A 57,671-nucleotide genomic window follows, 5' to 3' on the forward strand; every position below is an offset into this window, starting at 1 on the left:
CGCGGTCTGGTCGGCCTGAACTATGCCGTGACCATGCTGCGAGACGATGCGCGCGACGACGCCAACACGCCGCTTTCGGACATGGTTCGTCACATCGACCATCTCGTGAACCGCATGGGCATCGACTGCGTGGCGCTCGGTTCCGACTTTGATGGCGCGACCGTTCCAGCCGATATTGCCAACGCGGCGGGCAATCAGAAACTGGTTGCGGCCCTGAAAACCGCCGGATACGCTGACGAAGACTTGAAAAAAATCTGCCGGGAAAACTGGCTGAGGGTTCTGGCATCCGCCTGGCACGAATAAGCCGGCGGCTGTCCGAAAGGCACCAACCTTAACAAACAGGGGATACTACGATGATGAATTCGCTGAACAGGCGTATGCGCCTGATGACGACCAGCGCGGCCATGGCGCTGTTGCTGGCCGCAGCTCCGCAGGCTTTTGCCGCCACTCCGGCCGACACGCTGGTCGAGGGTTTTGCCATCGACGACATCATCACGCTCGATCCGGGTGAAGCCTTCGAGCTTTCGACCGCCGAAGTCACCGCCAACACCTACTCGAAGCTCGTCAACCTCGACATGAACGACACGTCGAAGGTCGTCGGCGAGCTGGCCGACAGCTGGACCATTTCCGATGACGGCATGACCTATACCTTCAAGCTGAAGCCGGGCCTGAAGTTTGCTTCCGGCAATCCGATCACTGCCGAGGATGTCGCCTTCTCCTTCGAGCGCGCCGTCAAGCTCGACAAGTCCCCGGCCTTCCTGCTGACCCAGTTCGGCCTTACCGGTGACAATGTTGCCGAAAAGGCGAAGGCTGCCGATGAAAGCACCTTCGTGCTGACCGTCGACAAGGCCTATGCACCGAGCTTCGTGCTGAACGTGCTGACCTCCACCGTCGCTTCGATCGTGGACAAGAAGGTCGTTCTGGAACACGCCAAGGCCGTGACCCCGTCGGACGAATACAAGTACGATACCGATTTCGGCAACGAGTACCTGAAGACCGGCTTTGCCGGTTCCGGCCCGTTCAAGATCCGCGAATGGCGCGCCAACGAAGTCGTGGTGCTGGAGCGCAACGACAACTTCTTCGGTGAAAAGCCGAAGCTTGCCCGCGTCATCTATCGCCACATGAAGGAAAGCGCCGGCCAGCGTCTCGCCCTTGAAAACGGTGATATCGACATTGCGCGCAACCTCGAGCCGGGCGATGTCGATGCCGTGACCAAGAAGGAAGGCATCGCGACGACGTCTGCTCCGAAGGGCACGCTCTATTACTTCAGCCTCAACCAGAAGAACGAGAAGCTGGCGAAGCCGGAAGTCATCGAGGCCTTCAAGTACCTCGTCGACTATGACGCAATCGGCGAAACCCTGATCAAGGGCATCGGCACCATCCACCAGACCTTCCTGCCGACCGGCCAGCTCGGCGCGCTCGAAGACAAGCCCTACAAGCTCGACGTTGCCAAGGCCAAGGAACTGCTGGCCAAGGCCGGTCTCGCCGACGGCTTCACCGTCACCATGGACGTGCGCAACACGCAGCCGGTCACCGGCATTGCTGAAAACGTCCAGCAGACTCTCGCCCAGGCCGGCATCAAGCTGGAAATCATTCCAGGCGACGGCAAGCAGACGCTGACCAAGTATCGTGCACGCCAGCACGACATCTATATCGGCCAGTGGGGCTCGGACTATTTCGACCCGAACTCGAATGCCGAAACCTTCACCTTCAACCCGGACAATTCCGACGAAGGCAAGAACAAGACGCTGGCATGGCGCAATGCCTGGGATCCGAAGGACCTCACCGTCCAGACGCAGGCCGCTCTTCTGGAAAAGGACAGCGCCAAGCGCGCCGCCATCTATGAAGGCCTGCAGAAGGAAGTTCTGGCCAGCGGTCCGTTCGTGATGCTGTTCCAGCAGATCGAAGTTGCCGGCTATTCCAGCAAGCTCAAGGGCTTCAAGCTCGGCCCGAGCTTCGACACCAACCTCGTCTACACCATCTCCAAGGACTAAGCGCCCTTGGCCCTGATGGAAACAAAGACCGAGGCGCGGCGCTCCGGCGCCCGCGCCTCGGCGCTCGCCTTTTCGTTGCTGCGGTTCCTGCTGACCGTGGTGACGACCTATCTCGGCCTGCTCGCCGTGACTTTCTTCATCGGCCGCGTCGTGCCGATCGATCCGGCGCTGGCGATTGTCGGCGACCGCGCTCCGGCTCATGTCGTCGAGCGGGTGCGCGAAGAGCTGGGGCTCAATCTTCCGCTCTACCAGCAGTTCATCATTTACATTCGTCAGGCGCTGACGGGTGACTTCGGGACGTCGGTGCTGACCACCAATCCGGTGATGAGCGATATCCGCCGCGTGTTTCCGGCAACCATCGAGCTTGCCACGGTCGGCACCCTGATTGGTGCCTTTTTCGGCGTGCCGCTCGGTGTTCTCGCTGCCGTCAAGCGCGGCAGCTTCGCCGACCAGATCGTGCGTATCATCGGGTTGATCGGTTATTCCGTGCCGATCTTCTGGCTCGGCCTTCTGGCTCTGGTGCTGTTCTATGCGCAGCTCAAATGGGTGGCCTATCCGGGGCGCGTGGACATCGTCTACGAGTATTCGTTTACGCCCGTGACCGGCTTCTTCCTGCTGGATGCGGCGATGCAACGGCAATGGGACGTGTTCTGGGACGTGTTCCGCCACATCATCCTGCCCGGCGCGCTGCTCGGCTATTTCTCGCTCGCCTATATCAGCCGCATGACGCGCAGCTTCATGCTGAACGAGCTGTCGCAGGAATATATCGTCGCCGCCCGCGCCAAGGGGCTGTCCGAGACCCGGATCATCTGGTTCCACGCGCTCAGAAACGCAGCCGTGCCGCTGATCACGGTGATCGCGCTTTCCTATGCCGGCCTTCTCGAAGGTTCGGTCCTGACGGAAACGATCTTCTCGTGGCCGGGGCTTGGCCTCTACATCACCAATTCGCTGCAGAATGCCGACATGAATGCCGTGCTCGGCGGGACGATCATCATCGGTTCCGTCTTCATCGCCATCAATATCCTGTCGGACGTTCTCTATCGCATTCTCGATCCGAGGACCCGCAGCCGATGACCGCAAACGACATGACTGCAAAACCGACCCTGCGCGAATGGCTGCTGTCCGACCGGCCGCAATCGCGCCGTCAGGCCCGGCTCGGCCGGCTGTACGTGATCTGGAGACAGTTCTCCGCAAACCGGCTGGCCGTTCTCGGTCTCGGCATCATCATTGCGTTGCTGCTCGTTGCCGTCTTCGCCGATGTGCTGGCGCCGCATTCGCCGATCCAGGGAGACCTTCGCGGAGCGCGGCTTCTGCCTCCGGGTTCGGAAGGCTATCTGCTCGGAACAGACGACCAGGGGCGCGATATCCTTTCGCGCCTCATTCATGGCTCGCGGCTGACGCTGTTCGTCGTGGTGCTCGTCGCCATCATCGCCGCGCCGATCGGCCTTATCGTCGGTACGGTTTCCGGTTATGCCGGCGGCTGGGTGGACGGCGTGCTGATGCGGATCACCGACATCTTCCTTGCCTTCCCGAAACTCGTTCTGGCGCTGGCGCTGGTGGCGGCTCTCGGTCCCGGCATCGAGAATGCGGTGCTTGCCATCGCGATTACCTCGTGGCCGCCTTACGCCCGTATCGCGCGGGCCGAGACGATGACGTTCCGTAACTCCGATTACATCTCGGCGGTCCGGCTGATGGGCGCGTCGCCGATGCGCATTGTGTTCTTCCACATCATGCCGCTCTGCATCTCGTCGCTGATCGTGCGTGTGACGCTCGACATGGCCGGCATCATTCTGACTGCGGCCGGTCTCGGCTTCCTCGGTCTCGGTGCGCAGCCGCCGTTGCCGGAATGGGGGGCGATGATCGCGTCGGGCCGGCGCTTCATTCTCGATCAGTGGTGGGTCGCGGGCATGCCGGGCTTCGCCATTCTCATCGTCAGCCTCGGCTTCAACCTGCTCGGCGATGGCCTGCGCGATGCGCTCGATCCGAAGGAGGCGGGACAGTGACCCCACTCCTGACCGTCGAAAATCTGCGGGTGAGTTTCCCGACCCGGACCGGCATGGTCGAGGCCGTGCGCGGCGTGAACTTTACTCTTGGCCGCGAGCGGCTGGGCATCGTCGGCGAATCCGGTTCCGGCAAGTCGCAGACGGGCCGTGCGATCATGGGCCTGACGCCGAAGCATGCGCACATCACCGCCGACCGCCTTGCCTTCGGGGAGGCCGATCTTCTGGGCATGCAGGCGTCGGAGCGGCGCAGGCTGCGCGGCAAGAAGATCGCGATGATCCTGCAGGACCCGAAATACTCTCTGAACCCGGTCATGCCGATCGGTCGGCAGATCATGGAAACGCTGAAGACGCACGAGAAGGTCTCCCGCTCGGAGGCGAGGAATCGCGCTCTTGCGATGCTGGAGGCGGTGCAGATCCGCGATCCGGAGCGCGTTTTCCACCTTTATCCGCACGAGGTTTCCGGTGGCATGGGGCAGCGCATCATGATCGCCATGATGCTGGTCTGCGGTCCCGAACTCCTGATTGCCGACGAACCGACCTCCGCGCTCGATGTGACCGTGCAGCTCGAAGTGCTGGCCATTCTCGACAAGCTTGTGGTCGAACGCGGCATGGGGCTGGTCTTCATTTCGCATGATCTGCGGTTGGTTTCCTCCTTCTGCGACCGCGTGCTGGTCATGTATGCCGGCAAGGTGGTGGAGGAACTGGCGGCGTCGCGGCTTTCCGAGGCGCAGCATCCCTATACGAGAGGACTTCTCAACTGTCTTCCGAAGATCGAGGGCGACCGGCATCCGCTTCCGGTTCTGGAGCGTCAGGCGGAGTGGAAGCTATGACGATGTCAGCACTTTCCATTCGCAACATGGTCGTGAGCTTCGATGAATTCCGCGCTCTCGATACGGTCAGCCTCGAAATTCCGGTGGGCGAGTCCTTTGGCATCGTCGGTGAATCCGGTTCCGGCAAGTCGACGCTGTTACGCGCTGTGGCGGGGCTGAACCGCTTCGAAAGCGGCAGTCTCGAAGTCAATGGCCGTGCCTATTCCGGCTGGCGGCGGGATCACGAGTTCTATCGCACCGTGCAGATGGTGTTCCAGGACCCCTATGGTTCCCTGCATCCACGCCAGACCGTGGACCGGCTGCTGCTGGAGCCACTGGCGATCCATGGTTTCACCGACACGGAGGCCCGCATCGAGCGAGCGCTCGAGGAAGTCGGCCTGGGGGCCGGTTTCCGCTTCCGTTTCTCGCATCAGCTTTCCGGCGGTCAGCGCCAGCGTATCGCAATTGCGCGTGCGCTGATCCTCGAGCCGAAAATCCTGCTGCTCGACGAGCCGACGTCGGCGCTCGACGCGTCGATCCAGGCGGAAATCCTGAACCTCCTGGAACAGGCCCGCAAGGATCGCGGCCTGACCTTCATCATGGTCAGCCACGATCTCGCGGTTATCAGCCATATGTGCGAGCGGCTCGCGGTGATGAAGTCCGGCAAGGTGGTAGAGACGATGAATGTCGAGCAACTGCGCCGCCACGATGTTGCGACCGATTACACCCGCAAGCTCATGGTGGCGAGCGAGGGGTTTGTTCGTCACGAAGCGTGAATGGTTCGGGATCGCCGCGCAAAAGTGTGCGGCATCCCGCAGTAACGGCATACACCAATGCACAGAGCTAAAGCGGAAGGCGGATCTGAAGGATCGCGCCACGCTTTAGCGGGTCGCGTCTCAGGCGACCCGCATACCCTGTCGCCAGACGGCTTTCAGGAAGGGATGTCCATCATGCAGGCCGACATGCAGCAGGTCCGCCCGCTTGCCCGCGGCGATCTCGCCGCGGTCGCCAAGGCCGGCTGCTTCCGCCGGCGTTTTCGTCACCATTCGCAACGCCGCCGGCAGGTCGTAGTCCAGGGCGGGGTCGGCGGCGATCATGAAGGCGGCGTCCAGCAGCGAACGCGGCACATAATCCGATGCGAGGATATCGACCAGCTTTTCGTTAAGCAGGTCGCGAACGGCAATGTTGCCGGACTGCGAGCCGCCGCGCAGGATGTTGGGGGCGCCCGCCACGATCAGCATGGCGCGGGCGCGCGCTTCGCGGGCCGCTTCCATCGTGCAGGGAAATTCGGAGATGGCGACGCCTTCGTCTGCGGCCAGGTCGACATGCTCGATATCGGTGTCGTCGTGGCTGAGCAGCGGCAGGCCACGCGAGCGGGCGAGTTCAACCACCTTGGGGCGCACGGTTTCGCCGATATGGCTTTTTTCAGCGACCAGAACCTTGATCTTCTCACGTACGATTGCGTGGCTTTCGCCGGTCGACTTGGCGGCACGAGAAACATAGGCATCGACGTCCCGGCTCTGTCGGATGCCCGGTAGATGCTCCATCACGGAGATGACCTTGACGATCGGGCGGTCGATATTGGCGGCCATAAGGGTGGGCGTTTCCGGATCGGTGATTTCGCAACGAAGATGGATCAGGTGTTCCGAGCGCAGCATGCCGCCGGCCTGCGCGCGTTCCAGCGCATCGATCATCGGGGCGAGGATCTGGGCGCGCTCCGGATTGTCGGTCGTGGCGCCGACGCAGAGGCTGTCGAAGACGGTGGTAACGCCGCCGCCGATGATCTGTGCGTCATGGGCAAGGGCCGCGCGCATGAAATCCCAGCGAACATGGGCGCGCGGATAGACGTGCTTTTCGAAATGGTCGGTATGGATATCGACGAGGCCCGGCACGAGATAGTCGCCGACGAGGTCGATGGCATCAGGCGCGGTCAGTCCGGCGTCGATGGAGACGATGCTGCCGTCTTTTACGGTCACGGTGCCATGAACGATTTCGTCGGCAAGCACGATGCGGGCGTTGGTGAGAACGAGGGTGGAGGTTTCGCCGGCAGCGCCGTTGTCGGAAGTCATGTCCATCAGCACTGTCTCATCTCTCCCGTTCTTCATTGTCAGGGCAAACGTGTCTGCGGGGAGAGTTGCGACTCATCCGCCCGCTCGCGCGCTCGTCTTCAAAGCGTGTCGCGATCTCTCAGATTCGCTCCGTACGCTTTAAAGCTTTATCTTGTCACATGTCGTTGTCGCAAAACCGCTGAACACTTTTGCGCGACATGCTTTAGCCTCGCTGCGTGACGCTTCTGTGTCAAAGGACAGAAAGAGCCTCGTCGGCGATGACCTGTTCCTCATCGGTGGCGATGACCATGACGGCGACGGGGGAAACGGGTGAGGAGATCGTTTCCGCATTCGCCGCGTTGGCGTCGTCATCGATTTCGATACCGAGGAAAGCGAGGCGGTCGCACACGGCCTGACGGATCAGCGGCTGGTTTTCGCCGATGCCGGCCGTAAAGACGAGCGTGTCGAGCCCACCGATGGTGGCGGTCAACCTGGCGATTTCACCGGCGATGCGGAAGGTGAAGACCTCGATCGCCTCCCGTGCGGCATCTGCATCGGTTTCAAGCAGCACCCGGCTGTCGGCGCTGATGCCGGAAAGGCCGATGAGGCCGGACTTGTGGTAGACGATGTCCTCTACCTCCTCGCGGGAGAGACCAAGTTCCCCCATCCAGTGGAAGATCACGCCCGGATCGAGCGCGCCGGAGCGCGTGGCCATGGGGATGCCGTCGATGGTGGAAAAGCCCATGGAGCTGTCACGGCTCAAGCCGCTTTCGATCGCGCAGATGCTTGCGCCACTGCCGAGATGAGCGACCACGGTGCGCCCCCCGGCGCGCTCGGGATGCGCTTTCGCCAGCGCGCCGGCAATGAACTTGTAGGATAGACCGTGAAAGCCGTAGCGCTTGATCCCCCGGTCGTGGAATTCGCGGGGGATGGCAAAACGCCGGACGGTCGGTGACTGGCTGCGGTGAAAGGCGGTGTCGAAGGAGGCCGTCTGCGGCAAATGGGGCTTGAGATGCCGGATCGCCTCGATCAGCCGAAGGTTCTGCGGCTGGTGCAGGGGGGCGAGCGACGTCAGAGAGGCGATCTTCGCGATTACCTCGTCATCGATCAGGACAGGTCCGGAGAAGATATCGCCGCCATGCACGACGCGATGGCCGACGGCGGTGACGGCATTCAGGTCGAAGTGATTGGCAAGCCAGCCGAAGGTTTCGTCGAGCACTTCGTGCAGCAGGTCGCCGCCTTCTGCTTCCAGCGGGACGTCGAAGGTTTCCGGCCCCTCGACGAGATGGAAGGTCAGCGGCTTGTGGCGGAAATCGATCATGCCCTTGCCGATGCGGCGAGCGTGGCCATCCTTGCGCCGGAACAGCCCGATCTTCACCGTCGACGAACCGGCATTGAAGGTCAGCAGCAGTCTTTCCGTCATAGGGGCGTCAGTTCCGGATGGGCGCGCTTGGCGGCGACCAGCTTTGCAAGGGCGGCGGAGGTGATGCGGGCTTTCAGGCTGTCGGCGCGGCTCGTCAGGATGATGGGTACGCGCGCGCCGAGCACGATGCCTGCGGCATCGGCGCCGGCGAAATAGATCAGCTGCTTGGCCAGCATGTTGCCGGCTTCGAGATCGGGCACCAGCAGGATGTCCGCTTGCCCGGCGACCGGCGAAACGATGCCCTTGGTGCGAGCGGCATCAAGGCTGATGGCATTATCGAAGGCCAGCGGGCCATCGACCTTGGCGCCGGTGATCTGGCCGCGTGCGGACATGACGGTTAAGGCGGCGGCATCGAGCGTCGCCTGCATGTTCTGGTTTACCGTTTCGACAGCCGCCAGCACTGCGACCTTGGGCTCTACGAGGCCGAGCATGTGCATGAGGTCGACGGCATTCTGGCAGATGTCGCGCTTATGCTCGAGAGAAGGCGCGATGTTGATCGCGGCGTCGGTGACGGCCAGAAGCTTGGAGTAGGCGGGCACGTCCATCATGTAGACATGGCTGATGCGCCGGTCGGTCCTGAGGCCCGAGCCGGCCGCGACGACGGCGCCCAGCAGTTCATCGGAATGGAGGCTGCCCTTCATCAGGGTCGATACCTTGCAGGTGGCGGCCAGTTCCGCGCCCTTGGCAGCGGCGGCATGGCTGTGCTCGACGGATATGATCTCGAAGCCGTCGAGAGAAAGGCCAGCCTTTTCCGCCGCAGCGCGGATCTTTGCTTCGGGGCCGATAAGAATGGGGTCCAGCAGACCTTCTTCGCGCATTTCCACGGCGGCCTGAATGGATTCCGGCGAGCAGGGGTGAACGAAGGCCGTTTTCGCAAGAGGAAGGGCGCGGGCCTCTTCAACGATGGCGTCGAAACGGTTGTGCCGCTGCACGGCGATGGCGGTGGGCGCGCTTTGCGGCCAGGCGATGCGTTCCGACGGGGCGATGACGGTGGCTGTGCCGAGCAGGACTTCTTCGCCATGCTGGTTGGTGCAGCGGGTGTCGAGCAGGACGATGTTCTTGTCGGGCCGCTTTTCCTTGACCGTTACCTTTGCGGTGATGGTGTCTCCCGGGGAGACCGGTTTGCGGAAGTGCAGGTCCTGCCCGAGATAGATAGTGCCGGGGCCGGGTAGTCTTGTGCCGAGAACGGCAGAGACGAGGGCCGCCGTCCACATGCCGTGGGCGACGATGTGGCCGAAGAAATCCTTGGCGGCGAATTCAGGATCGACATGCGCCGGGTTGTAATCACCGGAGACGCTGGCGAAGAGGTCGATGTCGTCGCGTCCGATAGTGCGCGCAAGGCTGGCGCTGTCGCCGATCTCGATCTCCTCGAAGATCCGGTTCGTCAGGAGGGTCTGGTGCATTTCGGTCTCACTTCTGGTGGACATAGGTTCCGGGAGCCGCCTCCTTGGCGCCATAGCCGTTTTCGCTCGATCCCATCGGCGGCGGGGCCACCTTTTCCGGCGAGGAATGTCCGGCAAGCCATTGCGACCATTTCGTCCACCAGGAGCCTTCCTGCACGGGTGTATCGGCGGCCCATTCCTCGGCGCTGACGCAAGGATCGGCGGCGAGCTTGGTGGTGATGCGGTAGTGACGGTGGGGATGGCCGGGTTCGCTGACGATGCCGGCATTGTGGCCGCCACTGGTCAGCACGAAGGTGACGTCGGTGTCCGTCAGGTAGTGGATCTTGTAGACGGATTTCCACGGCGCGACATGGTCGCGCTCGGTGCCGACGGAGAAGACGGGAACGCGGATGTTCTGCAGCGCCGCCGGATGATCGTCGACCATGAAGCGGCCGGCCGCGAGTTCATTGTCGAGATAGAGGCGCTGCAGATATTCCGCATGCATGCGGAAGGGCATGCGGGTCGTGTCCGCGTTCCAGGCCATCAGGTCGATCATCGGCGTGCGTTCACCCATCATGTAGTCGCGCACCACGCGCGACCAGATGAGGTCGTTTGAGCGCAGGAGCTGGAAGGCGCCGGCCATCTGGTCGGCGGACAGGAAGCCCCGGTTCCACATGACGCTTTCGAGGAAATGCAACTGGCTGTGGTCGATGAAGAGCGCCAGTTCTCCCGGTTCGGAAAAGTCGGTCTGGGCGGCAAACAGCGTGACGGAAGCGAGCCGTTCGTCCTTTGCGCGCGCCATGGCGGCAGCGGCAATCGAAAGCAAGGTTCCGCCGAGGCAATAGCCGGTCGCATGCACCTTGCGGTCCGGCACGATGGCGTTGATCGCATTGAGCGCGGCCATCACGCCGAGACGGCGATAGTCGTCCATGCCGAGTTCTCGGTCGGCGGCGGTCGGATTGTGCCAGGAAATGCAGAAGACGGTGTGGCCCTGCTCGACAAGGTAGCGGATCAACGAGTTCTGCTGCGACAGATCGAGAATGTAATATTTCATGATCCAGGCCGGCACGATCAGGACGGGTTCGGCATGGACCGTATCCGTCACGGGCGAATACTGGATGAGTTCGATCAGGCGGTTCTGATAGACGACGCGACCGGGTGTCGTCGCGACCGTTTCGCCGGGCACGAAATCCTCCGTGCCAGCGACCGGCCGTTTCGTCAGTTCACGATTGGCGTCCTCGATGAAATTCCTGAAACCTTCGAAGAAGTTCATGCCGCCGGTTTCGAAGGCGCGTTTCATGACAACAGGGTTGGTCAGCGGAAAGTTCGAGGGCGAGAAGACGTCAAGCATCTGGCGCGTCGCAAACGAGATCACGTCCTCATGATGGGGCGTGACGCCGGGAACGTCGGTGGTGACATTGTGCCACCATTGCTGGTTAAGCAGGAAGCACTGAGCCATGGCGTTATAGGGAAAGTGCTGCCACTCCTCGGCGGTGAAGCGGTCGTCGCCCGGCAGCGGTTCGATGCAGGGCGGTGTTGTCGGATCGACCGCGGTTGCCGCGAGATGCGTCAGCAGACGGTTGCTCTTGCGCAGGGCCTTCTGCACGAGTTCGAGGCGCTTGCCCGGTGCCATGCCGAGATGGATGGCCCAGTCGTAGATCGCAAGCGAAAGGGCGGCCGGCGAAATGCCGCCGGTCATCGGCGCGATCAGCGCCTCGTTCATACGGGTGAGGGCCTCGAAGGCTTCGGTCTCAGAGCCTTCATCAGGCCCGAACGCCTCGATGGCCGTTTCGATATTGGAAAGAGATGGATTTCCGGCCCGGATCATGCTGGCTGTCGACATGCTTTTCCTCTCTTCCGACAGGAGGCAACACACTTTCACGTCATGAAGCGATAGAACGTCTTCATGACGAATTCGCGAAGCCGAAGCTCCCGCATTCAGTGCCGGCGGCCGAACACGCGCTACTGCCGGCACTATAGTCACCCACCCGAATGGCGGTCAATCACAAGTAGTATGCGTCTCATCTGCAAGCGCCTTCAGTCCACCCAGCATGAAGGTGGTCATACTGCGGGTCAATTGCGGCAGTTCGTCCCGCGACAGGCCGAGATTGGGAAAGAGCGTCGGAATGACGGTTTTTTCGCCGATCAGCAGCATCAGGAAAGGGCCGACGCAGGCAATGGTGGCTGGAGCAACAGCCGGATGGTCCGAGGGGAGGTCCAGGGTCTCCGCAACAAGGTTCGTCATGACCCGTTTCTTGGGCAGGATGGCCCTTTGCCTCAAAACCTCGAAGGCGGGAGAGGGCGAAAAGATCTCGCGCATCAGCAGGCGGATGGACGCCGTCTCTCCCGGAGATGCCAGAAGCAGGGTGCCGATCGTCTCGATCAGGCGTGCCAGTCTCTGCTGCGGGGGAATGTCGAGGCTCGCAATGGCCGTCAGCCTGTCGAGGCTGACCAGCCTATCGTGGGCGTCGACAAGCAGTTCCTCGTAGAGCTTGCCGATGCTGCCGAAATAGTAATTCACCGCTGCCGTGTTGGTGCCGGCAGCCGCCGTGATTTCCTTGCTCGTGGTGCGGCCGACGCCTTTTTCCGAGAAGATCCTCGCCGCTTCGTCGAGCAATAATCGGCGGGTGGCGACGCCGTCGTCGCGCCTGCGCCGCTTTTCCGTTTCGTTCAAGCTTTCTTTCATGCCCGGCAGGCTAGCGGATTGCGACAAAAAAGTAAAATTCAAATTTGAATTTGACTTGTTGCGCGAGAGGGCGTTAGCTGAAGGGAGATTCCGGAGACTTACGATGCGAAAAGCGCTTGTTGTGGTGGTTCTGCTTGCCCTGGCCGGAGCGGCCGCCTGGTATTATCGTGAAAGCCAGAGCGCTTCCGCGGACTTTGCGCTCTATGGCAATGTGGAGTTCGATCAGGCCGACCTCGCATTCCATGCGAGCCGCCGTGTCGCGGAAATCCTGGTGGACGAGGGCGATGCCGTTTATGCGGGGCAGGTGCTTGCCCGGCAGGATACCGGCAATATCAAGCCGCAGATCGCGCAGGCCGAAGCGACGGTTGCTTATAACGAGGCGGTCGTCGCCGAATTGCGCAATGGCAGTCGTCCCGAGGAGATAGCCCAGGCGCGGGCCAATCTTGTCGCGGCGGAGACCGATGCCGCCAATCTCAAAGTGCAATATGACCGGGTCCGGCAGTTGGTCAGCACCAGCACCGCGAGCCAGCAGGCGCTCGACGAGGCACAGGCGGCTTCCGAAATTTCGGCTGCGAAAGTGATCGTCAGCCGCCGGACGCTCGATCTGGTTCTCGCCGGCCCCCGCGCGGAAAAAATCTCGCAGGCGGAGGCTCAGCTTGACGGCGCCAAGGCCCAGCTTGCCGTTCTCAAGGAGCAGTTGGCCGACATGGAACTCAAGTCGCCGGCCGATGGCGTCATCCGCTCCAAGCTGATGGAGCCGGGGGAGATCGCGACCCCCAGCCGCGCGGTGCTGTCGCTTGCGATGACCGGCGACAAGCGGGTCCGAGCCTATGTCTCCGAGAGTGAACTCGGCCTGATCCGCGAGGGCATGGCGGCGCAAGTGGCCGTCGACAGTGCGCCTGACAAGACCTTTGTCGGGCGGGTCGGCTTTATCTCGCCGGTTGCTGAATTCACACCGAAAACGGTGCAGACCGAGGAACTGCGCTCCAGCCTCGTCTACGAAGTGCGGGTGCATGTGGAGGATCCCCATGATCAGCTCAGGCTCGGCATGCCGGCGACGGTGACCTTTCCGAATGGTGACGGCAAGCCTGCCGAGGGAGCCGGATCATGACCGACGACGGCCGGGAGAGCCTCGTTTTCGTCGAGGATCTTCGCAAGGCTTTCCGCAACAAGGCGGGTGAGGTGACCGAGGCTCTCGCCGGGATCTCCTTTGCGGTCGAGCAGGGAACGCTGACGGCGCTGGTCGGCCCTGACGGAGCGGGCAAGACGACGCTGATCCGCCTGGTGGCCGGACTGATGCCGGCCGATAGCGGGCGGCTCGATGTCTTCGGCCAACCTGTTGCCGAGGATACGCAGGCGGTGCAGAACCGCATCGGCTACATGCCGCAGAAATTCGGCCTCTATGAGGATCTGACCGTTCAGGAAAACCTCGATCTTTATGCCGATCTCCATGGCGTCGATCGGGCCGCGCGCAAGGATATCTATGCACGACTGATGGAAATGACCGCGCTTGGCCGCTTCACTGGCAGGCCGGCGGGAAAGCTTTCCGGCGGCATGAAGCAGAAGCTCGGCCTTGCCTGTACGCTGGTGCGCGCGCCGGACCTGTTGCTTCTCGACGAACCGACTGTTGGTGTCGATCCCCTGTCACGGCGGGAACTTTGGGAAATCGTGCTGCGTCTGGTCAGGGAAGACGGGTTGTCGGTGATCGTTGCCACTTCCTATCTCGACGAAGCCCAGTTCTGCGACCGCGCCGTGGTCATGCATGAAGGCAAAATGTTGGCGCAGGGAGCGCCCGACGATATCACCGAGAAGGCGAAGGGCCGGGTTCATCTGGTCGCGCCACCGGCGGGGATGAATGCCCGCAGCCTGCAGGTGAAGCTTGCGCGCGAGGCTGATGTTATCGATGCGGTGCCGGAGGCGGGGCAGGTGCGGCTGGTGATGGACAGGCCGGAAAGGCCGGTTCCGACGCCTACAGGCGGGCCACTTGCTTCCACAATCGCCGCCCCGCGCTTCGAAGACGGTTTCATGGCGATCTTTTCGGAGGTGGCCGGCGAGCGGAAGGAGGCGAAAGTGTCCTTCACCCCGCGCACAGGCAAGGATGGCGACGTCACCGTCGCCGCTGAGCACCTGACGCGGCGGTTCGGCGATTTCACCGCTGTCGACAATGTCAGTTTCTCGGTGCGGCGTGGTGAGATCTTTGGCCTGCTCGGGCCGAACGGCGCGGGCAAGAGCACCACGTTTCGCATGCTCTGCGGACTTCTGCCCGCGAGCGCCGGCAAGCTGCAGGTGGCGGGCGCCGATCTTTTCACGGCAAGGGCCGAGGCCCGCCGGCGTCTTGGCTATGTGGCGCAGAAGTTTTCCCTCTATGGCAGCCTGAATGTCGATGAAAACCTCGATTTCTTCGCCCGGGCCTATGGCCTTTCCGGCAGGCTGCGACGCGAGCGGATTGCATGGGCGAAGTCGGAATTTGATCTTGGCGGTCTTGCGGGCATGCCGAGCGGGCAGTTGCCGGGTGGCTACAAGCAGCGGCTGGCGATGGCGGCCGCGCTGCTGCATGAACCCGATATCCTCTTTCTCGACGAGGCGACCAGCGGCGCGGACCCGCGGGCGAGACGGGAATTCTGGTCGCGGATATCGGCGCTGTCGGACCAGGGCGTGACCGTCATCGTCACCACCCACTTCATGGAGGAGGCCGAATATTGCGACCGCATCGTCATCATGGATGGCGGCCGGGATCTGGCGCAGGGAACGCCGGCGGAGATACGGGCGCATGCGCCGGCGGTCGATGGACGCGAGCCGACCATGGAGGACGCCTTCATCGCCATCATCGAGGCGGCGCGCAACGGCAGGGACGGCGCCAAGCAGGAGCAGGCGGCATGAGCGGCACGACATCCGGCATGTCAGGAACCCTTGCGAGCCTTGCGCGGATCGCGGCCCTGATCCGCAAGGAAAGCTATCAGGTGCTGCGCGATCCGAGCAGCATCATCGTCGGCATCGTCATGCCGATGCTGCTGCTCATTCTCTTCGGCTATGGACTGAGCTTCGACGTCAAGCGGGTGCCGCTGGCGGTGGTTATGGAAGAATCGAGCGACGAGGCGCGCGAACTTGCCGCCGGCTTCAGCCTTTCGGAATATTTCTCGACCGTTGACGTGAAGACGATGGTGGATGCCGAACGGTTGCTGAAGACGGCGAAGATCGACGGCATCGCGCGTATTCCGGCCGACTTTGCCCGCGATCTGGCGCTCGGCAAGGCCGAGGTGCAGGTGGTGGTGAATGGAACAGACGCCAACACCGCCCGCATCGTGCTTTCCTATGCCCAAGGGGCGGTCGGAAGCTGGGCGGCGCGGCATCAGGCGGATGGCCGTCTTGCAGTCGGCGTGCCGCAGGTCGTCGTCGAAAGCCGCCTCTGGTTTAATGCCGCCAACAACAGCCAGCACTTCCTCGTTCCTGGCCTGATCGTGCTGGTGATGACACTGATCGGCGCGCTTCTGACCTCTCTCGTGGTGGCGCGGGAATGGGAACGCGGCACCTTTGAGGCGCTGTTCGTCACGCCTGTCCGGCCTATCGAGATCCTGCTCGGGAAGACGGTTCCCTATTTCGTGCTTGGCATGCTGGGGCTGGGGCTTTCGATTGCCGGAAGCCAGGTGCTTTTCAACGTACCGATGCGCGGTTCGCTGCTGCTCCTGATCTTCGTCTCCTCGCTCTATCTGCTGGTGGCGCTTGGCATGGGGCTGGTGATTTCGTCCGTGACGCGCAACCAGTTCGTGTCGAGCCAGATCACGTTGATCGTCTCCTTCCTGCCGGCGATGATCCTGTCCGGCTTTATTTTCGACATCCGCAGCATGCCGGAGGTCGTCCGGCTGATTTCCTACATCTTCCCGGCCCGTTATTTCGTCTCGGTTCTCCAGACGCTTTTCCTTGCGGGCAATGTCTGGAGCGTGGTGTTGCCCAATGCGGCGGTACTGGCGGGCATGGCCGTTCTGCTGATGACGATTGCGGTCCGTTCGACGCAGAAGAGCCTGAGGTGATTGGCATGGATACGCTCTTTCGCATCGTCGCCCTGATCCGCAAGGAACTGCTCGCCATGCTCAAGGACCCGCGGGCGCGGTTCCTGCTGGTGTTGCCGCCTCTCCTGCAGAGCCTGATCTTCGGCTATGCCGCGACCTATGACCTGAACGACGTGCCCTATGCCGTGCTCGATCTCGATCACAGCGGCGCATCGCGAGAACTGATCGGGCATTTCGATGGCTCCGGCATCTTTCGCAGGGTGGCGACGCTCAGTAACGACACCGGTATCGCGCCGCAGATCGATGCGCAGCGGGCGGTGGTGGTTGTTGTCATCGAGGATGGTTTCGAGCGAAAGCTCAATGCCGGCGAGACGGCTTCGGTGCAGGCGATTGCCGACGGGCGCAACTCCAATACAGCCGGCACCGCGCAGGGCTATGTTTCGCAGATCGCGCAGAGGTTTGCGGAAGACTGGCGTGAGGACCACGGCATTTCCGCGCCGGGGCAGGTGAAACTGACGACCCGCGCGTGGTTCAATCCCAATCTCGAGACGCGCTGGAACATGATTACCTCCATGGTCGCGATGATCACCATGACGATGACCATGGTGCTGACATCGCTGTCTGTTGCGCGCGAGCGTGAGGAGGGGACGTTCGAACAGCTGCTGGTGACGCCTTTCCGGCCGGGCGAGGTGATGATCGGCAAGGCGATCCCGTCGATGATGGTGGGCCTGCTTCAATCGACCATCATCCTGCTGGTGGCGCAGTTCTGGTTCCGTATCCCGTTCGAAGGCAATTACTTCCTGCTCTATGCGGGTCTTGTGCTTTTCCTGACGGCAGTGGTCGGTGTCGGTCTTTTCTTGTCGGCTCTCGCGCTCACCATGCAGCAGGCGATGATATCTTCCTTCGTCACGATCATGCCGTTCACGCTGCTGTCGGGCATGACGACGCCGATCGAGAACATGCCGGATGTCCTGCAATATCTGACCCTCATCAACCCGCTGCGCTATGCGATCAGCATCGTGCATCAGGTCTATCTTGAAGGGGCGGGGTTGGCGGAGGTGAAATATGAATTCCTGGCGCTCGCGGCCATCGCCTCGGTCACGCTGCCGGTGTCTGCCTGGCTCTTCCGTCACAGGCTTTGAAGCTCTGATTCATCGCATCCTCTACCACATGGAACTGCCCGGTATGCTTCACCCGAAGCGGTCGCGCCATGCGGGTTGGGCATTTTCCACCGGAAGCGCGGTTGCCTCGTAGACGCCGCGGGCGATGGCGCGGGCCATGACGATGGTCGCCAGATGGCATAGCTCCATGAAACTGGCGAGATCGGTGAGTGGCCGGGCCCTTGTCGCTGCGGCAAAGATGGTGTCGCCATCGGCCGGAAGATGGGCGGGAAGAACCGCTCGGGCAAGGCCGTCATGGGCCATGATCGACAGGCGATGGGCCTGCGCCTTGGTGAGCACGGCATCGGTGACGACTGCGCCGATGGTGGTGGCGGTGAGATTGACGCCCTTTGCCCTCAAAGCGATGTCGGATGCGGTGAAATCTTGCGGCATGCCGTTGCCGCCGAACTCGCTGTCCTGTTCGAACGGGGCCGACCAGAAATGCCGGCCGGTGCCGATAGTGGCCGAACCCATGGCATTGACGGCGACGATGGCCGCGATCCGGTGGCCGCTCGATGTTTCCGCGCTGGCCGAGCCGAGGCCGCCCTTCACCGTTGCCGTCGTCGCGCCGGTGCCGGCTCCCACCGTTCCGAGTTCGAACGGGCCTTTCGCGGCGGCCTTGAAGGCTTCGTAGCCCATGTCGCGATAGGGTGATTGCAGTCCCCAGTCCTTGTTGCCGCCGTTCAGTAAATCCATGAGGATCGCCTGCGGCACGATCGGCACTCTGGTGTTGCCGACCTGAAAACCGCGTCCGATGGAGCGCAGGCCTGCCTGAACGCCGCCTGCTGCGTCGAGGCCGAAGGCGGAGCCACCGGAAAGCACCAGCGCGTCGACCGCCTCCACCACCATCGACGGATCGAGCAGCGCCGTTTCCCGCCCGCCCGGAGCGCCGCCGAGCACGGTGCCGGATGCGACCGCCGGTTCGTCGAAGACGATGGCTGTGACGCCGGAGCCGAGCGCAAGATCGGTGGTATGACCGACGGAAATGCCGTCGATGTCGGTGAGTAGATTGGTGAGGGCGGGCATGGGGAATTCTTCCTGTGATCGGCTGAGCCGAGGCTAGGCGGAAGAGGGCGGAGAGGCAAGGGGTGGGGCTTTCAGCCGCTGGCGCAATCGCCCCTCATCCGGTTGCCGCCACCTTCTCCCGGCAGGAGGCAGGGCAATCACATGAAGGCATGGGGCGATGGTTGGGGGCCCTCCCTTTTGTGGGGAGGGGGAGGGGTCTTCGCCCCGCAGCAAAACCCCTTCCGTCCGCGTCCTGCGGACCCCTCCCGACAAGGGGAGGGTTAGGAATGCCGCAACGCCGCACCTTCCATGTGCTCACCCCGCCGCAAGCGGGGAGAAGGACTGTGCGGCAACGCCTCTGCTCTTCCGGTCTGTCGGGGAAGAGGATCTGCTGCGGCATTTGCGTTCCCTCTCCCCGCTTGCGGGGAGAGGGTCAGGGTGAGAATCGTGAAGGCTGGGCTGTGCCGTCTACCCCTTCTCTGGAGAGAAGACGAGCTTTCGCCCCGAGCCGTCAGCCGTCACATGGTCTTGCCGCCGAAGTTGGCGGCGATGCGCATCTGCAGGTAGTCGTTGGCGGTCATCGGTTCGTACTTCTTCTCCGGGCCCTGGATCACGGCGTCGCAATTGGCCTGGCAGAAGAAGGCGAGCGAATAGCGCGGCCCGTGCGGCTCGTCCGGACGCGGCATGCGCACCCGGTGGAGCGTCGACTTCAGCTTGTCGTCGCTCCAGCGCATCAGCATATCGCCGATGTTGCAGGTGACGACGCCCGGAAGCGGCGGGATCGAGGTCCAGGTCTGGCTCTCGTATTCATGGCCGGGGCATACCTGCAGGCCGCCCTGACCGGGGCGCTGGTGCAGCAGCGTCAGGCAATCGTAATCGGTGTGGGCGCCGGCGCGCCATGCCTTGTAGTCCTCCGGCTTCGGATCGACGAGCGGCAGATAATGCAGGAGCCGCAGCGTGCTCTGATATTCCTTCGACGCGGGGTCATGCAGCGTGGTGAAGAAATCCTCCGGGAAGCCGAGCTTCAGGGCGAAGCAGGAGAGAACCTTCATGCCGAGTTCCCAGTTGACCCGCTCGAAGGCCAGCATCTTTTCCTTGAAATCCGGCAGTTCCTGCTCGCTCGGCCACAGCACGGCCATGCGGGGAAGAGTGATCTGGTAGCTTTCCTTCTGGTCCGCGGTGCCGGTGGAGGGGCGTACCTGCGCCTTGTACTCCCAGCCGGAATTGGTGCCTTTCAGCAGCGGATACTTGCCCTTCACCTCGGCCGGCAGGTCGAAGAAGCGGGCTTCGTATTCGAAGGCCTCGTCGATCTGTTCCTGCGGGATGCCATGGTTGACGAGCTGGAAGAAGCCGACCGTGGTTGCGGCTTCCCAGAGCTGGTCGGCGATCTCGGCCTTGCGGTTCTCGAAATCGCTCATGTCGATCTGGCGGATTTCGCGCTCGGCCTCGAGGCCTTCGCCGCCGACGGTGGTTTCCTTGTTCAGTTCTGCAAGGCCATAGGAATTAGCACTCATTTCAGTCTCCATAGAGGTTTGGGCGCCGGACCGTCCGGCGCCTTCCAAAAGGAGCAATGACCCGGCGCCCACAGAAACCCGTGGGGCGCTTGACTGCTTCTACTCCTGCCTCCGCCTCCGGCAGACCGGCCGGGGACGGAATTTCACGGCCGGCATCTGCCGGCTCACTGCCCCTTGGGAATGCTCCAGGGGAAGAAGACACGCTGTACCAGCGAGACGAGCTGGAACAGAATGAGCGACATCAGCACCAGCACCGAAAGTCCCGCCCAGGCCTGAGGCAGCTTGAAGAAGGACGTCGAGAACTGGATGAAGTAGCCGATCCCCTTTTCGGCCGCGACGAACTCGGCAACCACCGCGCCGATGACGGCGAGGGTTACCGATATCTTCAGTGCCGAGAAGATGTAGGGGATCGCATAGGGCAGCCTGATCTGGGTGATTTCCCGGTGGGTCGGCGCCTTGAGGCTCTTCGAAAGCTCGATCAGTTCGGGTGGCGTCGCCATCAGGCCGGTGGCCGTCGAAACGACCAGCGGGAAGAAGGTGATGAGACAGGTGATGACGATGCGCGGTGCGTCGCCCGAGCCGAGCACGACGATGATGATCGGCGCGACGGCGACGATCGGCGTGGACTGGACGACCACGAGGATCGGATAAAGCGCGTCCGACAGCATTTTCGAGCGGGTCAACATGACGGCGATGGGAAGCGCTATGGCGATCGACAGGAAATAGCCGATCAGCGCGACGCGCAGGGTTGCCCAGACATGTTCGATCCAGCGCTTGACCTCGATGTCACCGAAGCCCTCCATGACGATGCGCGAAGGGGCAGGCAGGATGAAGGAGGGTATGGCGAAGACGCGGGTCGAGGCTTCCCAGAGGATCAGGATCAGCAGGAAGGTTCCGGCCGGCAATACGCCCGGTATGTCCAGAAATCGGCGGAAGGCGGTCTGGTTGTTCACGGTCAGGCCTCCCTCTTCAAAAGCAGATTGCGCAGATAGCCCGAGTAATCCTGCATTGCCTTCGACCCCGTGGTCTCGACGCCGCGCGGGCGCGGGATATCGATGGCCAGATCTTCCGCGACCGTGCCCGGCCGGCCGCTCATCACCAGAACCCGGTCTGCGAGCAGTACGGCCTCGCTGATCGAGTGGGTGATGAAAAGAACGGTCTTGGGCTGGGATTCCCAGATGCGCAGGAGTTCGAAGCCCATTTCCTCGCGGGTCAGCGCGTCGAGTGCGGAGAAGGGTTCGTCCATCAGCAGGATATCGGGGTTGAGATGCAGGGCGCGGGCAATGCCCACACGCTGCTGCATGCCGCCGGAAAGTTCCGACGGAAGGCGCTTCTCGAAGCCGGCAAGGCCGACCTTGGCCAGCAGTTCGCGGGCGCGAACGCGATCTTCCGCCGAAACGCGCCCGGTCTTGTGACGGATCGGGAAAACGACGTTGTCCTCGATGGATGCCCAGGGCAGCAGCGTCGGCTTCTGGAAGACGATGCCGACATCGTCACGCGGTTCGGTGACGGGATGGCCGAACACATCGACCGAGCCGGAAGTCGGCGGAAGCAGGCCGGCGATCGAGCGCAGCAGGGTGGACTTGCCGCAGCCCGAGGGGCCGAGAACCGCCACGAACTGGTGGCGGCTCACGTCGAAGGTCACCGCCCGCAGCGCCTCGATCGGGCCTGAGGAGGTCTGGTAGACCTGCCCCATACCCTTGAACGACAAGGCGGGAGGAGAAAGGGAACTGGCCATCCGCGATGCTTACTCGGTGAGGAAGCTGCGATTGACGCTCTTTTCCGGATCGAGCGCCGTCGGATCGAGCTTCTGGGAGGCGGCGACGCGCTTCCAGGTTTCGGCAAGGCGCGCGGTTTCGAAGACGCCGAGGCCGTCCTTGTCCGTGACTTCGTTGAATTCGAGGACCATGGTGTCCTTGATCGCGCCCTTGACTACGTCGACAGGCAGTTCAGGCACGATCTTGTTGACCGAGACGGCGGCGTCATCCGGATTGGTCTTCACGTATTCCAGCGACTTCTTGAAGGCCTTGACGAAGCGCTTGGCGACATCAGGCCGCTCGGTGATGAACTTGTCGGAGGCGAGCAGCGAGGCGGAATAGAGATCGAGGCCGGCGGCGTACCACGGCATGATTTCCAGTTCCTTGCCGGCCTGTGCAGCCTGACCGTTGAAGATCGAGACGTTGGTCATCCATGCGATGATGACGTCGGTCGCGCCGGTCATCAGCATCGGGCCGAGAGCGCCGGGATCGGCCTTGGTCAGGGTGATGTCGGATTCTGCGAGGCCCTTGTCGGCGAGAACGAGCGGCAGGAAGACGTTGGAAGAGGTGAAGGGCGAGGTGGCAACCTTCTTGCCCTTGACGTCCTCGATCTTGGAGATGCCGCTGTCCTTCAGCGCGAAGAAGGCATGCGGTCCCTTGTTGAAGATCGACATGATGCCGGTGACGGCAACCTTTTCAGTAACCTGGGCGGCCATGAGCGCGCCGATATCTGCCGAACCGACATCGGAGGTGCCGGCGGCCAGACGGGTGATCGCTTCGGTGGAGCCGCGGCCCGGCTCTACCTTGATCTCGATGCCTTCCTCGGCACAGAAGCCCTTGTCGATGCACACGTAGATCGGCGCCTTGTCGCCGCCCGGCAGCCAGTCGAGCTGGAAGACCACGGTGTCGGCGGCGGAAGCCGAGCCGGCGAGCAGCGTTGCGAAAAGCGAGACGTAAAAACGTTTGGCAAAGCGGGCTTTGGTCATTCCTGAATTTTCTCCTGTGCTCACGGGGCCTTCGATCCTGCGCCTTGCGACGCCAGGGGGCTCTATGGTTCGTTGGGATTGGGCGATGCGATGTGAAGCGGCATTTTTCCGGCGAAAAGCAAAAGGTCTCTCACTCGAGCAATGTCCCAGGCACCGGGCCCTGACCGCTTCTACTCGCCCGTTTCTCGTTGCATGTTCCGTGCCAGATCGGATTTCCCGGCAGTTTCGGGGGAGTTCGTCATGGTGACGAAAAATGGAGACTGCACATTGAGCAAACGGGGCCTGCTACCGAACGTTTTTGCTTAGTTTGTATGCATTATAATCGATGCTTGTTGTTTCGGCATTTCTGCCTTGGCGTGAAGGCCAGCGTCAAAATCCGCTTCTGTAGTATTGTGATAATACCCGCCGGTTTCCGATCTTTGTTAGCGTCCGCCCGACATATCTGAAAGGGAGGATGACATGTCGAAGAAGATCCTGATGATCGTCGGTGATTTCGCTGAGGACTATGAAACCATGGTGCCGTTCCAGACGCTGCTTGCCGTCGGGCACACGGTTCATGCTGCCTGCCCCGGCAAGAAGGCCGGCCAGTCGATCGCTACCGCCATTCACGATTTCGAGGGTGACCAGACCTATAGCGAAAAGCGCGGTCACAACTTCGCGCTCAACGCCACCTTCGCCGATATCAAGGCTGCCGATTACGATGCGCTGGTGATCCCGGGTGGCCGCGCGCCGGAATATCTGCGCCTCAATCCTGACGTCATCGCCGCCGTGAAGCACTTCTTCGATGCCGACAAGCCGGTGGCCGCCGTTTGCCACGGCGCGCAGATCCTTGCCGCCGCCGGCGTTCTGTCCGGCCGCACCTGCTCGGCCTATCCGGCCTGCCGTCCCGAAGTCGAGCTTGCCGGCGGCAAATATGCCGAGATCGCCATCGATGCCGCCGTGACCGACGGCAAGCTGGTGACGGCGCCCGCCTGGCCGGCGCATCCGGCATGGCTTTCGCAGTTTATGGCCGTTCTTGCCGCCTGATATTAATCCGGACAAACGAGGCGGTGGGGGGCTTCAAACGCTCGCCGTTTCGTATCGGCCTGTTGATTGACGCATAGGCCCGAAAATAGATTCCGCTTTTCGGGCCTATGCGCTAGGTTCGGGTTGTCGGAGGACATGGCACATCGGGAGGAAACATGTGCAAGCTCTTCATTCAGGCGGATCCCAATCTCTGGGAGAGCCATACCAAGTCGATGCGTATCGACGGCATGGTCACCAGCGTGCGGCTGGAAAACTTCTTCTGGATGACGCTGGAAGAGATCGGCCGGCGTGACCGCATGACGGTTATCCAGCTCATCGCCAAGCTCTACAATGAATCGATCGATGCCGGACATGACCTCGGCAACTTCACGTCGTTCCTGCGCGTGTGCTGCGGACGTTACCTTGCCCTACAGCTTTCCGGCGATATTCCCGACAATACCGATCTGCCGATTTCCTCGCTGGATGCCGACAGCATCCTGAATGCGGAGCAGGCCAAGTATCACTGACATCCATCGACTGCCGCAGGGGGTGGACGCGGTCCTGTCCCTCGTCTTGATTGCCTCAAGAGAAAGGGCGCCGAAGCGCCCTTTTCGTTGTCTGATTGGCTTCCGGCGGTTCTACCGTTTCAGCATTCTCGGATCGAGCGCGTCGCGGATGGCGTCGCCGATATAGTTGACGCTCAACACCGTGAGCGAGATCGCCAGCCCCGGCCAGAGTACACGGGACGGGTTGATCTGCAGGAAGTTGGCGCCGTCATAGAGCAGGCGTCCCCAGGTCGGGAAGTCCGAAGGGAAGCCGAGGCCGAGGAAGGAAAGCGCCGATTCCGTGATGATGGCTGAAGCTATGCCAAGGGTTGCCGATACCATGATCGAGCTCATGACATTGGGCAGGATGTGCTTGAGGATCACCCGGTATTCATGCATGCCGCTCGACTTGGCGGCGAGGATGAATTCCTGGCTTTTAACCGCCAGCACGTCGCCGCGCACGATGCGGGCGGTGTGCATCCAGCTGGTGATGCCGATGACGAAGACGATCAGGATGAAGATCCCGGTCTCGGGCCCGAAGGCTGCCCTCAACGTATCTCGAAAGAGCATGATGATGACGAGCAGTAAGGGCAGCAACGGCAGCGCGAGAAAGAGGTCGGTCAGGCGCATCAGCGGTCCGTCGATCCGCTTCATGTAACCCGCGAGAACCCCGACCAGGGTTCCGAGCAACAGCGACAGCAGCATGGCCGTGATGCCGACGGCGAGCGAGATCTGCCCGCCGGCAAGAACCTGGGCTAGCATGTCGTGGCCGAGATTGTCCGTGCCGAAGGGATGGGCGAAGGATGGTCCCTGGTTCTTCGCCCTGATGTCGATCTTGTTCGGATCGATCGTGTGGATGAAGGGGCCGAGATAGACCGCGATGACGATGAAGCCGAAGACCACAAGGCCGGCGACGCCGCCGGGATGGGCGCGGAACTGATGCCAGAGATCGGTAAGCGGAGAACTCTTCTTCTCCGTCGTGGGAGCGATTGCGATGGTGGTGTCAGTCATAGCGGATCCTCGGATCAAGGATGCCGTAGAGAACGTCGGCAATCAGGTTGAAGAACACGATCAGGAAGGCGAAGATGAAGGTCAGCGTCTGGACCAGCGGAATATCCGCTCCCTGGATCGCTGTGATCAGAAGCTGTCCGAGGCCATTCACCCGGAAGATCTGTTCAGTGATGATGGCGCCCGAGAAGATCGTCGGCACGCCGAGCGCGATGACGGTGACGACCGGGATCAGGCTGTTGCGCAGCACATGCACCAGCAGCACGACCTTTTCCTTCACGCCCTTGGCGCGGGCGGTTCGGACATAATCCTGATGCAGGTTGTCGAGCATGGAGGCCCGCACGAAGCGGCTGATCTGTGAGGTGTTGTAGAGCGTCAGCACGAGCACCGGCAGGAACATCTGCCTGACCTGAGCGAGGAAACTCGACCAGTCGTTGACCACGAGGTTGGTGTCGTAGATCGACGGAAACCATTGCAGGTAAGAACTGAACACGACGATCAGCAGTACGCCGGTGAAGAAGGTCGGAACCGAATAGCCGACCATCGAGACGAAGGTGCCGATCTGGTCGAACAGCGAATATTGCTTGTAGGCCGAGACGACGCCGATCGGGATCGCCAGCATGACGCCGAACAGATAGGAAAGGCCGACGACCCAGAGCGTTTGCGGCAGGCGTTGGACGATCAGGTCGACCACCGGGCTGCGGGTCGCCCATGACAGCACGCGCAGGCGGTTGCCGTCGCCGACGGTTATGCCGGTGATCTGTTCGAAGATATTGAGCGGTTCATTGATGAAAAATTGCTGCAGCCATTTCAGATAGCGGATGAAGAAGGGCTGATCGATGCCCATTGCTTCCCTGATCTGTGCGCGAACCTCGGGAGGAATGGTCAGAGGCAGGTCGCTTAGCGGATCGCTCGGCGCAAGGTCGAGCAGGGCGAAGATGATGAAGCTGATGACCAGCAATGTCGGGATCGCAAACAGCAATCGCCGAATGGTGAAGGTGAACATCGGTTGGTCCCCAGACTGTCACGAAGAAAATGATTTCGCCGGGCCGAAGGGTCGGCCCGGCGAAATGGCACTTACTTCTTGCGCGACCAGTCGGCGACGTTCCAGAGTTCGCTGTCCCAGGCGTTCATCTTGACGCCCTCGAGAGTGACCGAATGGGACGAGACGTTGCCGCGGTGAATGAGCGGGATCTGCGCCACGTCGTTGGTCAGCATGTCGTTGAGCTTCTTGGCGATGACGGCACGGTCCTCGAGCTTGGAGGTCTTGCCGAGCTGGACGACGAGCTTGTCGTATTCCGGGTTGCAGTAGCGGACGATGTTTTCACCCTGCCAGCCGGTCGCCGGGCTCGGGATCTTGTCGCACATCCAGCCGGCCATGTACTTCTCCGGGTCGGTGCCGTCGAAGTTGTTGGTGTACATCTGCACGTCGGCATAGAATTTCTGGAAGGTATCCGGGCTTGCCGGATCGCCGCCGAAGAAGACGGAGGCCGCGACGTTGCGCAGTTCTACCTGCACACCGATCTGGGACCACATGTCCTTCACCAGCGCCTGGGTTGCCTGGCGCACGGAGTTGGTCGAGGTCTGGTAAAGGAAGGAGAGCTTCGTGCCGCCTTTGGCGCGAATGCCGTCCGAACCCTTCACCCAGCCGGCGTCGTCGAGCAGCTTGTTGGCGGCGTCGAGATCCTGCTTCAGGCACCAGTCGACATCCGTGGACTTGTAGATATCCGGAGCAGGCAGGATGTTGCAGGTCGGTTGGCCGGCTTCGCCGTAGCCCGTCTCGTCGATGACGTCGCGGTCGATGGCAAGCGACAGGGCCTTCTTGACGGCCGGATCGGAGAGGGCCGGATGCGGACCTGCTTCCTTGGTAGAGCGCTTGTCGCCGAGCGAGGGATCGACAGCATAGGGGTTGATGTCGATACGCTCGACCTGGGTGCCGAAGGCGGTGACGAGCACGCCCTTGCCGGCGGCGGCCATGGTCGCGAGAATTTCAGGCTCCACCTGCATGTTCCAGGCGTAGTCGTATTCGCCGGTTTCCAGAACGGCGCGGGCCGCCGATGCCGCATCGCCGCCGCCCTTGATGGTGGCGGTGGCGAAAGCCGGCTTGGCCGGATCGCGGTAGTTCGGGTTGGCTTCGAAGGTGATGACGTCGTTCGGCTTGAATTCCTTCACCTTGAACGGGCCGGTGCCGATCGGGCCGAAGTTGGCGGAAGTGCATTCCGGAGCCTTGGCGCCGAGGCAGTCCTTGAACTGGGCCGCCTGGATGATCGGCGACTGGGCGCCGACGAAGGCGCTGTAGGGATAGGGCTTCGGCTCGGCGAAGGAGACCTTGATGGTGGAGGCGTCGATTGCCTCGACGCTGGTCACGCCTTCGTAATAGGCGGCCTGGGCGCAGCCGCCATCCGGGGCAGTGCAATACTTCCAGGTGAAGATCGCGTCGTCGGCTGTGACCGGCGTGCCGTCAGACCACTTGAGATCGGGCTTCAGCTTCCAGGTGATGCTTTTCAGGTCGGCGGATACGCCGCCGTTCTCGACGGTCGGGATTTCGGAGGCGAGCATCGGCACGAGCGCGCCGGTTTCGTCGTAACGCGCCAGCGGTTCGATGACCATCGAGGCGCCGTAGACTTCCTTGGTGCCGCCGGAGAGATAGGGGTTGAGGGTGGAAATCGCCTGCCAGAAGAGAATTTTCAGCTCGCCGTCCGAGCCTCGCTCGGCCATCGCCGGCGCTGCCGAAAAGGCAAGTGCCGCTACCGATGCCGCCAATGCAATACGAAGTCTGTTCATATGCTGTTCCCCTATTTTTTTGTTGGAGCTGTATGAAACATTTATCCGCGGGAGAGTTCCCGGCTCTCCGGGATGGTCAAGGTCAGACGCGTTTTATCTCTCTGACCCTGTTTGCTAATTTTGATTTGCAGGCCTCCACTCGAATACTGGACCCACACCTGACGGTTGTTGCAGCTGGCGGGCCTGATCAAAATTTGAGCCATCTAAGCATAGGCCTATTTTCCGTTCAAGGCGGAAAATTGCAGCTTGCAAAGGCGCTTTAAGGCAGCGCAGTATGGTTGCACAAAAACGTGGGAACTGAATAAAAAACGAGGAAAAACAATGCCCGTGCTCAATCGCGCCAGCGAGTTGCAGCAGGAGGTGGCCGGTTGGCGGCGCCACCTGCATGAGAATCCGGAACTGTTGTTCGATGTCTACGACACCTCGGCTTTCGTGGCTGAGAAGCTGAAGGAATTCGGGTGCGACTCGGTCCAGACGGGAATCGGGCGCACCGGCGTCGTAGGCATCATCAAGGGCAGTCGCGGAAGCGGACCGGTCGTCGGCTTTCGCGCCGACATGGACGCGCTGCCAATCTACGAGACGAGCGGTCGCGAATGGTCTTCCAAGACACCGGGCAAGATGCATGCCTGCGGCCATGACGGGCATACGGCGATGCTGCTGGGTGCTGCGAAGTATCTGGCCGAGACCCGCAATTTCCGCGGTTCCATCGCGGTGATCTTCCAGCCGGCGGAAGAGGGCGGCGGCGGTGGTCTCGAAATGGTCAATGACGGCATGATGGAGACATTCGGCATCTCCCAAGTTTACGGCATGCACAATGCGCCGGGCCTGCCGGTCGGTCATTTCGCCACCCGCAACGGATCGGTGATGGCGGCTGCCGACGAATTCGAGATCATCGTCCATGGACGCGGCGGGCATGCCGCCCAGCCCCACACGACGATCGATCCTGTGCTCGTCTCTTCCCATCTAGTGATCGCGCTCCAGGCAATTGCCTCGCGCGAGGTGGACCCGCTGAAATCCGTCGTCGTCACCGTCGCGACGGTGCATGGCGGGGAGGCTTCCAACGTGATCGCCAATACCGTCAAGCTCTCGGGGACCGTGCGCACGCTGTTGCCTGAGACGCGCGACTATGCGGAAAAGCGGCTCGGAGAGATTGCGCGCGGCATTGCCGGAAGCTTCGGGGCGAGCGTCGACGTGCATTATCGCCGCGGTTATCCCGTCACCTTCAATCACGCCGACGAGACCGAATTCGCGCTTGGCATCATGCGCAAGGTGGCCGGCGAGAAGGCTGTCGAGGGCAACATGCCGCCTTTGATGGGGGCGGAGGATTTCTCCTATATGCTGGAGGCCCGGCCGGGCGCCTTCGTCTTCATCGGCAATGGCGACAGCGCCAATCTTCACCATTCCGCCTATGACTTCAACGACGAGGCGATCCCCTACGGCATCAGCTATTGGGTCACCCTTGCGGAAAATGCGCTCGCCGCCTGATTTCAGGACGGCGTGTGCTTTCGATATCAATCGTCGTGAAACGGAGTGCGTAATGGTGAATGCCACGAATGACGTCAATCCGCAGGCAGGCAATGCAGTCCCCGTCCTTTCCGTGAAGGGGCTTACGACATCTTTCAGGATCGGCGATGAGTGGCGCTCCGTCGTGCGCAACATGAGCTTCGATATCGCGCCGAAGGAAACGGTGGCGATCGTCGGAGAATCGGGGTCGGGGAAGAGCGTGACATCGCTTTCTGTCATGCGGTTGCTGCCGAAGAATTCGAGCCGCATCGAGGGCAGCATCCAACTCAACGGCCGGGAATTGCTGACGCTCGACAACGAATCCATGCGCAGGGTCCGTGGCAACGATATCTCGATGATCTTCCAGGAGCCGATGACCAGCCTCAATCCGATCTTCCCGATCGGCAAGCAGATTGCCGAGGCGATCACCTGCCATCGCGACATCTCGGCGGCGGAGGCGAAGGCCGAAGTGCTGCATCTTCTGGAGAAGGTCCGCATCCCGAACGCCAAGGGCCGCTTTGACGACTATCCGCACCAGTTTTCGGGCGGCATGCGTCAGCGCGTGATGATCGCCATGGCGCTGGCCTCGAAACCGAAGCTCCTGATTGCCGACGAGCCCACCACCGCGCTCGACGTGACGATCCAGGGACAGATCCTCGACCTCATCAAACTCCTGCAGGAAGAGGAGGGCATGTCGGTTCTCTTCATCACCCACGACATGGGCGTCGTGGCGGAGGTTTCCGACCGCACGATCGTGATGTTCCGCGGCGAGGCGGTGGAAACCGGCACGACGGACGATATCTTCAACCGCGGCAAGCATCCCTATACGCGGGCGCTGCTTTCGGCCGTGCCGAAGCTCGGATCGATGGGCGGGCGCGAGCGCCCGATGCGTTTTCCGGTGATCGATATCTCGACCGGGCAGACCACCACGCCGGAAACGGAAGCTGGAGGTGTCGACGAGCGCAAGCGGCCGCTGCTGGAGGTGAAGAACCTGACGACGCGGTTCGATATTCGCTCGGGGCTTCTCGGCCGCAAGAGCGGCGCCGTTCATGCGGTGGAAAACGTCTCCTTCGATCTGAGGGAAGGGGAAACGCTGTCTCTCGTCGGGGAATCCGGCTGCGGCAAGTCGACGACCGGGCGTTCGATCACGCGGCTCGTGGAGCCGACGGCCGGCCAGATCTCGCTCGACGGTTATGACGTCGTGCGGCTGGATCGCGGTTCGCTGCGCAAGATGCGGCGAAGTATCCAGATGGTGTTCCAGGACCCCTTCGCCAGCCTCGATCCGCGCATGAGCGTCGGTTCGGCGGTGATGGAGCCTTTCATCGAGCACGGACTCGGGAGCAAGGCACAGGCGCGGGAAAAGGCGGCGAGCCTTCTGGAGCGCGTGGGGCTGAAGGCCGACATGATGCGGCGTTATCCGCACGAGTTCTCCGGCGGGCAGCGCCAGCGAATCGCGATTGCCCGCTCGCTGATGCTCGATCCCAAGGTGATCGTTGCGGATGAGGCGGTGTCTGCCCTCGATGTGTCGATCAAGGCGCAGGTGTGCAATCTGCTGCTCGACCTGCAGCAGAGCTTCAACCTCGCCTATCTCTTCATTTCCCACGACATGGCCGTGGTGGAGCGCGTGTCGCATCGCGTCGCGGTCATGTATCTCGGCGAGATCGTCGAGATCGGGCCGAGGCAGGCCGTCTTCGAGAACCCGCAGCATCCCTATACCCGCAAGTTGATGGCGGCGGTGCCAGTGCCGGATCCCGCTCGACGAAACGTGAAGAGAAACCTCTCGACGGATGAGATCAAAAGCCCTGTCCGGCCCGTCGGTTTCGTTCCGCCGCAGCGGCAGTATCGCGAGGTGTCGGCCGGTCATCTCGTTCAGGTCTGATCGCGGCCCGGTTGGGATTTTCCATCAAACTACCGTCATTGTCTGCGGTTAAGGCGATACTACATAGGGTACCGGTGTCGTTCGGCAGGGAGTTGGAATGGGCGAGATGCTTGGGGATGAGGCCGACCTCGCCGCAGATGGCGGCGAGCGGAAACGCGGCGGTCGCCTGTCCGAAATCCTCGCCAGCCTCGCAGAGGACACCAGCCGGGAGCGCGTCTCGGTAGCCGATATCTTTCAGGCGATGGGCGACCGTGCCTTCGGTGCCCTGATCCTGATCTTCGCGCTGCCGAACATTATACCCTCGCCGCCGGGAACATCGGCGCTGACAGGCGCGCCGCTGGTCTTTCTGTCCGCGCAACTCATGCTCGGTCAGTCGCCCTGGCTGCCGAAGCTGATTGCCAACAGGTCCGTCGCACAGTCCGATTTTTCCGCCATCGCCAGCCGTGTCTCGCCATGGCTTGCCCGCGGCGAAAGGATGCTGCGGCCGCGGCTCGGTTTCCTGATCTATCCGCCGGCCGAATACCTGATCGGCTTCCTGTGCCTGATCCTCTCGATCATCCTGATCCTGCCGATACCGCTTGGAAACATTCTTCCGGCCATCGCGATCTGTCTGTTTTCCTTCGGTATCCTCGAGCGTGACGGTCTCTGCGTGCTGCTCGGCATGGTGATGTTCGCCGTTTCCGTGACCGTGGTGGCCGGCGTGCTGTTCGCCCTGATCAAGGGCGTGATCCTGCTTCTGACGACCATACTCTTCTGAGGCGGCAAAGCTGTCGGCATGCGTCCGGCGCTTTGCAAAGCGTCGCGCGCTGGCCTATCTTCCGTCCGTCGCAATGCCGTTTCAGGAATTTCCCATGCTGATTTCGCTTTTCCAGATGCAACCCGTTTCCGGCGATATAGCCGAGAACCTCATGAAGATCGCAAGGGCGGCCGAAGCCGCTTCCGACATGGGGGCCGACCTTCTGGTGACGCCTGAGCTTTCGACAAGCGGCTATGCGCTGGGAGAACTCTTTGACGAAATCGCTGAGACGCGGGATGGCGCGTTGATCGATGCTCTCGCCGATATCGCCGGGACTTTCGAACTGGCCATCTGCGCCGGCTTTCCCGAGCGCGAGGGCGATGCCGTCTATAATTCCGCGGTGTTGATGCGACCGGACGGCAGCCGCGAATTCTATCGTAAGGGGCATCTCTACGGCGATGCGGAGCGGGCGGCGTTTACCCCCGGAAACGATATCCCGCATGTCTTCGACCTTTGCGGCATGAAGACCTCCATGCTGATCTGCTATGACGTGGAATTTCCCGAATATGTGCGCAGCGTGGCGCTGGCAGGCGCCGAACTCGTACTGGTGCCGACCGCGCTTCCGGCCGGTGTCATCAGCCGGCGTGTCGCGGATACCGTCGTGCCGACGCGCGCCTTCGAAAACGGGGTCTTCATCGTCTATTCCGACCTCTGCGGCTCGGAGAATTCGGCGGAATATTGCGGCCGCTCGGTGATCGTCGGTCCCGATGGCGATGACCTTGCCCGCGCTGGCGCAAGGGAAGCGCTGCTGGTGGCGGAGGTCGAGCCATCGGCCTATGACGAATGCCGCGAACAGAACCCCTATCTGGCGGAGCGGCGCTCGGAACTCTATCGCCTCTGAGGCTGGAGCGCAGCGACGGAACCCGGTAGCGAGAAAGTTTCCCGGAGCAGGCTTCGTGATCTGCTTTTCCTGAACGCGCTTCCGATTATCGGGCGATGCGACGGAAAGGCTTGTGGCGTGTCCCGCCCCTTCCTACATCGGAACAGGCTTCACGGAGATGTGCATGATTATCGAAGCGGCCCGTCTGGCCCTCAACAATCTCTTCGCTCCCGAGACACGCAAGGTCTTCTGGAAGGTGATCGGGCTTACCGTCCTCGTCCTTGTCGGCCTTTGGGTGGCGGTGCGCGAGAGTTTCATCGCCTATGTCATGCCGTGGATCGACGGCTTTCTTCCCGGCATGCCGGACTGGGCCGGCTGGCTCGGCTTCGTGTTCGGCATTTTTGCGAGCATCGGGCTGGCGCTGGCGCTTGCCCTTTTGCTTTCCTCGGTGACCGCGATTATCGCCGGTCTCTTCCTCGACGATGTGGCCGAGGTGATCGAGAAGCAACACTATCCTGAGGATGCGCCGGGTGTGGCCATGCCGCTTAGCGATGCCATCCTGTCGTCGCTGAAGTTCTTCGGCGTGGTGGTGCTCGGCAATATCGTGGCGCTGATCCTGCTCTTCGTTCCGGGTGTGAACCTGATCGCCTTCTTTCTGGTGAACGGCTATCTGCTCGGCCGGGAATTCTTCGAATTCGCCGCCATGCGCTTTCGCTCGCCGCAGGAGGCGCGTTTGTTCCGGGCAAAGAACTCCTCGACCGTCTTCATCGGCGGGCTGGTGATTGCCGGCTTTCTCGCCATCCCGATCGTCAACCTGCTGACGCCGCTTTTTGCCGCGTCGATGATGGTGCATCTGCACAAGTTGCTGAGCCGCCGCGATGCGGGTTTCCGGGGGTAGCGGACGCCTTACTCTTCTTCCGCCGCCCCGATTATCTGTTGCGGCAATTCCACCAGTGGAGCCGGCACGTCGCAGGTCTTTTCCCCTGATTTGCAGATGTCGGCGATGACGCAGCGCTCGCATTCGGGGCGCCGAGCCTTGCAACAGTAACGCCCGTGCAGGATCAGCCAGTGGTGAGCGTGATAGAGATAGTGTTTCGGGATGACCCTGAGCAGCTTGTCTTCCACCTCGTCCGGGGTCTTGCCGGGGGCAAGGCGAATGCGGTTGGCGATGCGCAGGATGTGGGTATCGACGGCGATCGTCGGAATACCGAAAGCCATGGACATCACCACATTGGCGGTCTTGCGGCCGACGCCGGGCAGGGTGACCAGTTCCTCGCGGGTTTTCGGCACCTCGCCGCCATAGACATCGACCAGACGCTGCGAGAGCGCGATCACGTTCTTGGCCTTGTTGCGGTAGAGGCCGATGGTCTTGATGTAGTCACGGACCTTTTCTTCGCCGAGATCGAGCATTTTCTGCGGCGTGTCCGCCACCTTGAAGAGGGCGCGCGTCGCCTTGTTGACGCCGGCATCCGTCGCCTGCGCGGAAAGGGCGACCGCGACGACGAGCGTGAAGGGATTGACGTGTTCAAGCTCCCCCTTAGGCTCGGGACGCTGGATAGAAAAGCGCCGGAAGATTTCTTCCAGTTCCGCGCGGCTATAGGCGCTGCGGAAGGCTGGCGCCTTGCGTTTCGCCCCGCCCGGATTTGACTTTTTCAAAGTTTGAGTGCTGGATTTCTTGATCGGACTCGTCATGGACAATCTATAGTCGGGTGGAATGACCGAAGGCAATGTGAACAGCACCGCCGAGCAGCCGATATTCGCTGCCGAACTTATCCCCTATCGCTCGCTTGGCCGAAAGGGGTTTCGCATCCTGCTGGTTCTGACCGGGGCGATCTGCTGCATTCATGCGATCTTCTTCACCGTGACCGGCGCCTGGCCGATCGCCTTCTTCTTCGGGCTGGATTTCCTGCTGCTATACGGCGCCTTCTGGTTCAACTACCGCTCGGCCCGCGCGCGCGAGGAAGTCACGGTTTCGCGCACCAGCCTGTCGATCCGCAAGTACACGCCGTCTGGCCGCGTGACCGAACATCGCTTCAATCCGTTCTGGGCGCGTTTCTTTGTGCGCCGGCATGACGAGATCGGCATCGTTTCCATGCATGTGGTGGGCGAGGGGCGACGTACCGACATCGGTTCCTTCCTCAATCCGGACGACCGGGAGAGTTTCGCGCGGGCCTTCAAGGGGGCGCTCGCGACGGTGAAGCGGCGCATCTGATGCGCAAGACCTTATGGCCGCGCAAGAAACGGGTGGCATCCGTCGCGTGGCCGTGGTGAAGTTTTCCTCAAGATGAGGATCATGCCATGACGTTTGCACCACAGATCGACCTTTCGAAAATCAGCGACATCACCCCGGCGGGCTCGGATTACGACACGGTACGCAAGGTGATCGAGATGCTGTCGCTCGATTATCAGGAACAACCGTCGCTCGAGACCATCGCGGCAAGGCTCGGCCAGTCGCCGACCCAGCTGCAGAAGACGTTTACCCGCTGGGCGGGGCTTTCACCGAAGGCTTTCCTGCAGGCCGTGACCCTCGATCACGCCAAGCGGCTGCTCGGACAGGAAGGCATGCCGCTTCTCGAAACTTCCATCGAACTTGGGCTTTCCGGCCCCGGCCGCCTGCACGATCTGTTCGTCACTCACGAGGCTATGAGCCCCGGCGAATGGAAGGCGAAGGGGGGCGGGCTGACGATCCGCTACGGCTTTCATTCCTCACCCTTCGGTCAGGCTCTGGTGATGGTGACGGACAGGGGGCTCGCGGGCCTCGCCTTTGCCGATCCGGGCGAGGAGACCGCCTGTTTCGAGGATATGGCCGGGCGCTGGCCGAATGCGAATTTCATTGCCGACAACTCCGCAACGGAGCCCTATGCCGGCCGTATCTTCGATCCTGCGCGCTGGTGCGACGACCAGCCTTTGAGAGTGGTGCTGATCGGCACTGATTTTCAGGTCAGGGTGTGGGAGAGCCTGTTGCTGATTCCGATCGGCAAGGCGGTCACCTATTCGGATATCGCCGCGAAAATCGGCCAACCGACGGCGAACCGCGCGGTGGGTGCGGCTGTCGGCCGCAATCCTGTTTCCTTCGTGGTTCCCTGCCACCGGGCGCTCGGCAAGAGCGGCGCGCTCACCGGATATCACTGGGGTCTGACGCGCAAGCGCGCCATGCTCGGCTGGGAAGCCGGTCAGGTCGAAAATTAAGTGGGAAACCGTGAACCCGTAAATCGATTGAAACGTTATCCCAAGCGTTCTTGACTTTGCCGTCTTCGGCTGGTGATAGTCTGGCACGTTCCGGCCGGGCCGGTCTAAACCGAGGATGACGACCATGACTTCCAAACTCGAACAGCTTCGCTCCATGACGACGGTTGTCGCCGACACCGGCGACATCGAGGCCGTTGCGCGGCTGAAGCCGGTGGATTGCACCACCAACCCGACCATCGTTCTGAAGGCGCTGGGAACGGATGCCTTTGCCGATGCCTTCAAGGAGGCGATTGCCTGGGGCAAGGCCAAGGGCGGTTCGAGCGAAGCCGTCACCGCTGCGGTTGCCGACCGCCTGGCGATCTCCGTCGGTGCCGCGCTTGCCGGGCTGGTTCCGGGCCGCGTCTCGACAGAAGTTGACGCCGACCTCTCCTTCGACACCAAGGGGTCGATTGCCAAGGCGCATGAAATCATCGCCGGCTACAAGGAACGCGGCATCGAGCGTGACCGCATCCTGATCAAGCTGGCCTCCACCTGGGAAGGCATCCGCGCTGCGGAAGTGCTGCAGAAGGAAGGCATCGACTGCAACCTGACCCTTCTCTTCTCCAAGGCTCAGGCAATCGCCTGCGCCGAAGCGAATGTATTCCTGATTTCGCCTTTCGTTGGTCGCATTCTCGACTGGTACAAGAAGTCGACGGGCGAGAGCTACACCTCGGAAACCGATCCGGGCGTCGTGTCCGTTCGCTCGATCTACAACTATTACAAGGTCAACGGCATCAAGACGATCGTGATGGGCGCTTCCTTCCGCAATGCCGGCGAGATCGAAGCGCTGGCCGGTTGCGACCGCCTGACGATCAGCCCGGCGCTGCTCGATGAGTTGGACAAGGACACGGGTACGCTGACCCAGGTTCTGTCGGCAGACAAGGTAACGGCGGATCCGCTTGTAACGCTCGACGAGAAGGCGTTCCGCTGGGCGCTCAACGAAGATGCGATGGCGACCGAAAAGCTTGCCGAAGGCATCCGCGCATTCGCCAAGGATCTCGGCACCCTGCGCAGCCAGGTTGCCAAGGCCCTTGCCGCCTGATGATCGCCATTTCACCTCCCTGCCTTTCGGGCGGGGAGGTGTTGCTCACCAGTTCATCACGACATTGTCGGGGATGAAGTAGGTTTCCACTCCCCCTATCGTCACCACTGCATTTGCGCCTTCCTTGCGGGAGCGCACTTCCGCGCCATCCTCGCTGGTAAAGCGACCGGCGCGATAGATCAGCGAGCGGACGACGCCATCCGGTGTTTCGATAGCGATTTCGGCGCTGGTGCCGCGGCGCTGCAGCCCGAAGGGGCAACGGAAGAGCCGTGGATCGCGGCCGAAGCGGCAGTTGAAGGCGCCGGTCCGTTCGTAACCGTTGGCTCCCGGCCATGACGGATCGGCCGGATAGGGCCGATAGGCGCCATCAGGTTCCACATATTCATCGCTCACATAGCGACCGTTGACCCAGCCGCTCAGGCGTGGCCGGTCGTAGGTGGCGATCCGACACCAGTAGCCGCCTTCTCGCTCCCGGCAGCCGAGGTTGCGGATCGGCGTTCCTTCCTCCAGCACCCCGATGATGCGGAATGCCGGTCCCGGACCGGAGCGCACGTTCAGCGTATCGCCGGGGCGCAGGCCCATGACGTGCCAGTAGGAAGCATCGTCAGACGGGTTGGAATAGAGGTTCGGCGCCGGGATAACCCGAGGTTCTTCTGCCCTTAGCGTTTGCGGGAGCAGCGCGGCGGCAACTGCCAGAAGGACGGTTGAGAGAAAGAGGGGCGTGGCGCGGCGCATACAGGAACTCCGTTGATCGCGACAGACGATAATACAGCGGCGGTTTTGTCGCCGAATTATCCACGGGGAAGGTAAACGCCAGCCTTGCGCGCGCCTTGGGCGGCAACTTTCATCAGAGATTTTGCGATGCAGCAAAAATGCTTGCTATCAAAATAGATTTTATGCAAATCAATCCACATGAACACAAAATTGCGCAGGGAATTCGGATTTCGTCTCGTCGGGCTCTCGCGCCGCTGGCGTCAGCATGTGGACGAGGGTGTGGCCGCCGTTGGGTTGAGCGATGCGACATGGTCGCCGCTCTTTCATCTGCACAGGATTGGTGACGGTCTGACGCAGAAGGAACTTGCTGCGCACATCGGCCTCGACGGATCGAGCCTCGTCCGGCTGCTCGATATTCTGGAACGGCAGGGATTGGTGGAACGGCGGACCGAAGCCGAGGACCGCAGGGCGAGACGTCTTTATCTGACACCTGCCGGTAAGGAGCGGGTCTCCGCTATTCTGGAGCGGCTGTTGCCCCTCGAGGATGAAATGCTGCAGGATCTCGACGATGCCGAAATTGCGGTGCTGCTCGGCGCTTTCGAAAGGATCGAAGCCCGCATCCGGGCTACGCACGAAACCGGAGAGCACTGACCGATGGTGCAGGCACAACGGATGGCAAAATTCGGTTTCGATCTGCCGCGGCTGAATTTTGCGTTCAGGACAGCCGTTGCCGCCTGTCTGGCGCTGTTCATTGCATGGTTGCTCGGGCTTGAGCATCCCCAGTGGTCGGCAATGACGGTCTGGGCCGCGGCACAGCCCACTCGCGGCCAGCTTTTGGAAAAGGGCGTCTTCCGTGCCCTGGGCACGCTGATCGGTGTCGCGGCCGGGGTTGGTCTCGTGGCTGTTTCCGGGGGAGATCCCCGACCGCTCGTCATCGGCCTTTCGGTCTGGATCGGCCTTTGCGTCGCGGCAGGCAATCTGCTGCGCGGATATGTCTCCTATGGCGCGATGCTGTCGGGTTATTCGGCATCCATGGTGGCGCTGCTCGATACCGGGCATCCGGATCATGTCCTGTCCCTTGGTGCCGACCGTGCGGCGACGATCATGGTGGGCGTCGTTACCGCGTTGGCGGTTGGCTGGCTGCTGACACCGGCTGCCGCCGAAAATGAGATGACTGGCCGGATGCGTCGGGTGACGGCGCGGTTGTTGCGCGACCTTGCTATAGCTCTTCGGTGCGGGAATACCACGACGCTGGGTGACGAACAGCGGGCCCTGCTGGCCGAGATGGCGGCAATCGACGAGGTTCTGGATCCGCATGGAGCCGGCTCGCTGCGTTCGCGTCAGGCGGTTCGCGCCATGCGTACGGTGCTGTCGGTGCAGATATCGCTGCTGCTTGCCGGGCGTCGCGGCGGTCATGGTCGAAACGGAGGGATTGCCGATCTGCTCGATCAGGCTGCGGCCGGTTTCGAGGCGGGCAACGGTTCAGACGGTCCGCTGGCCCGCATCGACGCGGCGGCGTTCTCCTGCCGTGACACCGATCTCGGCGATGCGCTGCAAACGCTGAGCGAGGCCATTCGCGCACATCGCGTGGCACTTGGTCAGCATGTCGAAACGACGACTTCTTCGGGACATGCCAGCCATCCGGTGGTGCTGCACCGCGACTGGATCGGGGCACGTCAGGCATCTATCCGGGCGACGCTCTGCATGCTGCTGGTCGGGCTCCTCTGGGTTGCGACCGGGTGGGAGGCCGCGCCCTTCCTGTTGCTTGGCCTGTCGATCATGACAACGATCTTTTCGACCTTCGATAATCCCGCCCATACGATGCGCTTCGTGCTGATTGGGCAGATTTTCGGCGCGCTCGGGGCGCTCGCCTGCCGGTTCCTCGTCTGGCCGTTTGCAGGCAACGAGCTTCAGGTTGTGCTGCTGACAATGCCGTTCATCCTGGGGGCGTCGTTGTTTTTCTCCCATCGGCGCACGCTTCCCACCGCATTCGACTATGCCATGGTGTCGCTGCTGCTCTTGCACCCGGTCTATCCGCTGACGGGGGATTTTTCCTCGATGTTGTCGGGCGCGATTGCGGTCGTGCTGGCGCCGGTCGTGGCGCTTATCGCCTACAGACTGATTTTTCCGCTCAATGCAGGCAAGCGCCTGGAGACGCTCATCGTCATGATGGTGCACGAGTTGCAGGACATGGCGCGGACGGAGGATGCCTCGCAGCACCGCCTGACGTGGCGAGGTCGCCTGTACCACAGGCTGTTCCGGATGATCCGGTTTGCCGAGCGCAGCGGCGATACGCATCGCGACGTCACTGACGGCGGGCTTGCTGTGCTGTCAGTCGGCTATTCGATCCTCTCCCTGCAGGATCTCGTCCGTTCGGGTGCGTTGACCGATGGCGAGGAGCGGGCCGCCAAGGCGGCCTTGCAGCGGTTGAAGAAGGTGAGCTCGGAGCCTGAAAAGGCCGCGGCCGCGCTGGCGCGGGCTAGTGGCCGGCTCTCCGCGGCGCACCCGCGCGAAAGCACTTCCGTCGCAGGAGCCGCTGCGGCGCTTCGGGCGAACGTCGCTTTCATGAAGCGGGCCGGGTAGGCTGAAAGACAAAGGGGCGTTGCAAAAGCCACACTGCCGCCGACCGCAAGTTTCAGGCTCCAGTGAAGCGCAAAGCATCTCCCCCGTTATGCCTGACTTGATCCGGCATCCAGCGACCTGACGTCCATCGGGTCAAAAGACTCTTCCAGCCCAAGGACTTGGGCTGGCTGGATGCCTGTGACGAGCACAGGCATGACGGCGTGGCAAGCGCCCGTACACCGTCGGGCGCAAATGCGCGGATTTGCCGGCCGTCTGACGGCGCGTTCGATACCGCGCCGTTGACTGCTGTTCAATGCGCGATCATGACGTGGCGGACGGCGGTGTAGTCCTCCAGCGCGTAGACCGACATGTCCTTGCCGTAGCCGGACTGCTTCAGGCCGCCATGGGGCATTTCATTGCACAGCATGAAGTGGGTGTTGATCCAGGTGCAGCCGTAGCGCAGGCGGGAGGCGGTCTTCATGGCGCGGGAAATGTCCTTGGTCCAGACGGACGAGGCGAGGCCGTAGTCGCTGTCGTTCGCCCAGGCGATGGCATCCTCTGTTTCGGAGAAGCGGGTGACGGACACGACCGGGCCGAAGACCTCGCGGCGGACGATCTCGTCGTCCTGCAGGGCGCCGGCGATGACGGTGGGGGTGTAGAAAAAGCCCTTGTCGCCCGAGACCTTGCCGCCGGTGACGACTTCCATGTGCTTGTGCTCGGCGGCGCGGGTGACGAAGCTCTCCACGCGGTCGCGCTGGCGCTTCGAGATCAGCGGGCCGATCTCGTCTTCGGTGTCGTCGGCCTGGTTGAACTTCAGCGTCGAGACCGCGGAGGCGAGGTCGGCGACGAAATTGTCATAGACCTTGTCGGCGGCATAGATGCGGCAGGCGGCGGTGCAGTCCTGACCGGCATTGTAATAACCGAAGGTGCGGATGGCGGAGACGACGGCGTCGATGTCGGCATCGTCATAGACGATGACCGGGGCCTTGCCGCCGAGTTCGAGATGGGTTCGCTTGACGGTCTTCGACGCAGCCGCCAGCACCTTCTTGCCGGTGGCGATGTCGCCGGTGATCGACACCATGCCGATCTTCGGGTGGTTGATGAGCGCGTTTCCGACGCTCTCGCCGCGGCCGAGCACGACGTTGACCACGCCTTCCGGCAGGATGTCGGCGAGAAGCTTCGCCATCTTGAGAGCGGTGAGCGGGGTCTGTTCGGAGGGCTTGAAGACCACGGTATTGCCGCCGGCGATTGCGGGGGCGAGCTTCCATGCCATCATCATCAGCGGGTAGTTCCACGGCGCGATGGAGCCGACGATGCCGACCGGATCGCGGCGGATCATCGAGGTAAAGCCCGGCAGGTATTCGCCGGCGACCGGCGCATGCAGCGAGCGGATGGCGCCGGCGAAGAAGCGCCAGCAATCGACGATGGCGGGGATCTCGTCATTCCTCACGGCATTGATCGGCTTGCCGCAATTGAGGCTTTCCAGCGCTGCGAAGCCGTCGGCATCCTTCTCGATGGCATCGGCAATCGCCAGCAGGTAGGCGGAACGCTGGCCGGGTGTGGTGGCGGCCCAGTTGTCGAAGGCCTTTTCGGCTGCATCGACGGCGGCGTCGATCTGGCCGAGCGAGGCTTCGGGCAGGTCGAGGATCACTTCCCCGGTTTTGGGGTTGAGGATCTTTTCCTCGGTTTCCGTGCCGGCCTCGAATTTCGCGCCGATCAGCATTTGCGTGTCCATGTCGGTTCTCCCTCAGTCTTGAATGGTCGTTATTTCCCGCTGCCGGCAACGTTGTCGGTATCGCGGGTCAGGTAATAGGCGCCGAGGATCGGCAGGAAGGTGACGATCACCACGAGCATGGCGACAACGTTGGTCACAGGCCGCTGGCGCGGACGGATCAGTTCTTCCAGCATCCAGATCGGCAGGGTGGATTGCTGGCCGCCGGTGAAGGTCGTGACGATGACCTCATCGAAGGACAGGGCGAAGGCCAGCATCCCGCCGGCCAGAAGTGCCGTCGCGATGTTCGGCAGGACCACGTAGCGGAAGGTCTGGAAACCGTCGGCACCGAGGTCCATCGAGGCCTCGATCAGCGAGCCGGAGGTGCGGCGGAAGCGGGCGACGGCATTGTTGTAAACCACGACCACGCAGAAGGTGCCGTGGCCGAGAATGATCGTCCACATCGAATAGGGGATTTCGGCCAATGAGAAGGCCGAGCGCAGCGCGATACCGGTGATGATGCCGGGAAGCGCGATGGGCAGGATGACGAGCAACGAGATCGCTTCCCGGCCAAAGAAGGCGGTGCGGGCGACGGCTGCGGCGGCAAGCGTACCGAGCACCAGCGCGATGGCGGTTGCGATGGAGGCGACCTTGAGCGAGAGGGTCAGCGCCTCCCATACATCGGGACGGTTCCAGGCAACGGAGAACCATTGCGTGGTGAAGCCCGGCGGCGGCCATTGGAAGCTCTTCTCTTCCGTGGTGAAGGCGTAGACGAAGATCAGCAGGATCGGCAGGTGCAGGAAGGCGAGACCGCCTGCAGTTGCAAGTTTCAGGGGCCAGCCGGCGCCGTTGTTATTGTCAGAGCGCATCGAAGGCCCCCATGCGTTTGGCGATCCAGAGATAGATGCCCATGATGACGATCGGCACGACCGAGAAGGCGGCGGCAAGCGGCACATTGCCGGCCGTGCCCTGCTGCGTGTAGACGGCCTGCCCTATGAAGAGGCGCGATGAGCCGATGATCTGCGGGATGATGTAGTCGCCGAGCGTCAGCGAGAAGGTGAAGATCGAGCCGGCGATGATGCCCGGTAGCGCCAGCGGAAACAGCACGTGGCGGAATGTCTGGTCCGGTTTCGCGCCGAGATCGGCGGAAGCCTCGATCAGATTGCCGGGCACGCGCTCCAGCGCTGCCTGCGTCGGCAGGATCATGTAGGGCAGCCAGACATAGACGAAGACGATGAAGGTGCCGATGTAGCTGATCGAAAGCGAGTTGCCGCCGATGACGGGCAAAGCGAGCACTCCATCGAGAAGCCAGGACAGGTGAAGCTTGGCGAAGGCCCAGGTGAGAATGCCTTCCTTGGCGAGGATCAGCTTCCAGGCATAGACCTTTACGAGATAGCTGGACCACAGCGGCAGCATGATGCCGATATAGAAGAAGGCCTTCCATTTACCCTTGGCATGGCGTGCCGCGTAATAGGCAATAGGAAAGGCGAGCACTGCGGAGGCGAGCGTGACGGCAATCGCCATCAGCAGGGTGCGCAGGATGATGTCGAAATTCGAGGGTATGAGCAGCTGTTCATAGGTCGCGAGCGTGAACTCGTAATTGATCATCCCGGAGAATTCGTCGATCGCGAAGAAACTCTGCAGGAGAAGCGCGATCAGCGAACCGACATAAATGACGCCGAGCCAGAGCAGTGGCGGCACCAGCATCAGCACCAGCAGCAAGGCGGGGCGTCGCCAGAAGAGATCGGATGCGCGGCGCAAGGGGCCGTTGCCGGCCGGAAGGATCGAGGTCGCCGAAAGATCGGTCATGCCGCGCCATCCATGTAATGGAGGTCTGCGGGCTTCCAGCCGATAGAGGTGCTGTCGCCGACCGCGGGGACAGGCTGACCGGCGGGGACCATGACGTTCAGCGAAATCTTGTCGATCGTGAGCGAGATGCGGGTCGCTGCTCCGAGGAAGCTGTGGGAGCGGACGGTTGCCATAACGTCGCCTTCGGAAACGATCCGGATCGCCTCGGGACGGAGGCTTGCCCATTTTTCCTCGCCACCCAGCCGTTTCGTTTCGGCCGGCGTCAGGATGTTGGAGGAGCCGACGAAATCCGCGACGAAGCGGGTCTTCGGGCGATTGTAGATCTCTTCCGGCGTGCCGGCCTGGACGATCCTGCCTTCGTTGAAGACGGCGACGCGGTCGGCCATGGAGAGGGCTTCACCCTGGTCGTGGGTGACGAAGATGAAGGTGATGCCGAGAGAGCGCTGCAGGGTTTTCAGCTCCTCCTGCATGCTTTCGCGAAGCTTCAGGTCGAGTGCGCCGAGAGGTTCGTCGAGTAGCAGAACCTGGGGCTTGTTGACGAGCGCGCGTGCGAGCGCCACGCGCTGCCGCTGGCCGCCGGAAAGCTGGCCCGGCTTGCGGGTGCCATAGCCGGGTAGCTTGACGAGATCCAGAGCCTGCTCGGCCATCTGCAGCCGTTCGGATTTCTCGACACCCTTGACCATCAGCCCGTAGGCGACGTTGTCGAGGATGTTGAGGTGCGGGAAGAGGGCATAGTCCTGGAATACCGTGTTGACGTTGCGGCGATAGGGCGGAACGCCCTCCGCCGTTTCGCCGAAGATCTCGATGTGGCCGGCGCTGGGCTGTTCGAAGCCGGCAATCAGACGCAGGCACGTCGTCTTGCCGGAGCCGGACGGGCCAAGCATGGCAAAGAACTCGCCGGGCGCGATCACGAGATCGACGGCATCGACTGCCTTGACGGTGCCGAAATGGCGCGACACCTGCGAGAATTCAACGGCTGCGGTCATGGGTACTCCGGGAGAATAGTTGCTCGGCATGAGGCCGACGGGATCCTTTACCCTCCCCTTGAGGGGGAGGGTCGGACCGAAGGGCCGGGGTGGTGATGTCTTGATATGGCTGTCGCCGGCAGGATCACCCCCACCCGCGCATTCGCGCGACCTCCCCCCTCAAGGGGGAGGTGGAAGGATCAGCGGCCGCCGATCACGCCGATATAATCCGATACCCAGCGATGGTAAGGCACGCACTCGCCCTGGCTTTCGCACTTCGAGGTCGGGGTGCGCCAGAACTTGATCTTGTCGAAGTTCTCGTAGCCGTTGGTCTTGCAGCCCTCGTCGCCGTAGAGTTCGTTGCCCTTGCAGGCAGCCGGAACGGAGGGAACGGTGCCGAACCAGGCGGAGACGTCACCCTGAACCTTGGGCGACAGCGAATGCTCCATCCACATATAGGCGCAGTTCGGATGCTCGCTGTCGACGTGAAGCATGGTGGTGTCGGCCCAGCCGGTCACGCCTTCCTCGGGGAAGGTCGAGTCGATCTTGGCGCCTTCGGCCTTCATCAGGTTGACCTGGAACGGCCAGGAGCCGGACGCGACCACGCCTTCGTTCTTGAAGTCGTCGATCTGGATCATGGCGTCGTGCCAGTAACGGCCGACGAGCTGACGCTGTCCGCGTAGCAGGTCGAGAGCAGCCTTGTACTGGTCCTCGTTCAGCTCGTAGGGGTCCTTGATGCCGAGTTCCGGCTTGTGCTTCATCAGGTAGAGGGCGGCATCGGCAACGTAGATCGGGCCGTCATAGGCCTGCACGCGGCCCTTGTTCGACTTGCCGTCCGGCAGGGTCTGCTCTTCGAAAACGACGTTCCAGCTCTTCGGAGCCTCGCCCTTGAAGGCTTCGGTATTGTACATCAGCACGTTCGCGCCCCAGACATAGGGCGTACCGTAATGCACCCCCTTGACGGTGTGCCACGGTGCGTTCTGCAGGCGTTCGTCGATGGTCTTCCACGAAGGGATGAGGTCGGTGTTGATCGGCTGGACGCGCTTGCCGGCGACGAGGCGCAGCGATGCGTCGCCAGAAGCGGTGACGAGGTCGAAGCCGCCTTCATTCATCAGAGCGACCATTTCGTCGGAGGTGGCCGCGGTCTTGACCGACACCTTGCAGCCCGTCTCGGCTTCGAACTTGGTGACCCAGTCGTAGCTCTTGTCGGTTTCGCCGCGCTCGATGTAACCGGCCCAGGCAACGATGGAGAGTGCGCCTTCGCCCTTGCCGAGCTCCTTCAGGGGCTCCTGGGCTACGGAAGCCGTGGCAAAGCTGAGTACGGCAGTGATGGCCGTGCACGAATGCAGAAATTTCTTCATGGCAATTTCTCCCGGTTCGGGGCCGCCTTATCGCGGCGTTTGTTCCCGAGAATGAAGGTGACGCGAAATTGCCGCATTCGCAAATTCATTTGTCAGAAAGTCGCTATCGGTTTTTCCGAAATCTGATGCCGTCGCCCCTCATCCGGTTACCGCCACCTTCTCCCCGCAAGCAGGGAGAAGGACGATGGGGCCGCCGTTCTGCCTCCCTCTCTCCCGCTTGCGGGGAGAAGGTCCCGGCAGGGGGATGAGGGGCGGATGGCCAATGATTTAACCTTACCGTCCCCGCCCGCTTCTGAGCGCCTCGGCAATGCCGACGAAATCGCGTGCTGCCTGGGGCAGGCTCGAACCCTTGCGCCAGACCATGCCGACCTGAACGACGGGCAGGGCGCCGGAGACGTCGCGGCTTTCGATGCGGTCGCCTTCCAGCGACCATGGGCGGTAGACGAGATCGGGCAGCAGGGCTACGCCGGCACCGGTCGCCACGAGACTTCGGACCGCTTCGACCGAGCGGGTTCGGAAGGCGACGTGTGGCCGGGCGCCGAGTGCGGCGAGCAGCTTGCCGGTGTTCTCCTCGATTTCGTCGATGGTCAGCATGATCAGCGGTTCGCGGGCAATGTCGGCGCTTGAGATGATGTCCGCCGACACCAGCGGGTGCCCCATGGGCAGCCAGAGGCGATAGGGTGAGGTCTCGAGAATTTCCGCCTGCAGGGCCATGCGGTCGCGCAGGTTGGAAATGACCATGACGGCCACGTCCAGTTCGCCGCCGATCAGCAGATGTTCCAGATAGGAGCCGTTGTCCTCGATGGCCGAGACCTCGACGCCAGGACAGGCGCGGCGATAGCGCGCGAGAAGATCGGAGAGCACATAGCCCGCAACAAGCGAGGTGACGCCGATATTGAGCTTGCCGCCGGCATTCTCCTTGGTTTCCGAAAAGGCGTTGCGGGCGTCCGAGACCGTCGCAAGGATCTTCGTTGCGTGGCGCAGGAACTGGTGGCCGTTATGGGTGATCGACAGGCCGCGCGGATGGCGCTCGAACAATTCCACGCCAAGGTCGCCTTCCAGTTCCTTGATCGCCTCGGTGACGGAGGACTGGGAAATGGAGAGATTCTGGGCGGCGCGCGTCACCGAACCCTGTTCGGCGACGGCGATAAAATACTGCAACTGGCGAAGGGTGAAGGCCATGCGGTGTTTAGACCATGGCTTGCAGAGTGTCGCAAGCGGGGCGGGAGACCATCATTACCGCAGGGCAGCCTTGCAAAGATGCAACTTTGCAAATGTCAGGATGCCGATAATATGACATTCTCTCCCATTGTGCTCCATGCATTTTCCCGACTGCGACCCCCGATGAAATCCACGCCGCTTGGCTATCTCTTTGCCCTTACGGCTTTTACCGTTTTTGCCGCTCAGGACGGGATCTCTAAACATCTCGGGGAAAGTTATTCTCCTGTAGTGGTGGCGGTCGTGCGTTACTGGGCGTTTGCCGCCTTCGCCATGTTTCTTGCCCTGCGTTCGGGCGGCGGGTTGAGGACTGCGGTCCGGACGCAAAGGCCGATCCTGCAGATCCTGCGCGGGCTGCTGCTCGGTGGACAGATCCTCGTATCGGTTGCCGCGTTTCATTATGCGGGTCTGGCGCAGTCGCAGGCGATTTTCGCTTCTGCTCCGATTTTCGTGGCGCTCCTATCAGTGCCGCTTCTTGGCGAAAAGGTCGGCTGGCGACGGTGGACGGCGATCGGCGTCGGCCTGTGCGGGGTGGTCCTGATCCTGTCTCCGGGGCCGGCCGGCTTCAACGGCTATGTCGTCCTGCCGCTGATGTGCGCGATCTTCGGCGCGGTCTACGGCATTCTGACCCGGCTCGTCAGCCGGGTGGATCAGCCGGTGACAAGCTTCTTCTATATGTGCATGGTCGGCTTCGTCTGTACCAATGCGATCGCGCCCGCCTTCTTCACGCCGATTGCCGCAAAGGACTGGGGCTGGATGCTGGCGCTGTGCTGCACCGGCATCATCGGGCATTTCTCCCTCATCAAGGCCTATGACAAGCTGAGCGCCGTAGTGCTGCAGCCGATCGCCTACTGGCAGCTTGTGCTCGGTTCGGGGATCGCTGTCGCGGTGTTTGGCGAAACGCTGCGATTCAACATGATTCTCGGATCGGTGATCGTTGTCGCCGCGGGAATTTTCACCGTCTGGCGGGAGCAGGTCGTGGCCCGCAGGAATGCGGCGGAAGCTGCTGCAGGTCGTTGATCGGCAAACCGGCTGTCGATCGAAATCTTGCTCGACCATTTTTGGCTCTAAGTCCGAATTTGCTGAAAACTTTATTGACCGATTCAGTCCGTTATTCAAAAAACGGACTGAAAGATTCTGTTTATATATTCGAAGTTGTTAATTTATGCGCGTGGCTTTGTTTGCGCGGATGAATGCTTCGGGGGGGGGGGGGCTTCTTCGTGAAATCTGATCGTTACACCCGGCTTGGTCGTCTGTCTTCGACAAGCATTCTGGCTCTTTCCTTTGCCTGCGGATTGTCCTCGATGGCGCAGGCAGATTCCGTCTTTTGGTCGGGCACGGCGGGCGACAACGACTGGTTCAATAACGCCAACTGGGTTTGGGGCGGACATACTCCCGCTGCCGGAGACGATGCACGTATCGATACGACAGGCGTTTTGCTCGGTGGTGCCGCCGGTTTCGCGGGCAATCTCTTCGTTGGCCTCGGTTCTACGGCCGATCTGAGCGTTCAGAGTGATTTGACAACCGGATCAGCTTCGCTCGGCTGGAGCGCCGGTTCGCAGGGGACGGTGTCGATCAGCGGGGCCGGAAATGTCTGGAACAATTCTTCCTCGATCACGGTTGGTAATGACGGAACGGGCCTCATCAATATTCTGGATGGGGCTGAGGTCGCTTCCGGCTCGTTCTATATCGGCGGAGGCCCCGCAGGCGCGGGAACCGTGACGCTTCAGGACAATTCCAAGCTCTTCGCGACGGGATATCTTTACGTTGGTTACGGCGGCGGTGCTGTGGATGGCGCGGACGGGCACCTTTATATCTATTCCGGCTCGGATGCGACGAGCGTGAATGGCGTTATCGCGGATGGCCTGAATACCACGGGTGCCGTGCTCGTCGACGGCGCGGGGTCAACCTGGAACAATCTCTCTCTTCTGGTGGTCGGCGGCGGTGGGGTTGGGACGCTGGACATTACCGACGGCGGTTATGTTCACAGCGGCAGTGCGACGATCGCCAATCTGGCCACGGCCTCCGGCAGCACCGTCACTGTGGACGGTCCGGGCAGCGAGTGGTCGATCGACACGTCGCTCGTCGTTGGCGGCAGCACCGAGGGGTATCTTGATATCACGAATGGCGGCGTCGTTGGAGCGGCGACCGCTTCGCTGGGCTATGCGAGCGGCGGAAACGGTCATGTCTCGGTAGCCGGCGCGAACAGCACATGGACGGTCACAAGCGATCTTTACGTCGGGCTGGACGGGACGGGCGATGTCTCCGTCGAAGCTTCCGGACTTGTGGAAGCCGGAGCCGTCTATCTCGGTTACGCGAACGCTGCCGTCGGCGCGATCACTGTCGACGATGCGGTCCTGAATGTCACCGATCGCATCGGCGTCGGCTATGACGGTACCGGCACGCTGACCGTTCGGGACGGCGGCACGGTACATTCGGATGGCGCCATCCTCGGCTGGAACGCGACGGGCCACGGCACCGCCTCGGTGAGCGGGACCGGCAGCCGCTGGGAAAACACGGATACGCTCTATGTCGGTAATCTCGGCGACGGTTTCCTGACGATTGCCGCCGGTGGCGTCGTCACCAGCACGGACGGTTATGTCGGTACTGAAAACGGCTCCGACAGCGAGGCGACGGTGACGGGCGCGGGCTCGTCCTGGGAGATGAGCGGCGCGTTCCTCGTCGGCCACAACACCGGTTCGCAAGGCACGGTGACCATTTCCGCCGGCGGCTCCATCAGTGCGCTTCAGGGCATTCTGGGCGATCTTGCCGGTTCGGTCGGTACGATGACGGTCACGGGAGCAGGCTCGACATGGTCCGCACTCGTCGATTCTTCCGTGCTCTATTCGGGTGATCTCAATGTCGGCCGCTTCGGTACGGGTTATCTGACCGTCACCGACGGCGGCTCCGTCGTCGGCAATCGCCTGCATATCGGCAATGAAGCCGGCTCCTCCGGTACCGTAGCCGTGTCGGGCGCCGGTTCGAACCTCACGATCGCGGGGCGGCTTTCGGTCGGGATTGAGGGTGATGGCGTGTTGACGGTGTCGAATGACGCGACCGTCAGTGCGGACCGGATCGTAATCGCCGACGACGCGACATCGAGCGGTACACTCAATATCGGCGCAGCGAGGGGGCAGACTGCTTCCGCTGCCGGCACGATCAATGCCTCGACCGTGGTCTTCGGAGACGGGGACGGCGAAATCGTCTTCAATCACACGGGCAGCAGCTATGTCTTCGCCTCCGATGTGGAGGGCACGGGGACGCTGTCCTTCCTGTCCGGCCTTACCAAGCTGACCGGCGACTATTCCGCTTTCACCGGGGACCTGAGCATCGCGGGCGGTCTGGTTTCTGTGAATACCTCGACGCTGACGGCCGTCGCCAACGTTCTCTCGGGTGCCACGCTCGGCGGTTCCGGCACGCTCGGTAATGTGGCTGTCGCAAGCGGTGGTACGGTCGCGCCCGGCAATTCGATCGGCACGCTGACCGTTGCCAATATCAGCTTCGCCTCGGGCTCCACCTATTCCGTCGAGATCGACGATGCCGGCCGCAGCGACCTTCTGCATGCGACGGGAACGGCCACCATCAACTCCGGCGCCAGCGTCTATTTCGGTCCGGAGAACGGCACGGACGACGGCAGCACCTATTCCATCGGTACCGTCTATACGATCCTGACGGCGGATGGCGGGGTGTCCGGCACCTTCGGTTCGATCTCGGACGGCTTCGTCTTCCTCGATGGCACGCTGATCTACGATGCCAACAACATCTACCTGACGCTGTCGCGCAACGGTACGAGCTTTGCGAGTCTTGGGCAGACCCGCAACCAGATCGCCGTCGGTACCGCGCTCGACAGCATGGCGAGCGGCGATCCGGTGCAGAGCATCGTGGCGGGTCTCGGTGAAAGCGCCGTCCGTCCGGCCTATGACGCGCTGTCGGGCGAAATCCATGCTTCCGCCAAGGGCATGCTGGTCGATGACAGCCGCTTTGTCCGCGACGGCCTGAACGCCCGGCTCCTTGCCGGCGAGGCAACCGGAGAGCGCGGTTTCTGGATGTCCTCCTTCGGCTCCTGGGCAAAGGCGGACAGCGACGGCAATGCCGCCTCTCTCGAACACAATACGGGCGGCTTCCTCGGGGGTGCCGATGCGGTATTCCTCGAAGACTGGCGTCTCGGTCTTGCCGGCGGCTACAGCCGGACCAGCTTCGATGTGGATGGTCGCAATTCGTCGGGAACGTCGGACAATTACTCCTTGGGCGTCTATGGCGGCCGTTCGCTCGGCGCGTTCGATCTGAGGTTCGGCGGGGCCTATACCTGGCACCAGATTTCGACCGATCGATCCGTCGATATCGGCAGCTTCAGCGAGGATCTCGATGCCGACTACGATGCTTCGACCGCACAGTTCTTCGGCGAGGCAAGCTACGGCATAGACACGGGCATCGGTCATTTCTCGCCGTTTGCTGGGCTTGCCCATGTGCTGCTGCACACGGACCGCATGACCGAGACAGGTGGTGATGCGGCGATTTCCGCGGCAAGCGACGACTACGCCGTGACCTATTCGACGCTTGGTCTCAGGGCCTCCGCTCCGGTCGATCTGGGTGGCATGCCCATCGGTTTGCAGGGCATGGTCGGCTGGCGTCATGCGTTCGGCGATGCAACGCCGACCTCGGAACACGCCTTTGCGACGGGCGACGCCTTTACTGTTGCCGGTACACCGATTGCGCGCGATGTCGCGGTCTTCGAGGCGGGCCTTTCCGTTTCGCTGTCCAAAACGGCGACCTTCGGGGTTTCCTATGCCGGCCAGGCCGGTGGCGGCGATTGGGAACAGCAGATCAAGGGCCGCTTCGACGTTCGGTTCTGATCGACCCTCATCAGGTTTCGGACAATCCGGGTTCCTGTGGCTCCGGGGTTCCCGCTCCCAACAGGGCTTTCATCGCCGCGATGACGCGGCGATGCTGGTGCGCGTGGCGCGTGCGAACACCGGTTGCGGCATAGACCGTCTGCGGGATTGGCGCGACGTCCTCGACGATAAAAGCGATGCCGGCGCGATGTAACCCGTCAGCCGTGGTTTTCGTCACGAAAGCGCCGCCGCCGAGGCTTTTCAGCATGCCCGTTATTGTGACGTTCTGGCCGGAAGACAGAGCTGTGGTGGCAAATTGCGGCAGGGCCAGCCGGTGCGCCCTGTCAAATGCCGGGGAATAATTCGCACCGATGTAGTTGTCCCGGGTGAGGTCGCCCACCTTCGATGACAGAGTGCTGACCAGCACATAGGTCATTTCGCCGATCCGCTCATAATGCAGGTCGGGCAGGAAGTGGGGTGTGTAGAGGATCGCAAGATCGAGATCGCCGCTGGCAAGATCCCGGTTCATCTGGTTCGAATAGTCGGCCTCGATATAGATCGAGGTTCCCGGCAGCTCGGCGCGGATCGCCCTCAGCCATGGACCGGCGAGTTCTTCGGCGACATCCTGCTGGACGCCGATGCGCATGGCGTGTTCGTAGGCGCCGGCGCTTTCGACCGTCCGCGCCGCCTCGTGCCATTGACGTTGAAGAGCGCGCGCGTGATCGAGGAAACGCAGGCCCGCGGGCGTCGGCGCCGTTCCGCCCTTGTTGCGGGTGAAGAGCGAGCGGCCGAGTGCTGCCTCCAGCGCCTTGACGCGATGGGAGATCGTCGACTGCCTGAGGTTCATGCGCTCGGCGGTGCGGTTGAAGCTGCGGGTCTCCATCAGGTCGAGATAGGTTTCGATCAGCTCGATCTGCACGTGGCCGCTCCGCTTGGACTCAGGTTTCTTGCGCCATTTGCCGAAGGTCCGAGAGGCCCCGGGGCGGATGCGCGCGGAAGTCGACGCCATAGACGCGGCTGGCGAAATGGTCGCGGACACGGGTGATCTGGGAAGCCTCGCCTGCGATCCTCGACCGCAACAGGGGATCGCAGGTGCCGGTGATCGCCATCGACTTGTTGATCACCCAGCCATAGGGCTCGATATGGGCACGGCGCAAATCGTCCTGTAATGCGCCGGCCTCGGAGACCGGCGTGGTTTCCGGCAGTGTGACGAGGATGACCTTGGTATAATCGGGGTCCTGCAGGCGCATTAACGGGGTGACCATCCGTCCCGGGGCATCGGGATCAAGATGGCGGGTCATCTGGCGATGATAGGCGCCAGTGGCATCCAGCAGCAGAAGCGTGTGACCCGTCGGCGCGGTATCGATGACGACGAAATTGCCGCGGGCTTCCCCGACGACGCGGGAAAATGCATGAAACACCGCCACCTCCTCCGTACAGGGAGAGGCGAGGTCTTCGCGCAGGAGCGCCTTGCCTTCGTCATCCAAGTCGCGACCGCGCGTCGACATGATCTTGGCAATGTATCGCTCCGTCTCGACCTCGGGGTCTATCCGGTCGACTGTCAGGCCGGGCATGGTTTCGGCGCCAACGACGAAGGAAAGATGGGCGGCCGGATCGGTGGTCGTCAGATGGACGGAATGCCCTTTCGCCGCGATGCCGGCGGCAAGGGCCGCCGCAATCGTGGTCTTACCGACGCCACCCTTGCCCATCACCATGACCAGCCCCTTGCCGCTTGCGGCGATCTCGTCCACCAGTGTCGACAGTCGTGGCAGGTCCGGAGTGGCAAGCGGCGGCAGGTCTTGCATCGGTGGCGCGGAGGGCGTTGAGAGCAGGGCGCGGAGGGCCGGCAGGCCGACCATGTCGAAAGGCAAAAGCGGGATTTCGTCGCGCGGCAGACCGGCGAGCGAAGCCGGCATTTCGGAAAGCGCCGATGTCTGTTCGGCCGCGAAGGCGACGGCGATCTTGTCCTTCGGATCCGTCGGCGTGAACCGGCCATTGACGGCGAGCATCTGATTGGAGAGGCCGAGTTCGGCGAGTTCTCCGGCAGTGCGCGCCGCTTCGCGAATGGCGCCGCGGTCGGCGCGGGTGACGAGTATGATGGTGGTGCGCGCGGGGTCCGCGAGACAATCGAGTGCCGCGCGAAAACGTGTCTCTTGCATCTTGAGGCCTGAATGCGGCCCGAGGCAGGATGCCCCACGCTCATTGGCTTCGAGAAAGCCCGTCCAGGCCTTGGGAAGACTGAGGAGCCGCAGGGTGTGACCGGTCGGAGCCGTATCGAAGATGATGTGATCGAAGTCACTCGCGTCTCCGGTCAGAAGTCCTACGAATTCGTCGAATGCGGCAATCTCGGTGGTGCAGGCGCCGGACAGTTGTTCCCGAACGGTGGCTTTGTCGCTGGCGCTTGCAGAGGGAGCCATCTGTTCGAGAACGCGGTTGCGGTAATCCTCCGCCGCCGTTTCGGGATCGATGTTCATGGCCGACAGTCCCGGAATGCCGGGTACCGACCGTGGTTCGTCGGTGAGCGTCGTGCCGAGCATTTCATCGAGGTTCGAGGCCGGATCGGTGCTCACCAGCAGAACCCTGAGACCGCGGTCAGCCAGCGCGATAGCCACGGCGCAACTCAGGGACGTCTTGCCGACGCCGCCCTTGCCCGTGAAAAAAAGGTGGCGATTGGGTCTGTTCAATAGCGTCAGCTGTTCCATTTGCTCTTCCCTGATTTTTGCAGTGCATCCAGCCTATGGCATCGACCGCTGTCGCGACTTGATCTGTGGCAAGCAATCTAATCGACTTCTTCGATCAATAAAGCGAAATCCGCTCGCTTGATGAACGTCATTTCCTTCTGCAAGCTCACGGCAAAACAAGAGGGGAATATAGATGTCTCAACTGCCCGGATCGGCACGTGTCGTCATCATCGGGGGCGGGGCCGTGGGGGCTTCGTCGCTCTATCATCTGGCGAAGGCCGGATGGACGGATTGCGTGCTTCTGGAAAAGAACGAGCTGACGGCGGGCTCGACCTGGCATGCGGCTGGCAATGTGCCGACCTTTTCCTCCTCATGGTCGATCATGAACATGCAGCGCTATTCGACCGAGCTTTATGCGAAGCTTGGCGCGCTGGTCGACTATCCGATGAATTATCACGTCACGGGATCGCTCCGGATCGGTCATACGAAGGAGCGCCTGCAGGAATTCAGGCGCGTCGTCGGCATGGGCCGCTATCAGGGCATGGACCTCGACATCATGTCATCAGGCGAAATGCGGTCGAAATATCCGTTCCTCGAAATCCATGACCTGACCGGAGCGCTTTACGATCCCTATGACGGCGATATCGATCCGGCGCAACTCACGCAGGCGCTGGCGAAGGGCGCGCGCGACATGGGTGCGAAGATCGTGCGCTTCTGTCCCGTCACGGCGGCGCGCCGGGAAAACGGCGAGTGGGTGCTGACCACGCCGCTTGGCGAGATCCGCTGCGAATATGTCGTCAACGCAGCCGGATATTATGCCCGCGAGGTCGGCAAGCTGTTCGGTCGCGATGTGCCGATGATGGTGATGAGCCATCAATACATGCTGTTCGACACCATTCCCGAACTGGAGGCATGGTCGCGGGAGGCAGGCCACAAGCTGCCGCTGCTGCGCGACGTCGACAGTTCCTATTATCTCCGGCAGGAAAAATACGGCATGAACCTCGGGCCTTACGAAAAAGCCTGCCGGGCGCATTGGGTGACGAAGGACGACCCGATGCCCGAGGACTTTTCCTTCCAGCTCTTCCCCGACGATCTGGAGCGGCTGGAATGGTATCTCAACGATGCCGTCGAGCGTGTGCCGATCCTTGGTACGGCCGGTCTCTCCAAGATGATCAACGGCCCTATTCCCTATGCGCCGGATGGCAATCCGCTGCTCGGCCCGATGCCCGGCGTGCCGAATGCCTTCGAGGCCTGCGTCTTTACCTTCGGCATCTGCCAGGCGGGCGGGGCTGGCAAGGTGCTGGCCGAATGGGTGACCGAGGGCGAGACGGAATGGGACATGTGGTCCTGCGATCCGCGCCGCTACACCTCCTTCGCGTCCGATCCCGATTATTGTGTCGCCAAGGGCATGGAAATCTATGGCCATGAATATGCGATGCATTTCCCGAAACACTACTGGCCGGCGGGGCGCAATCGCAAACTTTCCCCGATCCATGACCGGATCGCGGCGCTCGGCGCCCAGTTCAAGCCGTATAACGGCTGGGAACGGGCGATGTGGTATGCGAAGCCGGGCGATGACACCTCCGAGACTGCGACCCAGACCTGGGATCGCAAGGGGCCGTGGAGCCCGCGGATCGAGGAGGAGTGTCTTGCGGTGCGTGACGCGGCGGGCATTCTCGATCTGCCGGGTTTCTCCCGCTACCGGGTGAAGGGTGCTGGTGCGCGCGACTGGCTTTCCTCCATCATCACCGGCCGCGTGCCGAAGCCGGGACGGATCGGGCTTGCCTATTTCGCCGACGACAAGGGCCGGATCGTTACGGAGATGTCGGTGATGGCGATCGAGGAGGATTTCTTCTTCCTCATCACGGCTGCGACCGCCCAGTGGCACGATTACGAATGGCTTCTGAAGCTGAAGCCGGCCGACGCCGCTTTCGTTATCGAGGATGTGACCGAGGCCTTCTCCTGCCAGATCCTGACTGGGCCTTACTCCCGCGCTATCCTCGCCGATGTCACGGACGCCGATCTTTCCCGCCCGTGGCTGACACATCAGTCGGCGCAGATCGGCGGGCGCTGGTGCCAGTTGGTGCGCGTTTCCTTTGCAGGTGAACTCGGATGGGAAATCCACACCAAGGTGGAGGATACGGCAAATGTTTTCGACGCGATCTGGATGGCGGGCAAGAGCCACGGGTTGAAACCCTTCGGCATGGAGGCGCTGGACTGTCTTCGGGTGGAGAAGGGCTATCGCGCCTGGAAGGGCGATCTTTCGACCGACTACACCGTGCTGCAGGGCGGGCTTGACCGTTTCATCGACTGGTCGAAGCCGGATTTCAAGGGCAAGGCGGCGCTTCTGGCCGAGAAGCAGCGGGGCGTCTCGAAGCGTTTCGTGACGCTCGTCGTTGAGGCTGATGATTGCGATGCGCCCTATATGTCGACG

At 62.1% G+C, this 57,671-nt stretch carries 48 protein-coding genes (2 of these 48 cut by a window edge); 25 read left to right on the plus strand and 23 right to left on the minus strand.

The features are described from left to right. The 6 genes in view from NBH21_RS16295 to NBH21_RS16320 are tightly spaced (at most 50 nt apart) and all read left to right on the plus strand, a layout consistent with a single transcriptional unit that may run on beyond the window. Positions 1-303 carry the 3' end of a dipeptidase gene (locus tag NBH21_RS16295; protein WP_250915300.1) on the plus strand. It extends 753 nt beyond the left edge of the window, so 303 of the gene's 1,056 nt are visible here — the last part of the coding sequence; the start codon falls outside the window, past its left edge; its stop codon occupies positions 301-303. Positions 304-353: 50 nt separating this feature from the next. Next, positions 354-1,994, plus strand: coding sequence for an ABC transporter substrate-binding protein (locus NBH21_RS16300; RefSeq protein WP_250915301.1), 1,641 nt, complete (start codon positions 354-356; stop codon positions 1,992-1,994). Between the two features lie 6 nt (positions 1,995-2,000). Continuing rightward, on the plus strand, positions 2,001-3,068 hold the full coding sequence (locus tag NBH21_RS16305) for an ABC transporter permease (protein WP_250915302.1): 1,068 nt from the start codon (positions 2,001-2,003) through the stop codon (positions 3,066-3,068). Further along, complete coding sequence (locus NBH21_RS16310) at positions 3,065-3,997, plus strand: ABC transporter permease (RefSeq protein ID WP_250915303.1); 933 nt, start codon at positions 3,065-3,067, stop codon at positions 3,995-3,997. The genes NBH21_RS16305 and NBH21_RS16310 overlap by 4 nt, the downstream gene beginning before the upstream one ends. Further along, the gene (locus NBH21_RS16315) at positions 3,994-4,827 is read left to right on the plus strand and encodes an ABC transporter ATP-binding protein (RefSeq protein WP_250915304.1); all 834 of its coding nucleotides are present in this window, start codon (positions 3,994-3,996) and stop codon (positions 4,825-4,827) included. The genes NBH21_RS16310 and NBH21_RS16315 overlap by 4 nt, the downstream gene beginning before the upstream one ends. Further along, a complete protein-coding gene (locus NBH21_RS16320; RefSeq protein WP_250915305.1) occupies positions 4,824-5,582 on the plus strand; it encodes an ABC transporter ATP-binding protein in 759 nt (252 codons plus the stop codon). Before NBH21_RS16315 ends, NBH21_RS16320 begins: the two co-directional genes overlap by 4 nt. A gap of 120 nt (positions 5,583-5,702) precedes the next feature. Here the strand turns inward: NBH21_RS16320 and NBH21_RS16325 are convergent, their stop codons facing one another. The 5 genes from NBH21_RS16325 to NBH21_RS16345 form a co-directional block, all read right to left on the minus strand. After that, a complete protein-coding gene (locus tag NBH21_RS16325) occupies positions 5,703-6,881 on the minus strand; it encodes an alpha-D-ribose 1-methylphosphonate 5-triphosphate diphosphatase (protein WP_250915306.1) in 1,179 nt (392 codons plus the stop codon). A 223-nt stretch (positions 6,882-7,104) separates the two neighbouring features. After that, positions 7,105-8,277 carry an acetate/propionate family kinase gene (locus NBH21_RS16330; protein ID WP_250915307.1) on the minus strand — a complete coding sequence of 391 codons (1,173 nt, stop codon included), beginning with the start codon at positions 8,275-8,277 and terminating at the stop codon, positions 7,105-7,107. Continuing rightward, positions 8,274-9,680 (minus strand): bifunctional enoyl-CoA hydratase/phosphate acetyltransferase, encoded by a 1,407-nt coding sequence (locus NBH21_RS16335; RefSeq protein WP_250915308.1) that lies wholly within the window; start codon positions 9,678-9,680, stop codon positions 8,274-8,276. The genes NBH21_RS16330 and NBH21_RS16335 overlap by 4 nt, the downstream gene beginning before the upstream one ends. Positions 9,681-9,687: 7 nt before the next feature. After that, entirely contained in the window at positions 9,688-11,502 is a 1,815-nt protein-coding gene (locus NBH21_RS16340) for a PHA/PHB synthase family protein (protein WP_280924998.1), read from the minus strand. Positions 11,503-11,658: 156 nt separating this feature from the next. After that, complete coding sequence (locus tag NBH21_RS16345; RefSeq protein ID WP_250915309.1) at positions 11,659-12,333, minus strand: TetR/AcrR family transcriptional regulator; 675 nt, start codon at positions 12,331-12,333, stop codon at positions 11,659-11,661. A 115-nt stretch (positions 12,334-12,448) separates the two neighbouring features. Between NBH21_RS16345 and NBH21_RS16350 the strand changes: the two genes are divergently transcribed. From NBH21_RS16350 to NBH21_RS16365, 4 genes are read left to right on the plus strand one after another with little or no spacing between them, the layout of a single operon-like run. Beyond that, the gene (locus NBH21_RS16350; protein ID WP_250915310.1) at positions 12,449-13,456 is read left to right on the plus strand and encodes an HlyD family secretion protein; all 1,008 of its coding nucleotides are present in this window, start codon (positions 12,449-12,451) and stop codon (positions 13,454-13,456) included. After that, positions 13,453-15,225 carry an ATP-binding cassette domain-containing protein gene (locus NBH21_RS16355; protein ID WP_250915311.1) on the plus strand — a complete coding sequence of 591 codons (1,773 nt, stop codon included), beginning with the start codon at positions 13,453-13,455 and terminating at the stop codon, positions 15,223-15,225. The genes NBH21_RS16350 and NBH21_RS16355 overlap by 4 nt, the downstream gene beginning before the upstream one ends. After that, positions 15,222-16,373, plus strand: a complete 1,152-nt coding sequence (locus NBH21_RS16360) for an ABC transporter permease (protein WP_250915312.1) — start codon at positions 15,222-15,224, stop codon at positions 16,371-16,373. The genes NBH21_RS16355 and NBH21_RS16360 overlap by 4 nt, the downstream gene beginning before the upstream one ends. A gap of 5 nt (positions 16,374-16,378) precedes the next feature. After that, complete coding sequence (locus tag NBH21_RS16365) at positions 16,379-17,494, plus strand: ABC transporter permease (RefSeq protein ID WP_250915313.1); 1,116 nt, start codon at positions 16,379-16,381, stop codon at positions 17,492-17,494. Positions 17,495-17,542: 48 nt separating this feature from the next. Here the strand turns inward: NBH21_RS16365 and NBH21_RS16370 are convergent, their stop codons facing one another. From NBH21_RS16370 to NBH21_RS16390, 5 genes are all read right to left on the minus strand, one after another. Continuing rightward, a complete protein-coding gene (locus NBH21_RS16370; protein ID WP_250915314.1) occupies positions 17,543-18,538 on the minus strand; it encodes a P1 family peptidase in 996 nt (331 codons plus the stop codon). 497 nt (positions 18,539-19,035) lie between these two features. Continuing rightward, positions 19,036-20,031, minus strand: coding sequence for an isopenicillin N synthase family dioxygenase (locus NBH21_RS16375; protein ID WP_250915315.1), 996 nt, complete (start codon positions 20,029-20,031; stop codon positions 19,036-19,038). A gap of 164 nt (positions 20,032-20,195) precedes the next feature. After that, a complete protein-coding gene (locus tag NBH21_RS16380) occupies positions 20,196-20,984 on the minus strand; it encodes an ABC transporter permease (protein WP_250915316.1) in 789 nt (262 codons plus the stop codon). 2 nt (positions 20,985-20,986) lie between these two features. Further along, positions 20,987-21,769, minus strand: coding sequence for an ABC transporter ATP-binding protein (locus NBH21_RS16385; RefSeq protein WP_250915317.1), 783 nt, complete (start codon positions 21,767-21,769; stop codon positions 20,987-20,989). A gap of 9 nt (positions 21,770-21,778) precedes the next feature. Then, positions 21,779-22,774, minus strand: a complete 996-nt coding sequence (locus NBH21_RS16390; RefSeq protein ID WP_250915318.1) for an ABC transporter substrate-binding protein — start codon at positions 22,772-22,774, stop codon at positions 21,779-21,781. A 459-nt stretch (positions 22,775-23,233) separates the two neighbouring features. Between NBH21_RS16390 and NBH21_RS16395 the strand changes: the two genes are divergently transcribed. After that, on the plus strand, positions 23,234-23,800 hold the full coding sequence (locus NBH21_RS16395; RefSeq protein ID WP_163901066.1) for a DJ-1/PfpI family protein: 567 nt from the start codon (positions 23,234-23,236) through the stop codon (positions 23,798-23,800). Between the two features lie 155 nt (positions 23,801-23,955). After that, the gene (locus NBH21_RS16400) at positions 23,956-24,306 is read left to right on the plus strand and encodes a ribbon-helix-helix domain-containing protein (RefSeq protein WP_163901064.1); all 351 of its coding nucleotides are present in this window, start codon (positions 23,956-23,958) and stop codon (positions 24,304-24,306) included. A gap of 111 nt (positions 24,307-24,417) precedes the next feature. Here the strand turns inward: NBH21_RS16400 and NBH21_RS16405 are convergent, their stop codons facing one another. From NBH21_RS16405 to NBH21_RS16415, 3 genes are all read right to left on the minus strand, one after another. After that, positions 24,418-25,335 (minus strand): ABC transporter permease, encoded by a 918-nt coding sequence (locus NBH21_RS16405; protein ID WP_250915319.1) that lies wholly within the window; start codon positions 25,333-25,335, stop codon positions 24,418-24,420. Beyond that, positions 25,328-26,338: an ABC transporter permease gene (locus tag NBH21_RS16410; RefSeq protein WP_250915320.1), complete on the minus strand. Its 1,011-nt coding sequence runs from the start codon at positions 26,336-26,338 to the stop codon at positions 25,328-25,330. The genes NBH21_RS16405 and NBH21_RS16410 overlap by 8 nt, the downstream gene beginning before the upstream one ends. 71 nt (positions 26,339-26,409) lie before the next feature. Further along, positions 26,410-28,116, minus strand: coding sequence for a peptide ABC transporter substrate-binding protein (locus NBH21_RS16415; protein ID WP_250915321.1), 1,707 nt, complete (start codon positions 28,114-28,116; stop codon positions 26,410-26,412). A gap of 321 nt (positions 28,117-28,437) precedes the next feature. Between NBH21_RS16415 and NBH21_RS16420 the strand changes: the two genes are divergently transcribed. The 5 genes from NBH21_RS16420 (at position 28,438) to NBH21_RS16440 (ending at position 34,012) form a co-directional block, all read left to right on the plus strand. Next, on the plus strand, positions 28,438-29,601 hold the full coding sequence (locus tag NBH21_RS16420; protein ID WP_250915322.1) for a M20 aminoacylase family protein: 1,164 nt from the start codon (positions 28,438-28,440) through the stop codon (positions 29,599-29,601). Positions 29,602-29,653: 52 nt separating this feature from the next. Then, on the plus strand, positions 29,654-31,498 hold the full coding sequence (locus NBH21_RS16425; protein WP_250915323.1) for an ABC transporter ATP-binding protein: 1,845 nt from the start codon (positions 29,654-29,656) through the stop codon (positions 31,496-31,498). Positions 31,499-31,595: 97 nt separating this feature from the next. Further along, positions 31,596-32,255 carry an exopolysaccharide biosynthesis protein gene (locus NBH21_RS16430; protein WP_425340436.1) on the plus strand — a complete coding sequence of 220 codons (660 nt, stop codon included), beginning with the start codon at positions 31,596-31,598 and terminating at the stop codon, positions 32,253-32,255. Positions 32,256-32,349: 94 nt separating this feature from the next. Further along, entirely contained in the window at positions 32,350-33,135 is a 786-nt protein-coding gene (locus NBH21_RS16435; RefSeq protein WP_250915324.1) for a carbon-nitrogen hydrolase family protein, read from the plus strand. A gap of 163 nt (positions 33,136-33,298) precedes the next feature. After that, positions 33,299-34,012, plus strand: coding sequence for a sulfate transporter family protein (locus NBH21_RS16440; protein WP_250915325.1), 714 nt, complete (start codon positions 33,299-33,301; stop codon positions 34,010-34,012). A gap of 8 nt (positions 34,013-34,020) precedes the next feature. Here the strand turns inward: NBH21_RS16440 and nth are convergent, their stop codons facing one another. Further along, positions 34,021-34,806, minus strand: a complete 786-nt coding sequence (gene nth / locus NBH21_RS16445) for an endonuclease III (RefSeq protein ID WP_250915326.1) — start codon at positions 34,804-34,806, stop codon at positions 34,021-34,023. 22 nt (positions 34,807-34,828) lie between these two features. Between nth and NBH21_RS16450 the strand changes: the two genes are divergently transcribed. From NBH21_RS16450 to tal, 3 genes are all read left to right on the plus strand, one after another. Next, the gene (locus tag NBH21_RS16450; protein WP_250915327.1) at positions 34,829-35,326 is read left to right on the plus strand and encodes a DUF2244 domain-containing protein; all 498 of its coding nucleotides are present in this window, start codon (positions 34,829-34,831) and stop codon (positions 35,324-35,326) included. An 86-nt stretch (positions 35,327-35,412) separates the two neighbouring features. Beyond that, positions 35,413-36,303 (plus strand): methylated-DNA--[protein]-cysteine S-methyltransferase, encoded by an 891-nt coding sequence (locus tag NBH21_RS16455; RefSeq protein WP_250915328.1) that lies wholly within the window; start codon positions 35,413-35,415, stop codon positions 36,301-36,303. A gap of 124 nt (positions 36,304-36,427) precedes the next feature. Beyond that, entirely contained in the window at positions 36,428-37,384 is a 957-nt protein-coding gene (tal, locus tag NBH21_RS16460) for a transaldolase (protein ID WP_250915329.1), read from the plus strand. 45 nt (positions 37,385-37,429) lie between these two features. Here the strand turns inward: tal and NBH21_RS16465 are convergent, their stop codons facing one another. Continuing rightward, the gene (locus NBH21_RS16465; RefSeq protein ID WP_250915330.1) at positions 37,430-38,119 is read right to left on the minus strand and encodes an SH3 domain-containing protein; all 690 of its coding nucleotides are present in this window, start codon (positions 38,117-38,119) and stop codon (positions 37,430-37,432) included. A gap of 177 nt (positions 38,120-38,296) precedes the next feature. Here NBH21_RS16465 and NBH21_RS16470 point away from each other — a divergent pair, with 177 nt between their 5' ends. Both NBH21_RS16470 and NBH21_RS16475 read left to right on the plus strand, forming a co-directional pair. Further along, positions 38,297-38,749: a MarR family winged helix-turn-helix transcriptional regulator gene (locus tag NBH21_RS16470; RefSeq protein ID WP_250915331.1), complete on the plus strand. Its 453-nt coding sequence runs from the start codon at positions 38,297-38,299 to the stop codon at positions 38,747-38,749. Between the two features lie 21 nt (positions 38,750-38,770). Continuing rightward, positions 38,771-40,681, plus strand: a complete 1,911-nt coding sequence (locus tag NBH21_RS16475) for an FUSC family protein (protein ID WP_250915332.1) — start codon at positions 38,771-38,773, stop codon at positions 40,679-40,681. Positions 40,682-40,970: 289 nt separating this feature from the next. Here NBH21_RS16475 and NBH21_RS16480 read toward each other — a convergent pair whose 3' ends face one another. The 6 genes from NBH21_RS16480 to NBH21_RS16505 form a co-directional block, all read right to left on the minus strand. After that, complete coding sequence (locus NBH21_RS16480) at positions 40,971-42,395, minus strand: gamma-aminobutyraldehyde dehydrogenase (protein WP_250915333.1); 1,425 nt, start codon at positions 42,393-42,395, stop codon at positions 40,971-40,973. Positions 42,396-42,424: 29 nt separating this feature from the next. After that, positions 42,425-43,240 carry an ABC transporter permease gene (locus NBH21_RS16485; RefSeq protein ID WP_250915334.1) on the minus strand — a complete coding sequence of 272 codons (816 nt, stop codon included), beginning with the start codon at positions 43,238-43,240 and terminating at the stop codon, positions 42,425-42,427. Further along, a complete protein-coding gene (locus NBH21_RS16490) occupies positions 43,230-44,180 on the minus strand; it encodes an ABC transporter permease (protein ID WP_250915335.1) in 951 nt (316 codons plus the stop codon). Before NBH21_RS16490 ends, NBH21_RS16485 begins: the two co-directional genes overlap by 11 nt. Beyond that, positions 44,177-45,166 carry an ABC transporter ATP-binding protein gene (locus tag NBH21_RS16495; RefSeq protein ID WP_250915336.1) on the minus strand — a complete coding sequence of 330 codons (990 nt, stop codon included), beginning with the start codon at positions 45,164-45,166 and terminating at the stop codon, positions 44,177-44,179. Before NBH21_RS16495 ends, NBH21_RS16490 begins: the two co-directional genes overlap by 4 nt. Positions 45,167-45,345: 179 nt before the next feature. Beyond that, positions 45,346-46,506 (minus strand): ABC transporter substrate-binding protein, encoded by a 1,161-nt coding sequence (locus NBH21_RS16500; RefSeq protein WP_250915337.1) that lies wholly within the window; start codon positions 46,504-46,506, stop codon positions 45,346-45,348. Between the two features lie 273 nt (positions 46,507-46,779). Continuing rightward, a complete protein-coding gene (locus NBH21_RS16505) occupies positions 46,780-47,688 on the minus strand; it encodes a LysR family transcriptional regulator (RefSeq protein WP_250915338.1) in 909 nt (302 codons plus the stop codon). A gap of 162 nt (positions 47,689-47,850) precedes the next feature. Here NBH21_RS16505 and NBH21_RS16510 point away from each other — a divergent pair, with 162 nt between their 5' ends. Together NBH21_RS16510 and NBH21_RS16515 are read left to right on the plus strand one after the other, a co-directional pair. Continuing rightward, positions 47,851-48,744: a DMT family transporter gene (locus tag NBH21_RS16510; RefSeq protein ID WP_250915339.1), complete on the plus strand. Its 894-nt coding sequence runs from the start codon at positions 47,851-47,853 to the stop codon at positions 48,742-48,744. A gap of 200 nt (positions 48,745-48,944) precedes the next feature. After that, positions 48,945-52,577: an autotransporter domain-containing protein gene (locus tag NBH21_RS16515; protein WP_250915340.1), complete on the plus strand. Its 3,633-nt coding sequence runs from the start codon at positions 48,945-48,947 to the stop codon at positions 52,575-52,577. A 10-nt stretch (positions 52,578-52,587) separates the two neighbouring features. On the opposite strand, the gene NBH21_RS16520 is transcribed toward NBH21_RS16515, so the two are convergent. Beyond that, a complete protein-coding gene (locus NBH21_RS16520) occupies positions 52,588-53,475 on the minus strand; it encodes a LysR family transcriptional regulator (protein WP_250915341.1) in 888 nt (295 codons plus the stop codon). Positions 53,476-53,494: 19 nt separating this feature from the next. After that, positions 53,495-55,258: an arsenical pump-driving ATPase gene (gene arsA / locus NBH21_RS16525; RefSeq protein ID WP_250915342.1), complete on the minus strand. Its 1,764-nt coding sequence runs from the start codon at positions 55,256-55,258 to the stop codon at positions 53,495-53,497. Between the two features lie 172 nt (positions 55,259-55,430). Between arsA and NBH21_RS16530 the strand changes: the two genes are divergently transcribed. After that, positions 55,431-57,671: the 5' portion of a GcvT family protein gene (locus tag NBH21_RS16530; RefSeq protein WP_250915343.1), read on the plus strand. 210 nt of this gene lie beyond the right edge of the window; the window shows 2,241 of its 2,451 coding nt (coding positions 1-2,241); it begins with the start codon at positions 55,431-55,433; its stop codon lies beyond the right edge, outside the window.

The organism is Ciceribacter sichuanensis (assembly GCF_024055605.1).
In the GTDB taxonomy this organism is placed as follows: Bacteria; Pseudomonadota; Alphaproteobacteria; order Rhizobiales; family Rhizobiaceae; genus Allorhizobium; species Allorhizobium sichuanense.

What these genes read in the sequence shown, in the direction of transcription:
- NBH21_RS16300 (WP_250915301.1), top strand. Translation starts at nt 354, where the DNA reads ATGATGAATTCGCTGAACAGGCGTATGCGCCTGATGACGACCAGCGCG.
- NBH21_RS16310 (WP_250915303.1), top strand. Translation starts at nt 3,065, where the DNA reads ATGACCGCAAACGACATGACTGCAAAACCGACCCTGCGCGAATGGCTG.
- NBH21_RS16320 (WP_250915305.1), top strand. Translation starts at nt 4,824, where the DNA reads ATGACGATGTCAGCACTTTCCATTCGCAACATGGTCGTGAGCTTCGAT.
- NBH21_RS16325 (WP_250915306.1), bottom strand. Translation starts at nt 6,881, where the DNA reads ATGGACATGACTTCCGACAACGGCGCTGCCGGCGAAACCTCCACCCTC.
- NBH21_RS16330 (WP_250915307.1), bottom strand. Translation starts at nt 8,277, where the DNA reads ATGACGGAAAGACTGCTGCTGACCTTCAATGCCGGTTCGTCGACGGTG.
- NBH21_RS16335 (WP_250915308.1), bottom strand. Translation starts at nt 9,680, where the DNA reads ATGCACCAGACCCTCCTGACGAACCGGATCTTCGAGGAGATCGAGATC.
- NBH21_RS16340 (WP_280924998.1), bottom strand. Translation starts at nt 11,502, where the DNA reads ATGTCGACAGCCAGCATGATCCGGGCCGGAAATCCATCTCTTTCCAAT.
- NBH21_RS16350 (WP_250915310.1), top strand. Translation starts at nt 12,449, where the DNA reads ATGCGAAAAGCGCTTGTTGTGGTGGTTCTGCTTGCCCTGGCCGGAGCG.
- NBH21_RS16355 (WP_250915311.1), top strand. Translation starts at nt 13,453, where the DNA reads ATGACCGACGACGGCCGGGAGAGCCTCGTTTTCGTCGAGGATCTTCGC.
- NBH21_RS16360 (WP_250915312.1), top strand. Translation starts at nt 15,222, where the DNA reads ATGAGCGGCACGACATCCGGCATGTCAGGAACCCTTGCGAGCCTTGCG.
- NBH21_RS16365 (WP_250915313.1), top strand. Translation starts at nt 16,379, where the DNA reads ATGGATACGCTCTTTCGCATCGTCGCCCTGATCCGCAAGGAACTGCTC.
- NBH21_RS16370 (WP_250915314.1), bottom strand. Translation starts at nt 18,538, where the DNA reads ATGCCCGCCCTCACCAATCTACTCACCGACATCGACGGCATTTCCGTC.
- NBH21_RS16375 (WP_250915315.1), bottom strand. Translation starts at nt 20,031, where the DNA reads ATGAGTGCTAATTCCTATGGCCTTGCAGAACTGAACAAGGAAACCACC.
- NBH21_RS16385 (WP_250915317.1), bottom strand. Translation starts at nt 21,769, where the DNA reads ATGGCCAGTTCCCTTTCTCCTCCCGCCTTGTCGTTCAAGGGTATGGGG.
- NBH21_RS16390 (WP_250915318.1), bottom strand. Translation starts at nt 22,774, where the DNA reads ATGACCAAAGCCCGCTTTGCCAAACGTTTTTACGTCTCGCTTTTCGCA.
- NBH21_RS16395 (WP_163901066.1), top strand. Translation starts at nt 23,234, where the DNA reads ATGTCGAAGAAGATCCTGATGATCGTCGGTGATTTCGCTGAGGACTAT.
- NBH21_RS16400 (WP_163901064.1), top strand. Translation starts at nt 23,956, where the DNA reads ATGTGCAAGCTCTTCATTCAGGCGGATCCCAATCTCTGGGAGAGCCAT.
- NBH21_RS16405 (WP_250915319.1), bottom strand. Translation starts at nt 25,335, where the DNA reads ATGACTGACACCACCATCGCAATCGCTCCCACGACGGAGAAGAAGAGT.
- NBH21_RS16410 (WP_250915320.1), bottom strand. Translation starts at nt 26,338, where the DNA reads ATGTTCACCTTCACCATTCGGCGATTGCTGTTTGCGATCCCGACATTG.
- NBH21_RS16415 (WP_250915321.1), bottom strand. Translation starts at nt 28,116, where the DNA reads ATGAACAGACTTCGTATTGCATTGGCGGCATCGGTAGCGGCACTTGCC.
- NBH21_RS16420 (WP_250915322.1), top strand. Translation starts at nt 28,438, where the DNA reads ATGCCCGTGCTCAATCGCGCCAGCGAGTTGCAGCAGGAGGTGGCCGGT.
- NBH21_RS16425 (WP_250915323.1), top strand. Translation starts at nt 29,654, where the DNA reads ATGGTGAATGCCACGAATGACGTCAATCCGCAGGCAGGCAATGCAGTC.
- NBH21_RS16430 (WP_425340436.1), top strand. Translation starts at nt 31,596, where the DNA reads ATGGGCGAGATGCTTGGGGATGAGGCCGACCTCGCCGCAGATGGCGGC.
- NBH21_RS16435 (WP_250915324.1), top strand. Translation starts at nt 32,350, where the DNA reads ATGCTGATTTCGCTTTTCCAGATGCAACCCGTTTCCGGCGATATAGCC.
- NBH21_RS16440 (WP_250915325.1), top strand. Translation starts at nt 33,299, where the DNA reads ATGATTATCGAAGCGGCCCGTCTGGCCCTCAACAATCTCTTCGCTCCC.
- nth (WP_250915326.1), bottom strand. Translation starts at nt 34,806, where the DNA reads ATGACGAGTCCGATCAAGAAATCCAGCACTCAAACTTTGAAAAAGTCA.
- NBH21_RS16450 (WP_250915327.1), top strand. Translation starts at nt 34,829, where the DNA reads ATGACCGAAGGCAATGTGAACAGCACCGCCGAGCAGCCGATATTCGCT.
- NBH21_RS16455 (WP_250915328.1), top strand. Translation starts at nt 35,413, where the DNA reads ATGACGTTTGCACCACAGATCGACCTTTCGAAAATCAGCGACATCACC.
- tal (WP_250915329.1), top strand. Translation starts at nt 36,428, where the DNA reads ATGACTTCCAAACTCGAACAGCTTCGCTCCATGACGACGGTTGTCGCC.
- NBH21_RS16465 (WP_250915330.1), bottom strand. Translation starts at nt 38,119, where the DNA reads ATGCGCCGCGCCACGCCCCTCTTTCTCTCAACCGTCCTTCTGGCAGTT.
- NBH21_RS16470 (WP_250915331.1), top strand. Translation starts at nt 38,297, where the DNA reads ATGAACACAAAATTGCGCAGGGAATTCGGATTTCGTCTCGTCGGGCTC.
- NBH21_RS16475 (WP_250915332.1), top strand. Translation starts at nt 38,771, where the DNA reads ATGGCAAAATTCGGTTTCGATCTGCCGCGGCTGAATTTTGCGTTCAGG.
- NBH21_RS16480 (WP_250915333.1), bottom strand. Translation starts at nt 42,395, where the DNA reads ATGGACACGCAAATGCTGATCGGCGCGAAATTCGAGGCCGGCACGGAA.
- NBH21_RS16485 (WP_250915334.1), bottom strand. Translation starts at nt 43,240, where the DNA reads ATGCGCTCTGACAATAACAACGGCGCCGGCTGGCCCCTGAAACTTGCA.
- NBH21_RS16490 (WP_250915335.1), bottom strand. Translation starts at nt 44,180, where the DNA reads ATGACCGATCTTTCGGCGACCTCGATCCTTCCGGCCGGCAACGGCCCC.
- NBH21_RS16495 (WP_250915336.1), bottom strand. Translation starts at nt 45,166, where the DNA reads ATGACCGCAGCCGTTGAATTCTCGCAGGTGTCGCGCCATTTCGGCACC.
- NBH21_RS16500 (WP_250915337.1), bottom strand. Translation starts at nt 46,506, where the DNA reads ATGAAGAAATTTCTGCATTCGTGCACGGCCATCACTGCCGTACTCAGC.
- NBH21_RS16505 (WP_250915338.1), bottom strand. Translation starts at nt 47,688, where the DNA reads ATGGCCTTCACCCTTCGCCAGTTGCAGTATTTTATCGCCGTCGCCGAA.
- NBH21_RS16510 (WP_250915339.1), top strand. Translation starts at nt 47,851, where the DNA reads ATGAAATCCACGCCGCTTGGCTATCTCTTTGCCCTTACGGCTTTTACC.
- arsA (WP_250915342.1), bottom strand. Translation starts at nt 55,258, where the DNA reads ATGGAACAGCTGACGCTATTGAACAGACCCAATCGCCACCTTTTTTTC.